We start from the raw sequence: 57527 nt of genomic DNA on the forward strand, positions 1-57527 counted from the left end.
GATCTGGTCGACGGGCAGGTCGCGCAGCCAGTCCGCGGTCACGGTGTGCCAGACCAGCGGGTGGCCCTTGACGGTGATGCCGTGCTCGGTGAACCACTGGGCGGTGCGCAGCAGGCGGGTGGTGTCGGGCTTGCCGCGTTCGGGTTCGAACCCGCCCCAGTAGAACGGCAGGGTGGTGGTGTTGTAGAGGTCGAGGTACAGCTCCGCGAGCCGGTCGCCGAGCTCGGGGCCGGCTCCGCCGAACGGGCTGTCGGGTGCGGCGTGGCTCTCGCCGTTGGCGTAGCCGATGAAGTCGAAGCCGATGTTGCCGAACGCGAACGCGTGCCGGGTCTGCTCGACCACGACCTCGGTGTCGGCCAGCGGGGCGCCGTCGGCGCCGCGGACGGTCACCGTCGCCTCCGCGACACGATGCGCGAAGGTCGGGTCGGGCGACGGCGAACGGTGGGGCGAGGTCACGTGGGTCTCCTGGTGATCGGTGATCGGTGATCGGTGTGCGGTGGACGGATCGGGGGCGGGTCAGCGCGCCGGGGGTGTCCCGAGGACGAGTCGACCGTCCACCCGCCGCGGCAGGTCGGTGGCCTCGTCCCGCAGCTCCGCCGGCAGCAGCTCCGACGGCACGTCCTGGAAGCTGACCGGACGCAGCCAGCGACGGATCGAGGCGGCGCCGACCGACGTGTGCAGCGGGGCCGTCGTCGCGGGGTACGGGCCGCCGTGGTGCATCGCCCAGCTCACGGCCACGCCGGTGGGGTACCCGTTCCACACCACGCGCCCGGCCCGGGCGGTGAGGTGGGTGAGCAGCGGGGCCGCGAGCTCGTCGTCGTCGCCGGTCTGCACGGTCGCGGTCAGGGCCGGCCCGACGGCGGCCAGCGCGGCGAGCAGCTCGTCGGACGACGCGTAGCGCGCGACGACCAGCACCGGTCCGAAGCACTCCTCGAGCATCGGCTCGGTGACCTGCCCGGCGTCGGCCTCGAGCAGGACCGGTGCCACCGCGGCCGCCGCGGGGTCCACCGGTGGGCCGACGAGCACCCGGACGCCGGCTGCACCGCGCAGGGCGTCGACGCCGGACGCGAACCCCTCGCGCGTGCGGGCGTTGAGCATCACGGCGGCGGCGGTCTCGCGCACCCGGCCGGCCAGCGCGGCGACGACGGCGTCGCCGTCCGGCCCGGCCGGGACGAACGCGAGTCCGGGCTTCGTGCAGAACTGACCCACACCGAGCGTGAACGACGCGGCCAGCCCCTCACCGATCGCGACCGCACGCTCCCGGGCGGCCGCGGGCGTGACCGTCAGCGCGTTGAGCGCGCCGAGCTCGCCGTAGAACGGGATCGGTCGGGGGCGCAGCGAGGCGCGGTCGTGCAGCGCCCGGCCACCGGCCACCGACCCGGTGAACCCGACTGCGTCGACGTGCGGGTCGTCCACGAGCGCCACGCCCGCGTCCCGGCCGAAGACCGCGTCGACCGTCGCCGCCGGGGCGCCGGCCGCCTCGGCGCCGCGCCGGAGCGCTGCCAGCTGACGGGCCGACGACGCCGGGTGGGACTCGTGCGCCTTGACGACGACCGGGCAGCCGGCCGCCAGCGCGGACGCCGTGTCCCCGCCGGACACCGAGAACGCGAACGGGAAGTTGCTCGCGCCGAACACGGCGACCGGCCCCAGCGGCCGGAGCATCCGGCGCAGGTCAGGGCGTGGACCCATCGGCGTCGCACCGGCGTGGTCGATCGTCACCTCGAGGTACCCGCCGTCGTCCAGCACGTCGGCGAAGAACCGCAGCTGGAACGTGGTGCGCGTGAGCTCCCCGCCGAGGCGGGGCGCACCCAGGGCGGTCTCCCGGTCGGTCAGGGCGACCAGCGTCTCCCGGTCCTCCTCGAGCGCGTCGGCCATCAGCCGGAGCATGCGCGCCCGGCCGGTGCGTCCCAGCGCCTCCAGCGCCGGTGCGGCGTCCGCCGCCGCGGCGCACACCCGAGCGACGTCGTCGCCGGTCGTCTCGGGTGCCACCACCTCGACCGTCTGGCCGGTGCGCGGGTCGATGCTCTCCACCACGGTCATCGCGGGGCCTCCTGGTCTGCGTGCACGATCAGTGCGAGTCACGGGGTACCGCGGAGCCGCGCGAGCCCCGCAGGAAGGACAGGTCGGCGCCCTGGTCGGCGCCCTCGACGAACTCCCGGTACAGCCAGACGTACCCGCTGTCCGACTCGCGCGCTGGCGGCTGCCACGCCGCCCGCCGCCGCTCGAGCTCGTCGTCGGGCACGTCGAGCGAGAGCGAGCGACCGGGCACGTCGAGGTCGATCCAGTCGCCGGTGCGCACCAGCGCGAGCGGCCCACCGAGCGCCGCCTCCGGGGTGACGTGCAGGATCACGGTGCCGAACGCCGTGCCGCTCATCCGGCCGTCGGAGATGCGGACCATGTCGGTGACGCCCGCCCGAAGCAGCTTGGTCGGCAGCGGGACGTTCGCGACCTCGGGCATGCCGGGGTACCCGCGTGGCCCGGCGCCCCGCACGACGATGACGTCGTCGGGGGACAGGTCGAGCGTGTCGGCCTGACGGTGGTACTCCTCGGGCGAGTCGAACACCACGGCCCGGCCGCGGTGCACCAGCAGGTGCGGCGAGGCGGCGGACTGCTTGATCACCGCTCCGCCGGGCGCCAGGTTGCCGCGGAGCACCGCGGTGCTGCCGGCCTGCTGCAGCGGGTCGGCGATGGTCCGGATCACCTCGCGGTTCCAGCACTGCGCACCGGCGACGTCCTTGCCGATGCCCTGGCCGCCGACGGTCAGGGCGTCGTCGTGCAGCAGCCCGGCGGCGGACAGCTCGCGCAGCACGACGGGCAGCCCACCCGCGTAGCAGAAGTCCTCCATGAGGAACCGGCCGCTGGGCATGAGGTCGACGATGGTCGGCACCACCTGCGCGAGCCGGTCGAAGTCCTCGAGCTCGAGCGGGACGCCGACCCGGCCCGCGATCGCGAGCAGGTGGATGATCGCGTTGGTGGAGCCACCGATCGCCGCGACGGTCCGGATCGCGTTCTCGAACGCCTCCCGGGTGAGGATCTGGCTCGGCCGCAGGTCCTCGTCGACCATCGCCACGATCCGCCGACCGGCCTCCTGCGCGAGCTCGAAGCGCCGGGCGTCCACCGCCGGCCAGCTCGCGGAGCCGGACAGCTGCATCCCGAGCGCCTCGGCGACGCTGGCCATGGTGGACGCGGTGCCCATGGTCATGCAGTGCCCCGCGGACCGTGCCATGCACCCCTCGGCGACGTGGCAGTCGGCCTGCGTCATGCGTCCCGCGGCGAGCTCGGACTCGAACTTCCACAGGTGCGTGCCCGACCCGATGTCGCCGCCGCGGAACTTGCCGGTGAGCTGCGGCCCGCCGGTCACCATGATCGCCGGCAGGTCCACGCTCGCCGCGCCCATGAGCAGGCCCGGGGTGGTCTTGTCGCACCCGCCCAGCAGCACCACGCCGTCCAGCGGGTTGGCCCGGATGAGCTCCTCGGCGGACATGGCGATGAGGTTGCGGTAGAGCATCGCGGTGGGCCGGATGAGGGTCTCGCCGGTGGACACCACCGGGAAGACGAGCGGGTACCCGCCGGCCTGCCACACCCCGCGCTTGACCGCCTCGGCCACCGCGTCGAGGTGGGCGTTGCACGGGGTCAGCTCGGACCACGTGGTGGCGATGCCGATGACCGGGCGCCCGTCGAACACCTCCGGACCCGTCCCCTGGGTGCGCAGCCACGAGCGGTACAGCATCCCGCTGCGCCCCTCGGCGCCGAACCACGCCTGGCTGCGCCGCGGCGGCCTGGTCGCCGCACGGTCGTGCGCCTCCTGCACCTCGTCACGCCCGGTCACGTCGCGCCCGGCCATCTCGTGCTCCGCCCTGTCAGATCCAGCCACCGTCCACCACCCATCGCTGAGCCGTGCACATCGCCGAGTCGTCCGCCGCCAGCCACAGCGCGAGGCGCGCGACGTCGGCGGGCTGGAGCCGCTGCGGCAGGCACTGGGAGCGCTCGATCTCGCGCTCGGCCTCCGGTGTGACCCAGTCCCGCAGCTGTCGGTCGGTCATCACCCATCCCGGCACGATGCAGTTGACGCGGATGCCGTCCGGTCCCAGGTCACGGGCCAGCGACCGGGTGAGCCCCTCGATCCCGGCCTTCGCGGTCGCGTAGCCGCTGCTCCGGGCGAACTTGGCGTGCCAGATGATCGACCCCAGGTTGATCACCGAGCCGCGTCCGGCGGCGGCCATGGCGGGGGCGACCGCCTGCGCGGCGAAGAACTGCGCCCGCAGGTTGACGGCCATCCGCTCGTCCCAGAACTGCACCGTGACGTCCTGGACGTCGTGCCGCTGGTCGTTCGCGGCGTTGTTGACCAGCACCTCGATCGGCCCCACCGCGTCGGCCGCGGTGCGCAGCGCGGTCTGCAGCGCGGCGACGTCACCGACGTCGCACCGCCCGAACCACGGTGCGCGGCCGGTCGCCCGCTCGACCTCGGTGGCCAGTGCGGTGCCCGCGGCGTCGTCGAGGTCGACGAACGCCACCCGGGCACCCTGGTGGGCGAACTGCGTGACGAGTTCGGCGCCGATCCCGGTCGCGCCGCCGGTGACCAGGACGGAGCGGTCGGCCAGACTGGGGTAGGTCGCGAACCCCGACGCGACGGTGCCGGCGCTCACGCGGCGACCCCCGGCTCGATGACGGCGCGACCGACGGCGCCCGCCGCGAGCGCGTCGTAGGCGTCGTTGATCGCGTCCAGCGGGTACGTCTCGCCCACCAGGGCGTCGAGGTCGAGGCGACCGGCGGCATAGAGCTCCAGCAACCGCGGCACCTGGGTGACCGTGTTGGACGACCCGTACAGGCTGCCGACCAGCCGCTTCTCGCGCTGGACGAGGTCGTTGATCGGGACCTCGACCGTGGCGCCGGCGCGGCCGAGACCGATGGCGACCGTCGTCCCGCCCGTGCGCAGCGACGCCATCGCCGCCGCCAGCGTCTCGGCCTTGCCGACGGCGTCGAACGCCCACTCCACGCCGTCCGGGACGATGTCCCGCACGGCGTCGTCGACGGCGACGTCGCCGCCGACCGTGACGGTGTGCGTGGCGCCGAGGCGACGCGCGAGGTCCAGCTTGTCCGGGGCGACGTCGGCCACGATGACGGGGTACGCGCCGACGAGGTCCGCGCCGATCACGGTGGACAGCCCGACCCCGCCGGCGCCCATGACCAGCACGCTGCGTCCCGCGCCGGCGCCCAGGACGTTCAGGACGGCGCCCACGCCCGTGACCACGGCGCAGCCCACGAGCGCCGCGACCCGCGGCGGCGTGCCCTGCGGGATCCGGATGACCGACTCCTCGGCCACGACGGCACGCTCGGCGAAGCACGACACCCCGAGGAAGTGGTGGACGGTCTCGCCGTCGGCCGACAGCCGGCTGGTGCCGTCGAGCAGCCCGCCGGTGCTCACCTGCTTCTTCGCCGACGTGCACAGCGCGGGACGCCCCGAGGAGCAGAACGCGCAGTGCCCGCAGCGCGGTCGCCACATGAGCACCACCGGGTCGCCCGGCGCGACGCGGGTGACGCCGGGGCCGACCCGCTCGACGACGCCGGCGCCCTCGTGGCCCAGCACGATGGGCAGCCGGGTGGGCAGGTCGCCGGTCATGTAGTGAAGGTCGCTGTGGCACACGCCGGCGGCCTGCACGCGGACCTCGACCTCGCCCGCGCGGGGCTCGGCGAGGTCGACGTCCTCGATGGTCATGGGCTGCCCGGGTTGCCGCAGGACGGCTGCCTTCACGGTCTGCTCCTCGGTGGGACGGTCCCGGCGTCGTCGCCGGGGGAGTTCGGGGATGGGGGACGGGTGGGACGGGTGGGACGGGTGACGGTGGAGCGGGTGACCGCGGCGGTCAGAGCCGGAAGACGCGCCGGGCGGTGCCCGCCAGGACCGCCGCCTGCTCGCCCTCGGTGAGGTCGTCGATCGCGGAGCGGAAGGCGCCGAGCACGTCGCCGTAGCCGCTGTACAGCCGCTCGACCGGCCAGTTCGAGCCGTACAGGCACCGGTCCGGGCCGAAGGTCTGGACCAGAGCCCGGATCCACGGTCGCCGGCCCTGCGGCGTCCAGTCGTGGTCGTGCACGCCGAGGCTGGAGATCTTGACCACGACGTTCGGCTCGGCGGCGAGCACCGCGAGCGCGGCGATCCACGTGCGCAGGTACTCAGGGGTGCGGGACTCGGGCATCCCGCTCTGGTCGACGCACAGGACGACGTCGGGCACCGCGCGGGCCAGGTCGACGGCGGCCGCGACGTGGTCGACACCGACCGTGTGGCAGAAGACGAGGTCGGTCCCCGCCAGGCGCGCGTAGCCGCGCCGGAAGGCGTCGTCGGACAGGATCGAGCCGTCGCGCATGTCACGCACGCCGCGCAGCCGGTCGTGCTCGCGGTGGCCGTCGAGCGCGGCCGCGGCGTCCGGCGCCGCGAGGTCGCAGCCCGCCACGATCGCCGTCGGCCAGCCGGTCGCCTCGCCCAGCCCCTGGAGCCACCGCGTCTCGGCGAGCGGGTCCGACGTCGCCGCGCTCATGTGCACGACCTGCGTGACGCCGTGCATCCGGGTCTCGGCGCGCAGCTCCGGCACCGAGTACCGCACCCCGCGCAGCCCGTCGAGGTCGCCCAGGGTCGCCTCCGCGCCGTCGCCGTCGAGCCACGCGTACTCGAGGTCGGTGCGTCGCCGGTCCCAGAGGTGGACGTGGGTGTCGACGACCGCGGGCGCGCCGCTCACACGTGCGGCTTGATGTTGAGGTTGACGCCGAGGCGGTCCTCGCTGTCCACGACCGTCCAGCTGCCCCCGGGGTAGAACCCCACCGTCCGCATCGCGTAGCCCATGGACTCGAGCTCGCCGACGACGGCGTCACGGGCGTCCCCGACCGCGAAGCCGATGTGGTGCACGCCCGGGCCGTGCGCCGTGAGGAACTCCCGGAAGGTCGAGGGGTTGTGGTCCGGCTCCTGCACCTCGAGCACGAACCCGCGCTCGGGGCACTCGATGACGGCGAGCTTGAGCTGGTACGCCGCGATCTCGCCGCGGTAGGTCTGGTCCGGGTCGGGCTCGGGGCCCATCACCCGTACCTCGGGGCGGTCGACGCCGAGCAGCTCGCACCAGTGGTCGAGCGCACGCTCGATGTCCTCGACGACGACGGCGATCTGGATCATCCCCGCGAGGGGGACTCGGTTCTGCACGGGTGGCTCTCTTCTGCTAGGGAGGAGGCGGGGGATGGCCTCGGGATCTCAGGTGCTCGGGTGCTGGTGCCGCGGGTGCCGGGGCGCCGGGGGCACCGGGGGCACCGGTGCTCGGGCGGGGTCAGACCTGGCTCATGCCGCCGTCGACGACGAGCTCGGTGCCGGCGACGAAGCTGCTCTCGGTCGAGGCCAGGAACAGCGCCGCGGCGGCGACCTCCGCGGGCGCGCCGATCCGGCCGAGCGGGACGGCCGCGGCGATGCGCCGCACCCCCTCCTCGCCGCCGACGAAGTCCGAGAAGCCGGCGGACATCGTCGGTCCCGGGCTGAGCGCGTTGACCCGGATCGCCCGCCCGCGCAGGTCGTTCGTCATCGTCCGGGCGAACGAGCGGACGGCCGCCTTGCTGGCGTTGTAGGTGGCGTGGTCGGGGTCGCCGTTGCTGCCCGAGATGGACGACACCAGCACGACGCGGGCGGCCTCGGCCAGCAGCGGCAGGGCCTTCTGCACGGTGAAGAAGGTGCCGCGGATGTTGAGGTCGGTCACGGCGTCGAACAGCTCGGGAGTCATCTGGGCCAGCGGCGCCTCGCCGCCCCCGCCGGCGTTCGCGACCAGCACGTCGACCGGCCGGCCGAGCCCTGCGACGGTGGCCATCAGCGTGTCGAGGTCGTCCAGGGACGCCGCGTCCCCCGGGACGCCGGTGACCCGCGGCCCCAGCGCGGCGACCGCTCCGTCGAGCACGTCCTTGCGTCGACCCGTGATCACCACGTCGGCGCCCTCGGCGACGAACCGCTCGGCGATCGCGTAGCCGATGCCCTGCGACCCGCCCGTCACGACGGCGAGTGCGCCCTCCAGCTGTCCCATGTCGTCCCTCTCGTCTCTGCGTGGTGTGTGGTGCGCGGTGCGTGGGATTCAGGCCTCGGTGGCCCAGGGCTCCTTGGCGACGCGGACCTCCTGGCGCGTCCGTGCGGACTCCTCGATCGCCAGTCCCAGCGCGTGGTCCTGGCACGCGGACGCGAGCGAGTAGGGGCCCTCGGCCTCGCCGCGCGCCCACGCGCCGGCGTCGACGAGGTGGTCGGCGACCGCGAGGTCGTCCTCGGACAGCCGGGTGCCGACCCAGGCGTTGCGCCACACGACGCGGCCGTCGAACGACGCGTGGACGACGTCGTTGCCCTCGAGGTTCATGTCGACGCCGGTGCGGCGGTACACGACGGGGGAGGTGACCGGGCCGTCCGGGGTGAGGCGGGTGACCTCGTCGTCGACGATCTCGCCGAGCGACCCGCGCACCACGATGCGACGGGCGCGCAGCGGGTTCCACCACTGGTTGTCCACGAAGTCGTACAGGCCCATGCGTCCGTCACCGAAGTCGAGGGTCGCGATGGTGGTCGTCCTCGGCTCGGGGCGGGCGTCCGGCCGCCAGCCGTCGAAGCTCATCGGGTCGGCCAGCGGCGCGGTGAAGGTCCGGGCGTCGACCACGGTCTCCTCGGTGTCGACGCCCAGGTAGCCGCGCATGAGCGAGACCGCGTGGTACAGGTGGGTCGAGGCGACCTCGACGCTCGTGGCGTCGCCGATGACGCCGTCGGCCACCACCGCGAGCCGCGCCGCGTGCCCGGGCATCCGGGTGTACTGCTCGGCGACCTGGACCATCCCGGAGGCGCCGACGTCGTGCCACAGCGACCGCAGGCCCTCGAGGTCGGGGGCGGGCGGGGTCTCGGCCAGCACCTTGGCGCCGGCGGCGACGAGCTCGCGGGTGACCACGGGCATCGCGGGCCACGACACCGCGGGGACGACGTACTCCGGACGCAGCGCGAGCGCCTCCTCGATGGTCCCCACCGCGCGGACGCCCCACGCGGTGCTCAGCCGCTCGGCCTCGCTCTGGCGGCGGGCGACGACGGCCAGCACCTGGAGCCGGTCCGGGGCGGCCTGGGCCAGCCGGAGGAAGAACTCGGAGCGCCAACCGCTGCCGATCACGACGAACTGCACAGGTCCCTGCACGGGGATGGTCCTCTCTGGGGGCACGCCGACGCCGCGGGGGCGGGACGGGTGTTCGGTGGTCCGACCGGGGTCGGGGGTGGTCACGTCAGGTGGTGGCCACGTCGGGCCGTGGTCACGTCGGGGCGCTCGTCACCTCGGTGCGGCGGTCACTTCAGGGCGCCGGCCGCCAGGCCCCGCTCGAAGTACTTCTGCAGCGACAGGTACGCGATGACCTCGGGCACGGCGGTGATGACGGCGGCCGCGAGGACGCCCGTCTGGTCGTTGGTGTACTGGCTCGTGAAGAACGACGGCAGCAGCGTGACGACCTGCCGGTCGGGGTCGTTGAGCATGAGCAGCGGCAGCAGGTAGGCGTTCCAGGCGTTGATGAGGGTGAGTACCACGATCGCCGCGGCGATCGGCCGGGTCAGCGGCAGGACGATGCGCCAGAACACCTGGAAGACCCCGGCGCCGTCGACCCGGCCGGCCTCCATCAGCTCGGACGGGATGCCGGCGAAGAAGCTGCGGGCGAGCAGCACGGTGAACGGCACCTGCAGCGCCGCGAGCGGCAGGATCACCGCGATGTGCTCGTTGTAGAGGTCGAACGTCGACGCGGTCACGAACAGCGGGGTGAGCAGGACCGCCTCGGGCATGGTCAGGGCCGCCAGCAGCAGCCAGAACCAGACCTCCCGGCCGGCGATCCGGAGCTTGGCGAACCCGAACGCCGCGAGCATCGTCACCACGTACACCAGCGCGATCGTCGAGACCGCGATGATCAGGCTGTTGCGGAAGTAGGTGCCCACGACGCCGGTCGCGAAGACCTTCTCGTAGTTGCCCCACCCGCGTCCGGCGAAGGAGCCGGACACCATGACCACCAGCGGGGCGAGGAAGGGCAGCGCGAGGACGATCGCCAGCAGGTGCAGCCCGAGGCGTTGACGGGTGGTGCGTGCTTCGAACATGGCTCAGACCCTCTCGGCGCGGCGGTTGCGGACACTCATGAGCACACCGCCGACGATCGCCAGCACCAGGAGCGCGACGGAGATCGCCGCCGCGTACCCGAAGTGCTTCTCCGCGACCATCACCTGGTAGATGTACGTGCCCAGGAACTCGGTGCCGTGGTTGGGCCCGCCCTTGGTGACCAGGTACGGGACGTCGAACGTCTTGAGCGCACCGATGAGGCCGAGCAGCGCGAGCGCGGCGGTGGTCCCGCGGACCATCGGCCACACGATCGAGCGCAGCGCCCGCAGGTTGCCGGCGCCGTCGATCCGTGCGGCCTCGAGGACCTCGGGGTCGATCTGGCTCATCGCGGCGTAGAAGAGGATGAACGTCAGGCCGGTCCACTGCCAGACCGTGACCACCATGACCACGCCCATCGCGGTCGTGGAGTCCGCGAGCCAGGGCTGGGAGACGGCATCCAGCCCGACGGCGTCGAGCAGCCGGTTGAGCTGCCCGTTCGCGTCGAAGATCTGCCGGAAGACGGGCGCCATGATGGCCGGGGCCAGGACGGTCGGGACGAAGACGACGACCTTGAACAGCGTCCCGAACCGGATCCGTGAGTGCATGAGCGCCGCGAACACGAAGCCGAGCACCGTCTGCACGGCGAAGGTGATGACGAAGAAGTACGCCGTGTGCCACAGCGCCTTCCAGAAGACCGGGTCGGCGACCATCTCGCGGTAGTTCTCGCCGCCGATCGGCTCCGACGGCGACAGGATGAAGCCGTTCCAGTCGAGCGTCGAGACGTACCCGGTGTACCCGATGGAGAAGTAGATCAGGCCGACGACCAGGACGACGGCCGGCAGGATCCACGGCAGGCCGGATGCCTGCCGGGGACCGCGGCGGCGCGCGACCGCTCTGTCGTCGGGCCGGCCGGACGACGGGGCCGAGCGACCCGGGGTCGGCCGTGCTGCTGCAGTGGTGCTCATCGTTGAGTCCCTCGCTGAGGTGGGGCCCGCCACGGCGCCGGAGGACCGGCGCCGCGGCGGGCGGGAGGTCACTCCTCGTCCTGCACGGCCTGCAGGGCGGCGAGCGCCTCGTCGATGGTCATGTCGTCGGAGGCGACGCCGATCAGGGCGTCCTCGAAGGCCGAGTTGAGGTCGGCGCTGACCGTGGCGAAGCGCGGCTGCGTGGCCTCGCCGGCCCGCTCGGTGTACTCCTGCAGGGGCTCGAGCTGGCGGGACGGGTCCACCAGGTCGATCTGGTCCCACTGCGGGGTGATCCCCTGCAGCGCCGGGATGTTGTTCAGCGTGTTGGCGACCGCCTGCTGACCGGCCTCGCTGGCGCCCAGCCACAGGGCGAACGTGGTCGCCGCCTCCGGCTGGTCGGTCTGCGCGCTGACCGCGAGGCCGTAGTCCGCGTCGCCGAACAGCGAGCCGGTGTTCCCGGTGCCGGCCAGGTCGGGGAACACGGCCGGGGTGATGGTGATCGGCTCGGGGCTCGCCACCCCGGCGGCCTCCATCGCGGCGATCATGCTGTCGCGGACCGCGTACTGGGTGTACCAGGTGCCCATCATGATCATGGCGTAGTCGCCGGACATGAAGGCGTTGTTGGCGTCGGGGTACTGCTGCAGGCCGATCGCGCCCTCCTGCATGATCCCCTCGTCGAACAGCGACTTCCAGATCTCCATCGCCTGGACGAATCGCTCGTCGGTCCAGGGGACCTCGCCCTCGGTCGCGTCCACGTACAGGCCCGGCTCGACGTTCTCCGCGATCGCCTCGAAGGTGTCCATGTCGAACGCGTGCTGCCCGGCGCCCTGGACGAAGCAGCCCTCACCGTTCTGCTCGAGGGTGGCGCAGACCTGCGTCCACTCCTCCATCGTGGTGGGCGCCTGGAGCCCGTACTGGTCGAAGATGTCCTGGTTGATCCACAGGCCGCCGGAGTAGACGGCCCCGGCGGACATGCCGACGAGCTTGCCGTCCACGGTGAGCGGGTCGACGCCGGCCGGGGCGAGCTGGTCCTTCCAGTCCTCCCCGAGCGCGTCCTCGACCGCGGGCGTCAGGTCGAGCGCGGCGGCACCGAACGTGTCGACGCCCCCGTTGGCGGACCCGGGCGCGACGTTGAACACGTCCGGGCCGTCGCTCGACGTGATCGCCGGGCCGAGCACCGAGTCGTAGCTGTCGATCGGCTTGGACACGAAGGTGACCTCGATGTCCGGGTACTCCTCGTTGAAGGCGGCGATCAGCTTCTCCGCGTTGACCGCGTCGGGGGTCCAGCCCCACCAGGTGAGGCTGCCCGAGTCCGCCCCGCCGGTCGGGGCGGCGGCCTCCTCCCCGCCGCTGCTGCAGGCCGTGAGGCCGAGCAGGGCGAGGGTCGAGACCGCGACCGCGGCCGTCCGCCGGGAGCGTCGTGTCGTCGTCGACGTCCGCATGAGGTGCTCCATTTCCGCCCGCACGCGGGCTGTGGCTGTCCTGTGGTTCACCCGTCGTCGGGCCTCGCACGTGAACCCGGCTCGGGCGCCGGTCCACGTCGTCTCGGTCGGGGCGGCACCGGGAACCACTGCGTCCCCGGCCCGGCCCCGTCTCGTCGCCCGCGTCTCCCGTCGTCACACCGACACCGGAAGAAACTACCGAAGCAACTTTCGTAGCAACTTTCAGCGGTTAACATAGGCGGGCCGTGGCGGGACGTCAACGGTCCGATGAGGTGAAGGAGTCCGATGGCCGGGCGCGGCGTGACGATCGCGGAGATCGCGACGGCGGCGGGCGTGTCGGTCCCGACCGTCTCCAAGGTCCTCAACGGCCGGCCGGGGGTCTCCGCGACCACGCGCGAGCAGGTCGAGCACCTGCTCGAGACGCACGGCTACGAGCGCCGCACACGACTGCGGCCGAGCAGCGGCCTGATCGACTTCGTCATCCGGGACCTGGACACGCAGTGGGCGACCGCGCTGCTGCGCGGGGCGCAGGCGGAGGCGGCGCGCCTGGGCCACGACCTGGTCGTGACGACGACGCACGGCAAGCCGGTCGGGACGCCGGACTGGGTGGAGCACCTGGCCGAGCGCGGGTCCGACGGCGTCGTCCTGGTCGTCTCCGAGCTGCTCGACGCCGGCCGGCAGGAGCTCGAGCGGCTGCGCACGCCCGTCGTGCTCGTCGACCCCGTGCGCAGCGGCTCGGAGTCCATCGCGACCGTCGTGGCGACGGACTGGGCCGGCGGCCGGGACGCCACCGACCACCTGCTGCAGCTGGGGCACCGCCGGATCGGGTTCATCACCGGTCCGCCCGAGCAGGAGTGCCACCGCGACCGGGTCGACGGGTACCGCGCGGCGCTGTCCCGGGCCGGGGTCGCCCTGGACCCCGCGCTCGTGCGGCACGGTGACTCCCTGGTCAGCGGCGGGGTCCGGCACGGGACGGACCTGCTCGCCCTGGCGGACCGCCCGACGGCGATCATCAGCGGCTCGGACGAGCAGGCGTACGGCGTGTACCAGGCGGCGCGCGCGGCCGGTCTGCGGGTCCCGGACGACCTGTCGGTGATCGGGTTCGACGACGTCGAGCTGTGCCAGTGGGTGTCCCCACAGCTCACCACGGTCCGCCAGCCCCTGGCGGACATGGCGCGGGAGGCCACCCGGATGGTCATCGAGCTGTCGCGCGACGGCGTGCGGCCGGCGTCGCGCCTCGAGCTCGCCACGAGCGTCGTGGTGCGGCAGTCGACCGCGCGGCCCCCGGCGGCGCGCGAGCCGGAGCGGGTCCCGCGGTCGCCCGCCACCGCCACCGCCACCGCCACCGCCGCCGTCGCCGAGGACGCCGGGCACGAAGGCTGACCGGCCGGCTGCCGGGGCCACGGCTCGCCACGCCCGCCCGCGGCGTCACGCGGTCGAATCCGCCGCACGTGCCTGGGACACTGGGGGCATGACCACCACCGACCAGCCCCTGCCCGACGACGCCACCGAGCCGTCGGACGCGCCCCTGGCGGGCGCCGCGGAGGTCGCCGGCGACGACGTCGCGCGCGAGCAGGCCCTGCGCGCCGGCCTGACCGAGTACGAGCTCGAGGACGACGACCTCGCCCTGCTCGACGGCGGGGACGACCTCGGCGACGACGACGCCCCGTCCGCGCCGCTGCCCGTGCTGGCCGTCGTCGGGCGGCCGAACGTCGGCAAGTCCACCCTGGTCAACCGCATCCTCGGGCGCCGCGAGGCCGTGGTCGAGGACAAGCCGGGCGTCACCCGCGACCGCGTGAGCTACCCCGCGGAGTGGGCCGGGCGCCGGTTCACCCTGGTCGACACCGGCGGCTGGGAGGTCGACGTCGCCGGCATCGAGGCGCGCGTCGCCGAGCAGGCCGAGGTCGCCATCTCGCTCGCCGACGCCGTGCTGTTCGTGGTCGACGCCACCGTCGGCCCGACGGCGACGGACGAGCGGGTCGTGCGGCTGCTGCGCAGGTCTGGCAAGCCGGTGGTGCTGTGCGCCAACAAGGTGGACGGACCGCGGGTCGAGGCCGACGCCACCGAGCTGTGGAGTCTCGGCCTCGGCGAGCCGCACCCCGTCTCGGCGCTGCACGGCCGCGGGACCGGCGACCTGCTCGACGCCGCCATGCAGGCCCTGCCGACGACGTCGGCGCACGGCGTGCCGATGCCCGAGGGCGGGCCACGCCGGGTGGCGCTGATCGGCCGGCCCAACGTCGGCAAGTCGTCCCTGCTGAACAAGCTGGCCGGCGCCGAGCGCGTCGTCGTCGACGCCACCGCCGGCACGACCCGCGACCCGGTCGACGAGCTCATCCAGCTCCGCGGCCGGCCGTGGTGGTTCGTCGACACCGCCGGCATCCGCCGTCGCGTGCACCAGACCAGCGGCGCAGACTTCTACGCCTCGCTGCGCACCCAGGCCGCGATCGAGAAGGCCGAGGTCGCCGTCGTGCTGGTGGACGCGAGCGTGAAGATGACCGAGCAGGACACCCGGGTCATCTCCCAGGTCGTCGACTCGGGGCGCGCCCTGGTGATCGCGTACAACAAGTGGGACCTCATGGACGAGGACCGCCGTCCGTTCCTGGAGCGCGAGATCGAGCAGGACCTGGTGCAGGTCCAGTGGGCGCCGCGGGTGAACATCTCCGCACGGACCGGCTGGCACGCCGACCGGCTGGTGCCGGCCCTCGAGCGGTCGCTGGCGTCCTGGGACACCCGGGTGCCGACCGGGCGGCTGAACGCGTTCCTCGGTGAGCTCGTCGCGGCGCACCCGCACCCGCTGCGCGGCGGCAAGCAGCCCCGGATCCTGTTCGCGACACAGGCCTCGACGCGGCCGCCGCGGTTCGTCATCTTCGCGTCGGGCTTCCTCGAGGCCGGGTACCGCCGGTTCATCGAGCGCCGGCTGCGCGAGACCTTCGGCTTCGAGGGCACCCCGATCGAGATCTCGGTGCGGGTGCGGGAGAAGCGGCGACGTTGAGCGGGGCGACCGCCGCGTCCCGGCGGGCTGGCGCGGAGCGTGGTCGCCTGCTGCGCTGGGGACTGCCGCGCGACCCCGACGCGTCCTCGCACCTGGCCGGCTTCCTGGTCTCGACCGTGGTCACCGTCCTGGCGGTCCGGGCCTTCCTCGCCGCGGCGGGCTACCCGCAGGTCGGCGGGGACGGCCTGCACATCGCGCACGTGCTGTGGGGCGGCCTGCTGATGGCGGTCGCGTTCGTGCTGCTGCTGTCCTTCGCCGGGCCGGTCGTGCGACCGCTGGGCTCGGTGGTCGGCGGGGTCGGCTTCGGCCTGTTCGTGGACGAGGTCGGCAAGTTCGTCACCGACGACAACGACTACTTCTACGAGCCGACCGCGGCGCTGATCTACGTGGTCGTCGTCGGCCTGGTGCTGCTCGGTGAGATGCTGCACGGCCGCCGCCCGCACCACCCCAGCGAGTACCTGGCCGGCGCCGCGGACCACGCGGTGTCCGGGCTGGTCGGCGGGTTCACCCGCCGGGCCCGGGCCGAGGCCCGTGACCTGCTGGAGCGGGGGAGCGCCGCCCGCGGCAGTGTGCAGGTGCGCGCGCTGCTGGACGTCGTCGAGGACGACCCGGACGAGATCGTCGACCCGATCGACGCCGTCGGCGGCGCGGTGGTCCGGGTGACGCACCGCCTGGTCCGGGCGAGGTGGGTGCCGTGGCTGACGGTCGCGGTGCTGACCCTCGCCGGCCTGGCGAGCGTGGGCCGTGGGGTGTGGTCGTGGTGGCAGGGCGCGGACGTGCCCTCCTGGATCGTCGCCGGGCTGGTCGCCAGCGGCGCCGCGTCGTTCCTCCTCGCCGTGCGGGGGCTGATGGTGGTCGGCGCCGACCGCCGGGCCGGCTACACGTCCTTCCGCCGGGCGGTGCTGCTCAGCCTGCTGGTCACCCAGGTGTTCCTGTTCCGCATCGAGCAGTGGGCGGCCACGGCCGGGCTGGCCGTCGACCTCGTGGTGCTGGGGCTCATCGCGGCGGAGCTGACCAGCATCGACGCCGAGCGGGGCGGGCGGGCGCCGGTCGACGGCGGGTCCCCGGACGGCGTGGCACGCGCGGGGCGGGCGGGCGACGGTGCGCCGGTGACCGGACCCGGGCGCGAGGTGCGGTAGAGTTCTGGCGGCTCGTGAACGAGCCGGCGGGCTGTAGCGCAGCTTGGTAGCGCACTTGACTGGGGGTCAAGGGGTCGCAGGTTCAAATCCTGTCAGCCCGACCGCAGGGCCTCGATCTGCTCACGCAGGTCGGGGCCCTTTTTCGTCGGCCACGCGCAGCCTCGGGGACGCCTCGCCGCGCGAGGAAAAGCCCCCGTGAAGTCCCCACCAGGCCGAAAAGGCTCCACCGGCGTCCCGAACGGCGTCGTGATCGGGGTGCAGGTACCGGACGGTCACGGCGGGGTCCTGGTGACCCGCGACTCGTTGCGGCGCGTACAGCGGGACGCCGCTGTCTGCCATCCACGTCAGCGCGGTGTGCCGCAGACCGTGCCGGACGAGGCCGGGGTAGCCAAGCCGGCTCACGAGCTCGTTCCACTTGGTCGCGTCACGCAGTGTCGCGGTGGTGATGACGCCGCCGCGCGGCCCCAGCGACAGCCGGTCACCGGGGGAGCGGTCGTGCACCAGGTGCACCAGCGTCGGCCGAAGGGGATCGATGATCGGCACGACGCGCGAGCGACGCCCCTTGGTCGACTTCGTCACCAGCCCGCCGCGGCGCGGGTACGTCTGCCGGCGGACGGCGATCTGGCCTGTGTCGAGATCGACGTCACCGACGGTGAGCCCTGAGGCCTCGCTGCCCGCAGTGCGGTGCAGGCCAGAAGCATGACCATGTCGCCCCGCGTTGGCACCGGTCAGGGCACGGTGGGCCCCGTCATCCCCTACCGCCGCGCGGCCGCGTCGATCCCGTTGAGCAGCAGGTCCAGGCCGACCTCGAAGGATGCCCCGAAGGCGTACCCAGGCTTCAGCACGTGCTGGGTCGTGAAGTCGACGAGGTTCGGGTACTGGCCGGCGGGGAAGGCCTGCGCCATCTGGTCGGCCATGTCGACCATCTCGGCCCCGCCGGCGGACGGGAGGGCTGCCTCCTGGAGCGCGAAGCCGTAGACGAACGCGTCCAGGAGTGCGTACGCGTGCGCGGTCAGCTCCCACGAGAGGCCGCCCCGTCGGAGGCACCCGAGGACGGCATCGTGATGGTGCAGCGTCGCCGGCCCTGGGGACCTGCGGGACTCCAGCAAGGGGGTTGCCCACGGGTGGCGCCGCAGCACCTCGCGCGCCGAGGCGCACCGGTGCCGCATCCCGTCCTTCCACGGCTGGTCCGGCGGCGGGTCGTCGAACTCGCTGAACACGAGGTCGACGACGCCGTCCAGGATCGCCTCCTTGCCGGCCACGTGGTGGTAGAGGGCCATCGGCTTGACGTCGAGCTCGGTCGCGAGGCGGCGGATCGTCAGCGCCTCGATCCCAATCCGGTCGGCGAGCGCGACCGCCGCCTCGAGGACCCGGGCGCGGGTCAGTGGCGCCCGTGCCGCGTCCCTGGCGTTGGTCGTGGTCATCGCTCTCCGCTCCGTGGCCGGGCATTGACCACTGTACTTAGTACGTCTAGGGTCGACGCTATCACCTGTACTAAGTACGAATCGCACACCCGGAGGCTTGAGATGGTCACAGCACACCCGTCGGGTCCGGCAGAACCCGTCCCCACCCCCACGCCGGTGCCCACCCGCATGCGAGCGGTGACCCAGGACCGGTACGGCGACGCGGACGCGCTGAGCATCAGCGACGAGCCGACTCCGACGGCCGGCCCGGGCGAGGTGCTGCTCGAGGTCAACACAGCCGGCGTCGACCGGGGCGTCTGGCACCTGATGACCGGTCTGCCCTACCTCACCCGCCTGCTGGGCTACGGCCTGCGCCGGCCCGCGCAGCGGGTGCCGGGCATGGACGTGGCCGGGCGCGTGGTCGCGATCGGCCAGGGAGTCACCGACCTGGCGGTGGGCGACGAGGTCTTCGGGATCGGCATCGGCACGTTCGCCGAGTACGCCCGCGCTCGGGTGGACAAGCTGGTCCGCAAGCCCGCCGGTCTGTCGTTCGACCAGGCGGCCGTGGTAGCCATTTCCGGGCTCACCGCCCACCAGGGGCTGCACAAGGCGGGCCAGGTCCGGGCGGGGCAGTCGGTACTCGTGCTTGGCGCCTCCGGCGGTGTCGGCAGCCACGTCGTGCAGCTCGCCCGGGCGGCGGGTGCTGAAGTCACCGGCGTCGCCAGCGGGGCAAAAGGCGACCTCGTGCGCGCGCTCGGAGCCCACCGGGTCCTGGACTACACCACAACCGACCCCACCGACGGCTCCGCCCGGTACGACCTCATCATCGACACCGGTGGCCGGACCCCCGTGCGACGACTCCGCCGGGCACTGACCAGTACCGGAACGCTCGTCATCGTCGGCGGAGAAGGCGGAGGCAGATTCACCGGCGGCTTCGGGCGCCAGCTGCGTGCCCTGGCGCTCTCGCCGTTCGTCAGCCAGCGCCTCACCTCGGTGATGTCGAAGGAGCACCGCGACGGCCTCGAGCCGCTAGTCGCCGCCATCGAGGCGGGCGAGCTGACCCCGGCCGTCGGGCGCTGCTACGCGCTCGACCAGGTCCCGCAGGCCATCCGCGACCTCGCCGACGGCCGCGCTCGCGGCAAGTCCGTCATCCGCGTCCGAGCGGCGGGCTGAGCAGCCTGCCCCGCGCCGGACTCCCGAACAGCTCCCACGCCCGACCGACCCTCGAAGGACCCGCCATGCCGCTCACCGACCTCTCACCCCGTGAGGCCGCCCGCCTCGCCGGCCTCGGATACGCCGCGATCTTCATCTTGGCGATCTTTGCGAACTTCGCCGTGCGTACCCGCCTGGTCGACCTCGAGGACCCCGCCGCCACGCTCGACAACATCGCGGCCTCCGAGGGCCTGTTCCGCGTCGCGCTCGCAGCGTTCGTCGTGGTCTTCGCCCTCGACGTGCTGATCGCCTGGGCGCTGTACGTGCTGTTCCGGCCCGCCGGGCCGCGGCGGTCGCTGCTCGCCGCGTGGCTGCGGCTCACGTACACGGTGTTCCTCGGCGTCGCTGCCGTCTTCGTGTTCCTCGCGCTGCAGTTGGCCACGGGCGCGCCGTACGTGGACGGTGTCGACCCCGGCCTGCTCGCGTCCCTCGCCGCGCTGTCTCTGGACGCGTTCAACTACACCTGGCTCGTCGGTCTGGTCGCCTTCGGGCTGCACCTGATCGTGATCGGCCGGATGATTCTCAGCTCACGGGTCGCGCCTCGCGCGCTCGGCGGCGTGCTCGCGCTGGCCGGCACCGCCTACATCGTGGACACACTCGCGCAGACCCTGCTGCCCGACTACGCGTCCTGGGCCGACCTCTTCCTCGCCGTCGTCGCCGTCCCGTCGGTGCTCGGCGAGCTCGGCTTCACGATCTGGCTGCTCGCGAGCGGGCGGACCCGGTCGAGCGAGGCGGCCCACGAGGGTGCGGGAGCGCGGCCCATCGCGCGCGCCGCGCTCGCCGGCGCTCCGGCGTCTGAAGGCTGATCCATCGTGCGACAGCTTCTGGCAATCCTTGCTCTGGGTCTGGCCTTCGTCGCGCCGGGAAGCGGCTCCGACGGATCGATCGAGGACGTGATCGACCACGAGTTGCCTGCGTCGGGCGTGCCCGGCCTGGCGTACGCCGTGGTGGCCGACGGCGAGATCACCTCGGAGGGCGCGCGCGGCGTCGTCAGCATCGGAGGTGACACCGAGGTCACCCCAAGCACGCAGTTCGTGATCGGCTCGATTTCCAAGAGCTTCACCGCGCTGGCAGTCATGCAGCTGGTCGAGGCGGGCGAGGTGGACCTCGATGGCGAGATCGCGCGGTACCTCGACGTCCTCTCGGGCAAGCCCGCCGGGCCCGTGACGATCCGGCAGCTGCTCAGCCACACCAGTGGCTACTCCACCCTGCAGGGCAACAGCGGTGCCGCTGCCGGTGACACGGGCGCGACGGGCGCGCTCGAGCGCGCGGTCGATGCCCGTGCCGACGTGACCCCTGCGTACGCACCCGGCGCGCGGTGGGAGTACTCGAACCTCAACTACCAGACCCTCGGCCGGTTGATCGAGGTCGTGAGCGGGCAGTCGTTCCAGGCCTACCTCACGGCGACCGTTCTCGAACCGGTAGGGATGGCGAACACCGTCGTCGCGGACGGGCAGGTCCACGGCTCGATGGCGACCGGCCACGCACCGTGGTTCACCACCAGTCGAGCGCTCGCCGAGACCCCACCCGACGTCGCCACGGCACCGCAGGGAGGGATCATCTCGACCGCCGGCGACCTGGCTCGATACCTGGCGATGATGATGAACGGCGAGGACGACGTGCTCAGCGCCGCCGGCAAGGCGCAGATGATGCGCCCGGCCAGCGCGGTGTCGCCCGGGTACGGCTTTGGCTGGTACCTGGACCGAGCCAGCGGGGGTGTGTGGCACACCGGGCTGACTCCCGGGTTCGAGTCGCTGGCGTGGATGCTGCCCGCCCAGCAGAGGGGTGCGGTCGTACTTGTCAACGGCGTGGGAGGCATCGGCTTCGGGGAGACGACCCAGCTGCGCACCGCCGTCGCCGCGAGCGGGCTCGGTGTCGACTACGCCGGCGAGGGCTCTCGGCTACCCCAGAAGGCCTTGGTCGTCGGCCTCGTGCTGCTGCCGATCGTCTACCTGCTCGCCATGATCTGGGCGTGGCGGCACCGCGCCGCGATCCGCGCAAAGTCGGGCGTCGCGGGCCGCTTCAGCCTGTGGTTCCCACTGCTCACCACGTCGGCCGCCGCGGCGATTCTCCTCGTTCTGGTGCCACGTCTGTTCGGCTCACCACTGCCCCACCTCAGCCTTTTCGTGCCCGACTTCGTCCTGGCGCTGGTCGCGACCGCAGTCATGGGCGTGCTGTGGGCCGTGTTCCGGCTCATGGTGGCCTACACCGGTCGGAGCATGGTGGAGCGCCAGACCTGACTTGCACAGGCTCAGTGCCCCGGTGCGTTGGTCAGGGCCCGGTCGAGGACGGCGCGGGCGTCGGGGGCGATCAGGGGCTACGCGGTGAGGGTGTGAACGCCGAGCGCCATTGTCACGGTGCGCAGCTGCCGCAGGATCCGGACGAGCTTCTCGACCGCCGGGACGTCAAGCAGCGGTTGGTGCGACACGGAAGCGAGTCGGCTCGGGTCCATTCCATCGTCCCCTTCGAAGAATCACCGCGAGGAACCTTCGACGTTCGGCCCCGACTGGCTGATGTGCCAACAAAGGACACGTTCGACCCGTGGCTCGAGACGGTGGGGCATCTCATCGCTGAGGCCCGCGCTGCGGCGACAGACAGAGGTCAGCCGGCTCCGATATGGCGCCTCTACCCTGACGGGACGGTCCTACTTGAATGCGCCCGTCAAGAGCACGTGCGTGCGATGCTCGGTGAGCTTCCCGCTGCGCTGACGCGCGCTCACGAACATCTGATACACCTCAGAGCCGAGGCGGCGCAATCGGCCCATGCTGACGCCATGGCCGTCCGTGCGTATCAGGATTTGCTCGACCCAATACGGAACGAGTTGCCATCCTGGCTGGTTTCCGTTCGACTCGACCCCAAAGGAGACTTCCGCGGACCTCGCCTACTCGCACGCCTCTCACGCGAAGTGGGAGCCTTACGTTTTCCGCATCCGCAGGCTCCCGACAGTCAAACGGCGAGTGTTCATGAGTTGATTCGTAGACAGCCGACTGTGCAGCAGTGCTACTGGGATCGCGAAGGTGCGACCGGGATTGAGCCTCCGCTCGAGCCGCCTGACCTACTGGCAATGCTCACTTCCGTCGACACGGCAGTGCAGGAGGCGATGGCTGCCGCCCGGGCTGAGCAGGATCGGCGCACGACCATCACCCGAGGCCCGAAGCAAGAGATCGCCCGACTGCTCGATCTCCGACTGCCGGGCACGGAGTCCGGAAGAGAATCCATTTTCATGCACGCTGTGGCGTGCGCACGACCGCAGAGAGGGTCTCCAATGGCTGGACGCCTGGTTCTTCGCCCGTCCCTTGCGGAGTGCGGAATGTCGCCGAGCGCGTTTTTACAGCCTCGCGCTTCCATGGCTCGCCGATCACGTCACCTACGCCGCCGGCCCTTCGCCGAGCATCCGCACGACTACGGTCCGCCTCAAGGGCGCCTACGGCGTCGCTGCGCGATGACCTGCGGTCACCCTCGACCCGGACCTCCGTCGCGCTCTTGTGCTCCGCTTCGGGTCGGTGGCTCAGCCTGGCCACAGCTGTCACCGAGTTGAGTCCCCGAAAAGTCCCCACCGGGGCGCACGCCATGGACGCGAGTCGCACCGGCGGGCGGGCCTGACACAGGACCGCGAACGGGCGGGGGAGACGTCGCCGATCTGGGGGTCAAGGGCTCGCAGGTTCAGATCCTGTCAGCCCGACCGATGAAGGAGCAGGTCAGAGGCCGTTCCGCCCACTCGGCGGGGCGGCCTCTGAGGTGTCCCGGGGCCGGCGAGCGGGGCCGCGCCGACACTGAACGGAACACTGGGCCGCGGTCGTGCTCGACGGCTTTCGTGCGCGGCTGCTCGACGAGTCGACGTCGGCCCTGGTGGCCGGGCTGGTCGGCGCGTAGCGTCCGAGCATGGAGCGCCTCGACCCGACGGTGACGAATCCGGATGCGTACTCGGTCGTCTTCGAGAACGACCGGGTCCGGGTGCTCGAGTACCACGATGCGCCGGGGCACCGGACGACGCCCCATGCACACCCCGACAGCGTCATGGTGACCCTGAGCTCGTTTCGCCGGCGCCTCGGGTCGGGGACGCACGAGGTGGAGGTCGAGCTCCCGAGTGGTGTGGCTCGCTGGATCGGGGCGCAGCAGCACTACGGGGAGAACATCGGCGACACGGAGACTCACTGCCTGTTCGTCGAGCTGAAGGACGTCGGAGGGACGCGCGACGGACAGCTCGGCCCTGCGGAGCACTAGCCCGCGCTCCGTGCACCGGGTGGTGGCGTCTGGCGGACGCCGTGCACCCGTTCCGTCATCGCCGGGGACGCCGGTGGCTGCGAGGGCATCTGTTCGACCGACGGCCGCCGACGCCGCGCGATCTCGACCGCGTCGTCGACATGTGGGACTCCACGCCGCGCTCGATCACCGCCTCGTTCTCCCCGTCGCTCCTGGAGATGATTGCGTCGCAGCGCTCCAGCGGGTGTCCGAGGTGCCGTGCCTCGTGCTCACCGGGAGCCACGACGACACGATCCGCGAGCGGCCACAGCGCACGCATCGCCGCGGCCCGGGGTGACAGTGCCCGTCTGGCCCGCGTGCCGGGCGCGCACATGGTGCACCTGACCCATCCCGAGGTCGTCAGCGCGCAGATCGCCACCTGGTCAGGCGCGCGCGGGTCCAGCCGGTCGGCATCGAGGCGTGAGCCGGGTCGGCCGCGCACCGCACTGCCGGCCGGGAGGCGGTGGACGTCCGGCGTCGACTGTCACCGTCGACGCGCACGACCGCGGCGCGGCAACGCGCTCACGCCAGGGGGTAGGCCACGTACGCCAGCCGTCGGCCGTCCGGAGCCCAGCTCGCCACGTTGAGGGTCCCCTGGCCGCCGAAGAGCCGCACGAGCTCGCGGACCGTGCCGTCCGCCTCGAGCAGACGGATCGACACGTCGAGGTCGGCGGGGTGGCCGAGGGTCCCGGGCGGGAAGCTGATGTAGGCGACGCGCTCGCCGTCGGGGGAGACGTGCGGGAACCAGTTGACCCGCTCGTCGTGCGTGAGCTGCTCGATCGTGGCGCCGTCGGTGGTGATCCGGAACAGCTGGGCGTGGCCGGGCTCGGTCGAGGCGCGCTCGGAGTTGAAGTAGATCCACCGGCCGTCGGGGCTGTACTCCGAGCCGTCGTCGGCGAACTCGTCATCGGTGAGCTGCACGTCGGCGCCTCCCGTGCTGGGCACCGTCCACACGTTGGTGGTCGCGCCGCCGTCCGGGTTCTCGACCAGGCCGATGTAGGCGAGCGTCCCGCCGTCGGGGGAGACGCCGTGCAGGTAGTGGTGGAAGCCGGGACCCCGGTCGTTGGACACGCGGACCGGTTCGCCCCCGCTCATCGGCACCGCGTAGAGGTGGCCGTCGTCCGCGGAGACGTACACCGTCCCGCCGTCGGGGCTCAGCACGTGGTCGTTGTTGATGGCGGGGACGTCACCGAGTGGGACGGGCTCGAGGTCGCCGCCGCCGGCGGGCAGCCGGAACAGCAGCCCGTCGCCGTTGACGACCAGCGACCGCCCGTCCGGCGTCCAGTTGGGCGCCTCGAACAGCAGGGTGGACGACTCGTGGACGATCCGGTCGTCGCCGGTGACGACGTCGACGACGTGGAGCTCGGCTCGCTGACCGGTGCGCAGCGTGCGTGGTGGCATGGGACTACTCCTGCTCGGTGGTGGGTGCGAGGGGGGTGGCGGGGGATGCGGCGTCGGCCAGGCTGCCCCCGAGGAACGACGCGAACCACCGTCCACTGCGCTTGACGGTGCGCTGCTGGGTGTCGTAGTCGACGTGGACGAGGCCGAACCGCCGGGAGTAGCCCCAGGCCCACTCGAAGTTGTCCATCAGGCTCCAGGCGAAGTAGCCACGCAGCGGCAGCCCCTGCTGCAGCGCCGCGGAGCAGGCCAGGACGTGCTGCTCGAGGTAGCGGCGCCGGTCCTCGTCCTCCACCGCGCCGTCGACGACGACGTCGGGGTACGCCGAGCCGTTCTCGGTGATGTACAGCGGCAGGTCCGGCCGGAGGGCGTGCGCCATCTGGAGCACGTCGACCATGCCCTCGGGGTGGATGGGCCAGCCCATGAACGTGCGCGGCGCACCGGTGTCCACCATCTGCACCGTCTCGCTGCCGGGGTAGGCCGGACCCGCCGGGCCGCCCAGGACGGTCGCGCCCAGCGGCGGGTCGGCGACCACATGACGGCTGTAGTAGTTGATGCCGAGGAAGTCCAGGGGAGCGGCGATCACGGCGGTGTCCGCGGAGACCTCCTCGAACCACCGGGTCTGGCCGAGGTCCGCCAGGACGTCCTGCGGGTACGCGCCGGTCAGCACGGGCTCGAGGAAGAAGCGGTTGCTCAGCCCGTCGATGCGCCGGGCCGCATCCAGGTCGGCCGGGCTCTGGCTCGCCGGCTGCACCGAGTACAGGTTGAGGGTCAGGCCGACCGTCGCCCGCGGGCGTGCCGCCCGCAGTGCCTGCACGCCCAGGCCGTGGCCGAGCAGGAGGTGGTGGGCCGCCTGGGCCGACCGGGCCCCGACCTGGCGGCCGGGGGCATGGACACCGGAGCCGTACCCGAGGAACGACGAGCACCAGGGCTCGTTCAGCGTGATCCAGTGGTCGACGACGTCGCCCAGACCGTCCGCGACGAGGCCGGCGTACTCGCCGAACCGCTGCGCGGTGTCCCGCTCCAGCCAGCCGTCACGGTCCTCCAGCGACTGCGGGAGGTCCCAGTGGTAGAGCGTGGCCCACGGCGTGATCCCGTGCGCCAGCAGGGTCTCGCTCAGCTCCCGGTAGAACGCCATCCCCGCGGCGTTCGTCGGTCCGGTGCCGTCGGGTTGGATGCGCGGCCAGGCCACGGAGAACCGGTACGCGGTCACCCCGAGGTCGGCCATCAGGGCCACGTCGTCGCGGAACCGCCGGTAGTGGTCGTCCGCCGGCTCTCCGGTGGCGCCGTCGGCGATCGCCCCGGGCACCCGCGCGAACGCGTCCCAGATGCTCGGCCCGCGTCCGTCGGCGTCGGTGGCGCCCTCGATCTGGAACGAGGCGGTGGCGGTGCCCCAGACGAACTCGGGCGGGAAGTGGCTGCGGTGGGCGGTCACAGGCGGACGCCTCCTCGGGGTGGTGGTGGGTGAGCGGGGTGACCGGCTCGGTCAGGGGTGCGGCTTGATGTTGAGGTTCACGCCGAGCCGGTCCTCGGAGTCGACGACCGTCCAGCTGCCGTCGTCGTACCTCCCGACCGTGCGCATCGCGTAGCCCAGCTCCTCGAGCTCGCCGATCACGGCGTCGCGCGCGTCGCCGACCTGGAACCCGATGTGGTGCACACCGTTGCCGTGCCGGTCCAGGAACTCCCGGAACGTCGACGGGTTCTCGTCGGGCTCGTGCAGCTCGACGACGAAGCCGCGCTCGGGGCACTCGATGACGGCGAACTTCAGGCCGTAGGCGGCGGTCTCGCCCCGGTACGTCTCCTGCGGGTTCGGCGTCGGTCCGGTGACCCGGACGTCGGGACGCGGGGCGCCGAGGAGCTCGCACCAGGCGTCGATCGCCTGCTCGAGGTCGTCGACGACGACCGCGACCTGGATGAATCCGGTGAGCGGGACGGGGGTGCGCATGGGGCTGCCTCTCGGACGGTCGGGGTGCCCGCGCTGAGGCGGGCAGGACTGTGCGGCTCGGCGCGGCGCGCCCAGCCCGGTGGGGCGTCGGGTCAGGAAGCAGGCTCGGCGTCGAGCCAGTTGTCGGGGGAGGGCACCAGGTCCTCGAGCCTGTCCCAGAACTCGGAGGGCAGCTCGACGGTCGCGGCCGCGACCGTCGACGCCAGCCGGTGGGCCTTGCTGATGCCGATGACCGTCGAGCTGAAGCGTGGATCGCGGGTGGAGAACCGGATGGCGGCCGTGGCGAGGTCGGTGCCCCACTCGCGACACACGACCCGCATCGCGTCGATCGCGGCGAGGGTCGCCGGTGACGCCGGGCGGTAGCCGTAGGTGCGGCTGGTCCCGCTCGGATCGGCGAGGATCCCGCCGCCGAGCACGGCGGCGTTGACGATGCCCAGGCCGAGCTCCGCCGCGCGGGCGATCAGGTCTCCGGCGCTGCGGTCGACGAGCGTCCACCGGTTGTGCACCAGGAGCACCTCGAACACGCCGAGCTCGAGGTAGCGAGCCATCTGGTGCACGTCGCCCCCCGCGAGACCGATGTGCCCGACGTCGCCCCGGGCACGGGCCTCGACCAGCGCGTCGACCGCTCCGCCGGGAGCCGTCATCCGGTCGAAGTCGTGGAACTCCGGGTCGTGCAGGTGCACGACCGGCAGCGGCGCGAGACCGAGCCGGTCGGCGCTCTCGGCCAGCGATCGCCGCACCCGCTCCCCGCTGTAGTCGCCGTCGCGGGGGTCCACCTTGGTGATCACGACGACGTCGTCGGGCAGCCCGCCGTACTGCGCGATCGCGCGCCCGATGCGCTCCTCGCTCCGACCCCCGGAGTAGCCGTTGGCCGTGTCGATCGTGCGGATGTCGCTGTCCAGCACCGCGCGGACCAGGTCGACCGCGTCGCGCTCGGCGACGGCGTAGCCGAAGTTCTCCGGCATGCTGCCCAGCGGGGCGCCGCCCAGGGTGACCGGACTGACGCGCACCCCGGTCGAGCCCAGCGTGTTCATCGCCCACCGGCCGGTCATCGGCCGGTCACCGCGTGCACGAGGCCGTCGGGGTCGCTGATGAGCTCGGTCTCGAAGGCCGACCCGACGGGCTGCGCCCCCTCGGGCGCGTGCCCGTCCAGCTCGACGGCGACGAAGCCGGGGGCGGACAGCTGCGGTGTGCGGGACACCTTCTCGGCCCGGTCGAACGTGAAGATCTCCAGCGAGCTGTCGCCGTCGCGCAGGAAGGTGATCTCGAAGCCGCGGTCATCGCCCGGTTGGTGGATGCCGGCCATGGTGCGGTACCCGAGTCGGGCGAAGTAGTCCTGCGTCACGGCCAGGTCGGCCACGGTCTCACCGACGTGGTCGAAGCGCGGGCGCTCCGGAGTCCCGAGCGCCCAGTCCCGCTCGACGAGGCCGCGGTCGTGAACCTCGTGGTACCGCAGCGGGCCCTCGACCAGCTCCACCATGGTGCCGTCAGGATCGAGGACGAAAGTCAGCCGGACCTCGCCCTCGGCGTCCAGCGGCTCCAGGTGGAACGGCACGCCGGCCGCACGCAGCCGCGCTGCGCGCACGTCGAGGTCCGCGACCTTGAAGCCGATGTGCCGGAATCCCCGCTGCAGGTCGTCGGGCACGAAGGTCGACGGCTCGGCGCCGGCTGCCGGGTCGAGGCGCGCGATCCGCAGCCGGGCCGTGACAGCGTCCAGGACGGCGCCGTCGTCGGTGACCTCCACCGGCTCGAGGCCGAGATGGGTGACGTAGAAGGCCGCGGAGCGCCGGACGTCGGCGGCGTGCAGGAGGACAGAGCGGATGGCCACGGACTGTGGTCCCTTCTGGGTCGTGGATCAGCGCGTCGTCGCGGCGGATCCGGCGTAACTATAGTATCTAATGTTAGAAAGTTGCTCGGGCGAGACGCCGCCCGCCGGTTCCTCCGTCTACGGCGACGCGAGAGCCATCGGCGTGCCCGATCCGAACGTCCGGCCGGCCCGCGCGTGCGGCATGAGCACGTACTGGAGCGCCAGCGCCGCCGCCCCCACCGCGGCGGCATCGACGCCAGGGTTGGCGAGCTCGACGGTGACCGCGTGGACGCCTCGGGTGCGGGCCAGCCGCGCCAGGTCGGCGCGGATGCACCGTACGTAGATCGCGCCGGCGTCGGCGAACCCGGGACCGGCCAGGTAGAGCAGGTCCAGATCCAGCAGGTTGACCACCGAGAGCAGGGCCGTGGCGACGATCCGCGCCGAGTCCTCGATGAGCGTCAGCGCCGGTTCCCGGCCACCCGCCGCCGCGCGTGCGATGGCGTCGAAGTCCTCACGCAGGTGTTCCTCGTCCCCACGAAGCCCTAGCTCGACGGCCAGGCCGGGGACGGACATCGCCCGCCCGACGACGGCCTGCGGAGCGGCCAGGATCTCCAGACAGCCGCGCGAGCCGCACCAGCACGGCGGCCCGCCCAGATCGAGGACCATGTGCCCCAGCTCGCCGACGTTCGACGACGCCCCACGGCTCACGCCCCCGGCGACCATCATGCCCATGCCGAATCCCTTGGACATGTACACCGTGGCGAAGTCCTGCGTCGCGGGGATCCGACCCGCCCAGTACTGCCCCAGGGCAGCGCACGCGGCGTCGTTGTCACGCACGACGGGCAGGCCGATCCGCTGCTGGAGCGCCTCCTGGACGGAGAAGGAGTCCCACTCGTCCGTGGTGGCTGACCAGCCCGCCGTCCCCGCACCGAGGTCGAGGCCGGCGCCGGCCACGCCGACACCGACGATGGCCTCGGTGGGCAGGTCGAGCTGGCGGAACAGCACCCGGAGCTCGTCGGCGATCCGCGGGATCGTCACGCTCGGTGCGGCCTGACCGATGCCGGGGGAGATGAGCTGCCCGACCACGGTGCCGCCCAGGTCCGCCACCACGTAGGTCAACCGGGCGACGTCCAGCGAGATGCCGACCGCGTAGCGGGCCCGGAGGTTGAGCTCCAGCAGGCTGCGCCGCTTGCCGCCGGTCGGGTCGCCGAAGCCCGTCTCGACCAGGAGGCCCTCGTCGAGGAGGGACTTCACGATGCGGGTGATGGACGCCGGGGTCAGCCCCGAAATCTCGGCGAGCTCGATGCGGCTGACCGTCCCGCCCGACCGGACCAGGTCCAGAATCGCGCTACGGGTGTTCTCCGAGGACGGCCCGAGCCGTCGCAGGGCGCTCATGCGGTCTCCCCGACAACGACGAAGGGCTCGGGCGCGCGGTCGATCGTCGCGGTGTCGCCCGTCAGGGCGCCGAGCATGCGGTCTCCCAGCAGGGCGCCGATCTCGGCACCACGGCGGTTGACCGCGGTGATCGACGGGTTCGTGCTCTGGCACAGGGTGGAGTTGGTCCAGGAGACGATGGCGACGTCGTCGGGCACCCGCACGCCGCGCGCCCGCAGGGCCGACAGCGCGGCAGCCGCGTGGACGTCGCTGTGGAACACCAGCGTCGCCGGCCCCGCCGCCAGGGCGGCGAGCGCCGCCGCGACGGCGGCGTCCACACCGGGCGGCGCGTGGACGACCTCGAACGAGTCACCCATCGCCGTGCTCTCGAGCACCGACCGTGCGGGGGCGGAGTCCTGGTCCTCGTGGGCGACGACGTAGACCGCGCGGCCGTGGCGTCGGCCGGCCAGGAAGGCCCGCAGCGCTGCGACCGAGGCCTCGAGGTCGACGACGACGGACGGCACGTCGTCCGTCTGGAGGGTGTCGACGACTGCTGCGACCGGGTACCCGAGCGTGCGCAGGCGCCGGACCCGCGCGTCGTCGGGCCGGGTGCCCAGGAGCGCGACGCCGGCCACGCCGCCCACCTGCGCCCAGTGCCGGTAGAGGTGGTCCTCGGCGGCGTCGTCGGCCACGACCCGGGTGACGAGCATCATGCGGGCCGCGATCAGGCGGTCGGCGAGGGCGCCGACGAGCGTCGTGACGAAGTGGTCCTCCATGCTGCTGGCGCGCACCGCGAGCCCGATCGCGCTCATGGTGGCGTCCTCTCGCTGATCCACGCCTCCACCCCCCGTCGCTTCTCGTCGTGCGTCTCGTCGTCGTCCGTCCGGATCCACGTGCGGCGCCGTCCCACGGCCGTCACCCGATGGTGCGGGCACGCTACTTGATGGCCCCGGCGGCCATGCCGCGCTCGAAGTGCTTCTGGAGCGAGACGTAGGCGATCACCGTGGGCAGGGCGGTGACGACCGCCGCGGCGAGGATCTTCGGGGTGTCGTCGTTGTACTGGCGGCGGAAGAACTCCGGCAGCATCGTGACCACCCCCATGTCCTGGTCGATCAGGAACACCTTCGGCAGCAGGTAGGCGTTCCACGCGTTGATCAGCACGAGGATGATCAGCGCGACCGCGATGGGCCGGGCCAGCGGCACCAGGATGTTCCAGAACATCCGCCAGGTGTTGGCGCCGTCCAGCCGAGCGGCCTCGAACAGGGTGTCCGGGATGCCGTCGACGTAGCCGCGGGCGATGAGGACCGTGAACGGGATCTGGAGCGCGGCGATCGGCAGGATGACCGACCAGAACGTGCCGAGGAGCCCCAGCCGGACCGCCGTGGCGTACAGGGGTGCGATCAGCACGACCTCCGGCAGCGTGAGCGCGGCCATCATCATCCAGAAGAGGACCTCCTTGCGCTTGACCCGCAGCTTGGAGAACCCGAAGGCGGCCATCAGCGTGGCGAGGTAGATGATCACCACCGACGCGCCGGCGACGATCGCCGAGTTCAGGAAGAACCGTGCGAACCCAGGGACGGCGAGGACCGCGGTGTAGTTGCCCCAGCCGGCACCGGTGAACGACCGGGACACCATCGCGTACAGCGGGATGACGAAGGGGACGACGGCGAGCGTCACCACGAGCTGCAGGAGCAGGCGGGACCTCAGGGTGCGGGTCTCAAACACGGGCCACCGTCGCCTCCACGGGTGTGCGTTCGCGGCTGCGTCGCTGGATGAGCACCGAGGTGACCACCGCGACGACGAGCAGGATCATGGACAGGGCGCTGGCGTAGCCGAGGTTGCGCGACGACGCCGCGACCTCGCTGTAGATCATCGTGCCGAGGAACTCCGAGGAGTGCGCCGGCCCGCCCTGGGTGATCAGCCAGACGGTGTCGAAGAGCTTCAGGGCGGTGATGAAGTTCAGGATCGCCAGCGAGAAGGTGGTCGGTCGCAGGCTGGGCAGCACGATGGAGTACAGGATCCGCAGGTTGCCACCGCCGTCGATCCGGGCGGCCTCGAGGATCTCGGGATCGATCTGAGCCATGCCGGCGTAGAAGAGGATGAAGCCGAAGCCGACCGAGCCCCAGCAGCCGACCACGGTGATCACCAGCAGCGAGGTGGTCGACTGGCCCAGCCAGCCCTGGACCAGGACGTCCAGCCCGACGGCGTCGAGGATCCGGTTGAGGGTGCCATCGGTCTGCCACACCTGGATGTGTGCCGGGGCCAGCGTCGCGGGGGCCACGACCACCGGGATGACGATGATGACCTTGTAGAGGTTCGCGAGGTAGATCTTCGAGTGCATGGCCGCGGCGAACAGCACACCGCCGACCACCTGGACCGCGAACACCGCGACGAAGAAGACGGCGGTGTTGCGGATGGCCGTCCAGAAGACGGGGTCGGAGAACGCCTCGACGTAGTTGTCGGCGCCGACCGGGGTCATCGCGCGACGGCCACCGCCCCAGTCGAAGAAGGACAGGTATCCGGAGTACCCGATGCTGTAGTAGATCAGCCCGACCGACAGGACGAAGCCGGGCAGGATCCAGCGCAGCCCGCCGGGCACGAGGTGGGCGCCGCGACCGCGGTGCCCACCCGGTGCTCCGCCTCGACGGGGTCGCGCTGGTCCCACGGTGACCGGGACGGTGGTCGTGACCATGCGAAGGTGTCCGTTCGGTGGTGGGGGTGCTGTCAGCCGTCCACGCCGACCGAGCTGGGCTCGGCCGCGGCCTGCATCTCGGCGGCGATCTCCTCGATCGGACGGTCGGAGCTGGGGTCGAGCACCTGCTGGATGGCGAGCACCATGGCGTCGAGCGTCGTCTCCGTCGTCTGCCACTGCCGCGACTGGGTCGTCTCGGTGCTCTCGGCGAGGAGCTCCTCGATGGCCGGGCGCTGCACGTCGTCGGCCACCAGCGAGATGCCCGACCAGTCCGGTGCGACACCCTGCAGCGCCGGGAGCAGGTCGAGCGCGTTCGCCACGTTCTGCTGGCCCGCCTCGGACATGGTCATCCAGGAGACGAACGTCTTCGCCGCGGCGATGTTGGGCGAGTCGGCGTTGATCGCCAGGCCGTAGTCGACCTCGCCGAAGTACTGCGACCCGTTGCCCTCGCCGGCGACGTCGGGCATCGGGGTGGGCACCTGCACGAAGCAGGTGGGGTCGCTGACACCGGCGGCCTCCATGGAGGCCTTGCACGACTCCGCGCCGGCGTACTGGGTGTACCAGAAGCCCATCTGGACCATGGCGGCGTCGCCGCGCATGAACTCCTCGTTGGCGAGCGGGTACTGCGGCGCGTCGAGCGCGTTGGCGGCGATGATGCCGTCGTCGCGCATGTCGCGGATGATCTGCAGCACCTCGACGCCCTGGGGGTCGTCCCACTTCGCCTGGCCGGTGGCCGCCTCGATGAAGAACTCGGGATCCACCGAGTTCGCGATCGCGTGGTAGAGCTCCGACGGGAAGGTGTCCGCGCCGCCCGCACCCATCGCCAGGCAGGTCTTGCCGATCGCCGCGATCTTCCCGCAGGCCTCGACCCACGAGTCGTAGTCCGTCGGGACCTCGGCGCCTGCCTGGTCGAACAGGTCCTGGTTGTACCAGAGGAATCCGGCCGACATGCCGCCGAGGGGGAGCGAGACGAGGCGGCCCTCGGAGTCCCGCAGCTGGTCGACGTAGCCGCCGGCGAACGAGGACTCCCAGTCGTCGCCCAGCTCCTCCTGCGCGAGCGGCTCGAGGTCCACGGCGTAGCCGCCCCACGTGTCCGGGGACCCGCCCGCGGCGGACAGGTCGAACACGTCCGGGCCCTCGCCGGAGTCCAGCGCGGGCGTCAGCGTGGTGCGGAAGTCGACGTTCTCGAAGTTGCGGTACGTGACCTCGATGTCCGGGTACTCCTTGTTGAACTCCGCGATGTAGCGCTCGGCGACGGGGGTGTCCGGCGTCCAGCCCCACCACGTCACCTCCCCGGAGTCGGCCGGCTCGACGGAGGCGTCGGCCGCGCCGTCGCTGCCCGAGCCGCATGCGGCGAGCCCGAGCGAGATCGCAGCCGCGAGCCCGACCGCACGCAGGTGCCTGGATCTGGTCATGGGGGTTCCTTCCATCACTTCGTCGTGTGGTGTCCGCTCGCCACCGGGCTGGCCGTCTGCGACCTCGGCGTCGGGGCGTCGCGGCGACACTACCCAGCCGCGGGCCTCTGCTCAAGTACTTACGTACATTTATTAATTTGAGTGCGCCACCCGGGCGTCGGGCGCGTACGGCGCCGGGCTCACGTCGGCCGGTCGGCTGGCGCGCAGCCGGCGCGACGGCCCGGCAGGTCCGGCCCATCTGCCCGCCGGCGCCGCACGGCTGAGAGCGCACGCATCACCGGCTCGATCACTCGCGGCGGCACGCTGCTGGAGTCGGCGGCTGCCACGGTCGCGTACGTGCCGCCCGGCAGCCGCCGGGAGGCGGTGCTCGTGTTCGCCACCGACCCGGACGGGACCGGCGCCGCCCTGACCGTCGGCGTGGCCGGGTACACACCCCCGTAGCGAGCCGCCGCGTCCGGCGGCCGCGAATCGCGGCGGGGCGAACCATGGGTCATCGTGGGGTGACGCGCAGGACGGCGGTGACCGCTCGTCGGGTGGGACGTCCTCGTGGCTCTCGGAGGAAGGGTGGTGCGCCGGTGCGATCAGCGGGTGCCGCTCGCACCGGTCCACGGACCCGCAAGACCCGGGTCGGTGCGCCGGCGGTGGGGGGCGCGTCCCGCAACGACCGGTCGGCGGGAACGGTCGCCGCGCCGCGTGCGCGCCGCGGTCGGCCCTCGGCCCCCGACTGGCTGCACGGGGTGGCGGCGTGGTCCTGGCGGCTGATTGTCGCGGTCGCGGCGCTCGCGCTCGTCGTCTGGGCGGTCGACAAGGTGCTCCTCGCCCTGGTGGCCGTGTTCCTGGCGCTCGTCTTCACCGCCGTCATGCTGCCGCTCGTCGGGGTCCTGGCCCGTCGGGTGCCGCGCGGCCTGGCGACAGCCCTCGCCCTGCTCAGCGGGGTCCTCGTCGTGGCGGTGGCGGTGACGTTCGTCGTCACGTCCGCCGTCGGTCAGTGGGACACCCTGGAGGGACAGCTCGACGACTCCCTGTCCGACCTGGCGCGCTGGGTGCGGCAGGAGTCGCTGCCCGTGCCGCTGCCCGAGGACGAGGTCGAGTCCTGGACGCAGCGGGCCATGGCGTGGGTGCGCGAGCACCAGGACGTCGTCGTGGCACGCGTGATGTCGGGTCTGGGCACGGCCGGCCTGGTGCTGACGACGCTCGCCCTGGCGCTCTTCCTCACGGTCTTCTTCCTGGCGCGCGGCGGTCAGATGTGGGGCTGGTTCCTGGACCAGCTCCCGTCCGACGTCGGCGAGACGTGGCGGGCCGGCGGCGAGGCGGCGTGGTCGGCGTTCTCCGGGTACACGGCCGGCACGGTCGTCATCGCGCTGGTCGACGCGGTGCTCGCGGTGATCCTCCTGCTCGTCCTCGGCGTGCCGCTGGCCGTCCCGCTGGCCGTGCTCGTCTTCATCGGGGCGCTGATCCCGTTGGTCGGTGCGCCCGCCGCGATGCTCATCGCGATGGTGGTGGCGCTCGTCGCCAACGGTCCGGTCAGCGCGCTGGTGGTCGGGATCGGCATCGCCCTGATCGGGCAGATCGAGGGCCACCTGCTCGAGCCCCTGGTGATGGCGCGGGCCGTGCGCATCCACCCCGTGGTCATCGCGCTGGCCGTGACGATCGGCGCCCTGGTCGCCGGGATCCTCGGTGCGGTCCTGGCGGTCCCCGTCGTCGCCACCGCCTGGGCCGTGTTCACGCGGCTGCGCGACCCCTCGGACGTGCCCGCCCACGGCGGCGACGGGGCAGCGCCGCCGTAGGCACGGCGACGTGCCGGTCCTCGCGAGCTGACGCGTGCCGCGCGACCTCAGCGGCTCGGGCGCGGCGCGGGGACGACGGTCACGGGGCAGGCGGCGTGGTGCAGGACGGCCTGGCTGACCGACCCCAGCAGCAGCCCCGCGAACCCCCCGCGGCCGCGGGACCCGACGACGAGCAGACCGGCATGCGCGCTGGCGTCGAGCAGGACCCGCCGTGGGTCGCCGTCGACCACGACCGGCTCGACCGGGACGTCGGGACGGCCCTGCCGCCGTTGGGCGATCCAGGCGGTGACGCGGTGCGCCACCGCACCTGCGTCGTCGACGGCGGGACCGGACGGGCCGCGGCGCGCGTAGACGGCGCGCAGCGGGACACCGCGCAGCGCGGCGGCGTCCAGCGCGTGGTCGAGTGCCGGGACGTTGGCCGGCGAGCCGTCGACGCCCACCACGACGGGTCCCTCGGCGTGCGCGTCGCCGCGGACCACGAGCACCGGGCACCGGCCGTAGGCGGCCAGGCCGACCGCCACCGACCCGACCACCAGCCCCGTGACGGGACCGAGCCCCCGGTCCGCGATCACGACCAGCGCGGCGCCGTGCGAGCGGTCCACCAGCACGTCCAGGGTGCGCCCCGTCACGACGTGGCCGTGGACGGGGACGTGCGGCTCGACCTGGCGGGCGCGCTCGACCCCCTGGTCCACGATGTCCTGCGCTCCGTTGCGCAGCCCCGCAGACGCGGGCGCCCCGGGCGGCGGGTCCAGTGAGACGCGGAACAGCGGCCAGATGAACGCGTGCACGACGTCCAGCGGACGTCCCCGACGGTGCGCCTCCGCCACGGCGACGTCCACGGCGAGCAGGCCCGCGTCGGTGCCGTCGACGCCGACGACCACCGGACGTCGGGACAGGACGTCATGCGGGGTGGACATCGGGCCTGCCCACCAGCCACGCACCGGCGCCGATCAGCCCGAGCCCGAGCAGCAGGCCGACCGCGGCGGCTGCCGGCAGCCAGGGGACGCGCGCCCCGACGTCGACCTGGGCCGTCAGGCCGGCGCCGGCGTCGGCCGGCATGACGACCGCGACCCAGGTGCCGTTGCGCGGCGACACCGTCACCTCCTGCGTGCCCGTCCCGACGGACCGGGCGACCCAGAGGTCGACCGCCTCGGGCGGCGCGGCCGGGGCCTGCCCGGCGTGCTCGACCGCGCGGCCGGTCTCGCCGACGAGCCGGGTGTAGGCGACCCCGTCGAGGTAGGCGGCGGCGTCCGCGGCGGGGGCGACCCCGAGGAACACCTCCGTGCCGTCCGGTGCCGTCGCGCGTACCCGGACGTCCCCGAGCACGTCCCCGAGCCAGCGCACCCCGAGGTCGGGGGCGTGGATCTCCACGTCGCCGAGCTCGACGGCGTAGCCGGAGGTCGCCACGTCCCGCGGGGGGCTGGTCAGGTAGCCGCCGTCCCGCAGCGCCAGCTCGCCGACGCCGGCGGTGCCTCCACCGACGAACGCCCCGGCGCCCAGCACCAGCAGGGCGAAGCCACCGACCATCCGCGCGGTCGTGCCCGACCCGGTGCCGGTACCGGGCCCGGACCCGGTCGGACGGGAGATCGGCTCGGACGTCGCGGGTCGCATGGCCGGCTCGGACGTCGTCGACGGCGTCGTGACCACGGCCGCGGCGGTCTCGTGCTCACCCGGGTCCAGCCGGAACGGTGGGTACACGTCCGTCATCAGGGCGGCGTAGGCGGTGACCCGCAGCACCCAGCGGTGCAGCCCCAGCAGCAGGTCGAACAGCGGGCGCGGATAGCTGCCGCGCACCGCCAGGACGACCGCCGCGATGATCGCCAGCAGGCCGATGAGGCCGCCCTCCCACCGCCAGCCGACGTCGGAGGACACCCGGGCGGTCTGCACGCCGGTGCCGACCAGGATGGCCACGACGAGGTAGTGCGGCAGGGCCAGCAGCCACCACTTGACCAGCACGAGGCCGCGGGACAGGTGCTCGGGGTAGTCGACGTGCAGGTGCGCGGGGTAGTCCGGGACCTCCGCCAGCGTGAACGGTGGGTACTGATCGGTCGCGAGAGCTCCGTAGGAGTACAGGGCCACCCGCCACGACCACCGCAGGATGCCGACGTTGACGTCGAAGATGCCTCGGGGGTAGCGGCCGGTGACGAGGATCGCCACGAACGCGACCGCGCTCAGCGCCACGAACCCGACCCACAGGAACGCGAGCACGACCAGGTGCGGGATGACGAGCAGCCACTTCACGAGCCACAGCCACCGGGAGAGCCGGGGCGGCGCCTGCGCGTCCACCTGGACCGGGTACCGCCACGCGCCGGGCGACAGGGACGGGACGGCCGTCGCCATGGGGATCACCTTCTCTGCCAGTCGTTGTCACCCTCAGGTCTGCCACCACCGCGGCGCCCGGACCAGGGACGAACGGCCCACGGGCCGCGCGGGCGGCGGCCGACGCCCGGTCCCCGGTCAGCGGGCGGGCTCGTCGTGGACGACGAGCACCGTGGTGGCGGCGGCCCGGACCACCTCGTTGCTCACCGAACCCAGCAGCATGCCGGTGAAGGCGCCCAGCCCTCGGGAGCCGACGACCAGGAGGGCGGCGTCCGCCGACGTGCGGAGCAGCGCGTGCACCGCGTCCTCGTCGCGCAGGTCCAGCCGCGTGTGCAGGTCCGGGTGCTCGGTCGTCAGGTCCGCAAGGACGTCGTGCGCGGCACGAGCCGTCGGGTCCTCCTCGCCGGGTGCGCCCAGCGACGACACGTAGACCAGGCCGCTCGGACCGTACGTGGTGGGCGCCGGACGAGCGTGGACGACGACGAGCGTGGTCCCACGCAGCCTCGCCTCCCGAGCCGCGACGCGGCCGGCCGCCACGGACGACGGCGAGCCGTCCACGCCGACCACGACGGGTCCGGAGGTGTGCCCGGTGTCGCGGACGACCGCGACCGAGCAGTGAGCGTGGGCGGCGAGGTGGGCGCTCACCCGGCCGATGCGGCTGCGGCCGGCGCGGCCGCGGGCCCCCACCACGAGCAGCCGCGCGTCCTCGCTCAGCGTCCGCAGCATCGGGACCTCGGCGCCGTGCAGCAGCTGGGACGTGACCTGCAGCCCCGGTCGGCGTTCGCGGACCTGCTCCAGGGTGCTGTCGAGGTAGTTCTTGGCCTCGGTGTCGAAGTGCAGGTCGTCCAGGATCGGGTACCAGCTCCACTGGGTGTACTCGCGCGGCTCCTGGTAGGCGCGCGCGAGCACCACGGGCGCCCCCCGCAGCTCCGCCTCCTGCAGTCCCCACTCGAGCGTCTGGTCGCTGTGCGGCGACCCGTCGACGGCGATGACCACAGGACCCTCGGCGTTCATGGCGACCTCCTCGTCCACGCGGACCGCCAGTCCGGCCCCGCCTCCAGGCTCGACCCGCACCGGGCGCCGTCGTCAGGGACTTCGGTCCCGATCCCGTGACCTTCGGCCCTGCGCGGTGCCGGCCCCCACGCCTACGGTCGCCGGCACGGGCTCCCGTGGCCGTCCACGGGCTCGTGCCGGTGCACGGTCCAGCCGCGCACCCGGGACACCGAGGACGCGGGACGGCGCGAGGAAGGTGCAGGGAGATGGACGAGATCAGGCTCATCGAGCGGCTCGAGCAGCCGACGGTCGGGGTACGCCAGGTGGTCCGCAGCGACGGGCTCCCCGACGTGTTCGCCCGCGCCGTCCCCGCCGTGGCGCAGATCCTGCCGCGCCTCGGCGCGGTGCCGGCCGGGGCGCCGTACGCGCGGTACCGGGGCCCGCTCAGCGAGGCCGTCGACGTCGAGGTCGGCTTCCCTGTGGTGGAACCGGTGCCCGACGACGCGGTCGGCTCCGTCACCGTGCCGGGAGGTGAGCTCCGCGCCGACCACCTCCCCGCCGTGCGGGCGGTCGAGGCGGTGCACGCCGGGTCGTACGAGGAGCTGGCCACCACCTACGCGCGCATGGAGGACTGGGTCGCCGAGCACCAGCTCGCCCTGCTCGACCAGTCGTGGGAGATCTACGAGGCCGGACCCGAGTCCGACCCGGACCCCGCGACCTGGCGCACCCGCATCGTGCTGCCGGTGACCGGCCCGGCGGTCGGGGCCGGCTGACCGCACCGCACGGCGTGCCGGCCGACGTGGTCCCCGCGGTCTCAGCCGGCACCGCGGGGTGCCCGCCGTGAGCGGTGCGGGTGCCGCAGGCGCTTGTCGGCACCGACCACGGCCCAGGCCACCAGCGCGACCCCCACGATCCGCAGCCAGACCGGCCCGCCCAGCGGCGCCGTGCCGAACAGCCTGTTCATGGCCGGGACGTACGTCAGGGCGAGCTGGAGCACCAGCTGGACCGTCACACCCACGATCAGCCAGCGGTTGCCGAACGGGTGCAGGCGCCAGACCGCCCGCGTCAGCGACCGGCAGCTGACCAGGTACAGGATGCCGACGACGACGAAGAGGTTCACCGCCGCGGTGCGCGCCTGCGCCAGGCTCGCGCCCCCCGCGAGCTCCCACCGGAACAGCCACCAGGTCCCCGCCACCAGGACGGCCGACACCAGGAGCGTGCGCAGCGTCAGGTCGCTGGTGAGCAGGGGACGCCGGGGGTCGCGCGGGGGACGGGACATGATGCCGGGCTCGGTGGGCTCGAAGGCGAGCATGAGCCCCAGCGCCACGGCCGTGGTCATGTTGATCCACAGGATCTGGGTCGGCAGGATCGGCAGCAGCCCGCCGGCGAGGACCGCGGCGAGGATGACCAACCCCTCGGCCATGTTGGTCGGCAGGGTCCACACGATGAACTTCGTGAGGTTGTCGAAGACCGTCCGGCCCTCCTCGACCGCCCCCTCGATGGTCGCGAAGTCGTCGTCGGTCAGCACCATGGCGGCGGCGTCCTGGGCGACGTCCGTCCCGCCGGCGCCCATCGCGATGCCGATGTCGGCCTGCTGGAGCGCGGGGGCGTCGTTGACGCCGTCGCCCGTCATGGCCACCACGTGCCCCTGGGACTGCAGGGCCCGCACGAGCCGGAGCTTCTGCTCGGGACTGACCCGGGCGAGCACCGACGCGCGCGTCACCGCGTCGACCAGGTCGTCGTCGTCCAGCGCGTCCAGCTCGGGGCCGGTCACGACGTCGCCGGGCCGGGGGGTCTCCGGGACCAGCCCGACCTGCTGCGCGACGGCGCGTGCGGTCGTGGCGTGGTCCCCGGTGATCATCTTGACCTCGATGCCGGCGGCCAGGCACGCCTCGACGGCGGGCCGGGCCCCCGGACGCGGGGGGTCCAGCATGGCCTGGAAGCCGGTCAGCACGAGCGCGCCGGGGCGGACGTCGGGGGTCACCTCGCCGGCCCCCAGACCGGCGACGGCGGTGGCCAGCACCCGCAGGCCCCGGGACGCGAGGTCCGCGGCCGCGGCGTGGGCGGCCTCGGCGTCCAGCGCGCGGTGCGACCCGTCGGCGGCCATCTGCCACCCGCACTGGTCCACGACGCTCTCGACGGCGCCCTTAACGAACGCCACCGCGCGCCCCGTGGTGGCGTCCCGGTGCACGGTCGTCATGGAGCGACGCCCGGCGTCGAACGGGACGGTGGCGACGCGGGGGAGCTGCGCGGTGACGTCGGCGCGCCGCAGGCCGGCGGCCGCGCCGACCGCGAGCATCGCCCCCTCGGTGGGGTCGCCCAGGAGGTGGACGCCCGCGTCGTCGGCGACCAGGGTCGCGTCGTTGCACGCCACACCGGCCACGAGGCACCAGTGCAGCGCGTGGTCGGTGCCGGCGGGCGCGGTGCCCGGGGGGCCGGCAGCACCACCCGTGCGTGCCACCACCGGTGCCCCGTCCGGCCCGACCAGGTGGCCGGTGCCGGCGTACCCGTCGCCCGTGGCGGTGTAGGTCCGTCCGGGGGTCCAGACGGTGCGGACCGTCATCCGGTTCTGGGTCAGCGTGCCGGTCTTGTCGGTGCAGATGACCGTCGTGCTGCCGAGCGTCTCCACGGCGGGCAGACGCCGGACGACGGCCCGTCGGCGCGCCATCCGGGCGACGCCGATCGCCAGCGTGATCGTCACCGCGGCGGGGAGCCCTTCCGGGATGGCGCCGACGGCCAGGGCGACGGCGGCCGTGAACGTCTCGGCGGCGTCGCGGCCGCGCGCGACGCCGATGGCGAAGGTCAGGGCCGCGAGGGCGAGGATCGCGATGGTCAGCACCCGCCCGAACTCGGCCAGTCGCCGGGTCAGCGGTGTGGCGACGCCGGTGGCGGACCGGACGAGTCGGTCGATGCTGCCGAGCTCGGTGGCGCCGCCGGTGGCGACCACGACGCCGGTGGCGGAGCCCGACGTGACGAGCGTCCCGGAGAACAGCGTGTTGCTGCGGTCGGCGACGGCGGTCGTTCCCGGGAGCACGACGTCGTGCTTGGGGACCGGGACCGACTCGCCCGTGAGGGCCGATTCGTCCGCCTCGAGCCTGGTGGCCCCGAGCACGCGCAGGTCCGCCGGCACCCGGTCACCGGCCTCGACCAGGACGAGGTCGCCGACCACGAGCCCGCGGGCGTCGAGGGCGTGCTCGGCGCCGTCGCGGACCACGCGCGCGCGGGCGGACACCATGGACCGCAGGGCCTCGAGCGACGCCTGCGCCTTGGACTCCTGGAGGGCGCCGACCACCGCGTTCACCACGACGACCCCGAAGATGACGGCGGAGTCGACGCGCTCGCCGAGGACGGCGGTGACGACGCCCGCGACCAGCAGGACGTAGATGAGCGGGTCGTGCAGCTGGCGGACCAGCCGGAGCACCGGTCCGGCGCGACGGGCGGCGGGCAGCTCGTTGGCGCCCTCGGTGCGCAGACGCCGGTCCGCCTCCTCCGTGCCGAGGCCGCGGTGGGCGTCGGTGCCGAGCTGCGTCACCACCTCGGCGGACGGCAGGGCGTGGGCCGCGACCCGGCCGCCGGTCCCCTCGCTGGTGGTCGTCATCGTCGTCCCGTCCTCCGCGCGCCCGCTCCACCTCATCGACGTCGATGCCTGAGGAGCTCCGCACCGTGGGGCCGGGGCGCCGGGGGTGGGAGCGCCTGGGCGTGCAGTGCTCCGGTGACCCGGACCCGCACGGGGACGCCGTCGACCGCGGGCGGCACCGCGGCGCGGACGTCGTCACCGGTCACGGCGACCTGCAGCTCGTAGCCGTCGCCGCAGCGAGCCAGACCGACGCCGCAGACCCCGTCGTCGTCCGCGAGCCGGGCGCGCAGCCGCTCCTTGGCGGCTCGTGCGGCGGCCAGGCCCGCCCCCGGGGTCACGGGGTCACCTCCCGCTGGTCGGCGGGCCGACCCGGGCGCGGTCCCGGGGTCGTCGCGGCGGCGTCCCAGCGGAATCTGCGCACGGCGACCAGGCCGGCGCCGAGCGCCCAGGCGAGCAGCACACCGACGTGGACCCACCCGATCGACGCGCCGGCCGGGTCCCACGCCGCGGCCAGCGCGTTCTGCAGGTGCTTGAGCGGGAACAGGTCACCGACCCGCGACATCCACGTGGGCACGTCGTTGATGAACACGTCGGAGAAGAACGCCAGCGGCAGCAGCACCACGAGCCCGACCGCCCCGACCGAGCCGGCGTCCGGGGCGAGTGCGGCGAGCGCGAAGCCGCACGCGGCCAGGCTGAGCATCCCGACGACCAGCACGCCGAGCCCGAGGAGCAGACCACCCAGGGTGGGCCGGACCCCGTAGGCCCCGCGGCCCACGACCAGCACCGACGCAGCAACGACCAGGATCAGCGCGAGACCGGCCGTCGTCCGACCGGCGAGGTAGTGCCACGGCCGCAACGGGGTGCCCCGCAGGCGCTTGAGCACTCCCCGGTCCCGGGCGGTGGCGACGGACTCGGGCACGTTCATGAACGCCGTGACCGCGGTGCCCCAGGTCACCATGCTCGCGGCGAAGACGTCGGCGAAGCGGACCCCGGGGCGGATCTCGAACGAGGCGCCCTGCATGGTGACCATCAGGGCGTACAGGCCGACCGGCAGGACCAGCGCGAAGAACACGGCACCGGGGTCGCGGCGCGTCGAGCGCACCGCGGCGGACACCTGCCCGGCGACCAGCGCGCCGGCGGCGACCCGGCCGGTGCCAGGCCGGCTGGTGGGCACCCGGTGGGTGCGGACCCGGTCCGGTCGGCCGGTGGCCCGCAGCGGCTGGTGCGGCTGGGGCGGTTGGACCGGCTGGAGCGGTTGGAGCGGCCGGTGCCCGGGGTGCACCGGCCCGGCCCGGCGAGCCGTCCTGCCGTCGTCCCTCACCCGGCCGGACCAGCGCGTCGCGACCGCGGCGGCGACGATCCCCCACGCGGCGATCACCGCCAGCGCCCCGGGCTCCCACCCGGCGCCGGCCCGGAAGGGGTTGAACTGGTGCTGCAGCGCCTCGACGAACGGCTTGAGGGGGAGTGCGCTCCCGGCCCGGTCGAGCCAGGTCGGCAGCGTGCCCCCGACCGTGAACATGCCCGAGACGAACGTCAGGACCACCGCGGTCGCGATCGAGCCGGCCTGCGCGACGGCGGTCGACGGCGACAGGACGGAGAACGCCACGCCCATCGCCGCGAAGCACACCGTGCCCACGAGCAGGGTGACCAGGGTCGCCGGGACGGTCCGCCAGACGATCTGCACGTCGTACGCCACGACGGCCAGGGCCAGGACGGCGGTCACGGCGGCCAGGGCGTAGGCCGCGGCCGCGCCGATGCGGGCGGCGAGGAACACCCGCACCGGCATGGGGGTGCCCCGCACCCGACGGACCGTGCCCAGCTCACGGGCCTGGGTCAGCGAGATCGCGACCGTGGGGAACGCCGCGTAGAGCACCCCCATGGCGGCGGCGACCGGCGTGACGAACTGCATGAGCCGCACACCGCCGGCACCCTCGACGGTCGCGTTGCCGGCGAGGACGCCGATCACGAGGAGCCAGACCAGGGGCAGCGCGAGGGTGAAGACGAGGACGACACGCGCCCTCCACAGGCCGACGCAGGCGTGGGCGAGCTGGTCGAGCAGCTGGCGGGGCGCGCGCGACCGGGGGGCGGCGACGGGAACGGGCGCGGCGGTGGCGTGCATCGGTCGGCCCTACCGTCCGGCACCGGTCGGCACCTGCGCACCGGCGGGTGCCGGTGTCGCCGCCGCGTCGCCGACGAGCTGGAGGTAGACGTCCTCGAGCGAGGGACGGTGCACCCCCAGGTCCGTCAGCGCCATGCCGCGGCTCAGCGCCCAGCCGGTCAGCCTGTGCAACGCACGCAGCGGGTCGGTCGTGGTCAGGCGCCGTTCGGGACCGTCGCCGACCAGGAGGCCGTCGAGGTCCGGCAGCGGCTCCGCCATCCGGTCGTGCGGCAGCCGGAACGTCACCACCGAGCTCCGCTGCCCACCGGTGAGCTCGCCAGGAGCACCGAGCGCGACCAGCCGACCGTGCACCACCACGGCCACGCGGTCCGCGAGGTGCTCGGCCTCGTCCATGTAGTGCGTGGTCAGCAGGACCGTGGTGCCCAGGTCGCGCAGCCCGTCGACCAGCTCCCAGGCGCGCCGGCGCGCCGACGGGTCGAAGCCGGTCGTGGGCTCGTCGAGGAAGAGCAGCTCGGGATCCCCGACCAGCCCCAGGGCGAGGTCCAGGCGACGGCGCTGCCCGCCCGAGAGGGTCTTGACCCGGGCGTCCCGCTTGTCGGCCAGGCCGACCTGCTCGACGACGGCGTCCACGGGCAGCCGGCGCGGGTACATGCCCGCGTAGAGCCGGACGAGCTCACCGACGGTGAACTCCTCCTCGAAGCCCGCCTCCTGCAGCACGATCCCGATCCGCGCGAGCAGCTGCGGGTCCCGTGCGGCCGGGTCGTGGCCGAGCACCCTCACCGAGCCGCCGCTGCGCGCGCGGTGCCCCTCGAGGATCTCGACCGTCGTGGTCTTGCCCGCGCCGTTCGGCCCGAGCAGCGCGAAGACCTCGCCCCGCTCGATGGTGAAGGAGAGCCCGTCCACGGCGACCAGGTCGCCGTAGACCTTCCGCAGCCCGTCCACCTCGACCGCTGCCATCGCGCACCGCCTCCCGTCAGGACCCACCGGAGGGCACCGCCGTCGGCCACCACGCCGGGTCACGACCACGGTAAGGACCGCGCACACCGCTCCGGCAGGGACTTCGGTCACCCGTGGCCGGGCGGTGCGGCGGCGTCACCGGCGGCGCAGCGACTCCATCTCGGCCTCGATCCGCGCCTCCGAGGGGCCGGGGGACAGCACGTCCCAGGCGTGGAACACCAGGCCGATGCCCCAGCCGAGGATGGGGAACACCGGCCAGAAGAACCCGGCGCCGACCATCCACCAGATGACGACCAGGGTGACGTTGACCAGGACGTACGCCACGACGTGAGCGGCCAGGTCGCGTCGGGCCTGCAGGCGCCTGACCGCCCGGGCGCGCAGCTCGTCGGCGTCGGGCAGCATGGGGTGACTCATCGAGGGCTCCTCTCTCCGCGGGCTCGCGTCCGGTGGGGCGCCGGACGCCCGCCGTCTCCACGGTCCGCCGAGCCCGTGCACCGGTCCAGGGACGTTCGGCCCGTCCGCTCGCCCGGTCCTCGCGCCCGGCCGGCGACTCCTCAGATCCCGGGGCCCGGCCGCCGGACGACGTCGTCCTGCTCGCCCTGCCGGGCGGCGCGCGTGTGCACCACGAGCACGGTGCCGGTGGCGGACCGGACCACCTCGCTGCTCACCGAGCCCAGGAGCATCCCCCCGAACGCGCCGAGGCCGCGGGAGCCGACCACCAGCAGCTGGCCGGACGCGCCCGCCCGGACCAGCACCCGTGGGGGATCGCCGTCGCACAGCTCCACGGCGACCTCCAGGCCCGGGTGCGCCTGGCGCAGCGCCTGCGCGACCTGCTGCGCGGACTCGTGGGTCGTGCCGGCGTCGTCCTCCGCACCCAGCAGCAGCGGCGGCGCCGCCCGCCCCGCCGCGTACGGGTCGCGCGGAACCGGGCGGGCGTGCACCACCACGAGCGGTACCTCGCGCAGCGCCGCCTCACGGGCAGCCACGCCGGCGGCTGCCAGCGAGCTCGCGGACCCGTCGACGCCCACGACCACCGGCGCCGGTGTCCCCGACCCGGCCGGCCGGCCGCGGACCACGGCCACCGGGCACCGGGCGTGCGCGGCCAGGTGCGCGGCGACCGACCCGACCTGCCGGTGGCCGCCCGCACCGGCGCCCACCACGAGCAGCTGCGCGTCGGCTGACAGGTCGCGCAGCGAGGGCACCGCCGGGCCGCGCAGCAGCCGTGCCTCGACGCCCAGTGCCGGCGCCCGGCGGCGGGTGAGGCGCTGGACGTCGCGCAGGTAGGTCTGGGCTGCCACGTCGACGTCGACGTCGAGTGCGAGCGGGTACCAGCCGAGCGCCACCACGCCCGCCGGGTCGGGTGTCGCGTGTGCGAGCACGACGTCGGCACCACGCAGCAGGGCCTCGGTGACGCCCCACTGGAGGGTCGCGGTGCTGTGCTCCGAGCCGTCCAGCGCGATGACCACGGCGTCCGGGGTCGACATGGTCCCTCCTCCCGCACACGGGCACCGCACGGTGCCGACGACCCCACCGTGGCCCGGCCCGGGCCGGCCGGTGCGGGTCGTACGTCCCGCCCCGGTCCGGCCGGCGATCCCTACCTGCCGGCCGCCGTCCTGCGCGGCGGCATCCACCGGTCGGTCGTGCCGGTCGGCTCGTGCCACAGGGCTCGCATCAGGGCGATCTCCGCCCGCTGGCCGTCGCGGATCTGGTCGGCGAGGTCGGCCACCTCCTCGTGCTCAGCCAGGTGCCGCCGGAGCAGCCCCTGCGACATCATCACGGCCGCCATGTGGTGGGGGATCATGTCCCGCAGGAACGCCTGGTCGAGCTCGGCCCCTCCCAGCGCCCCGAGATCCCGCATCATCGGCGGGTCCTGCGCCGGTGCCGTGCCGGGGTACCACCGGCGCAGCCACGCGCGCATCAGGACGAGCTGGTCCGTCTGGGTCGCCTCGATGGACTCGCCGAGCTCGCGCAGCTGCGGCCGCGCCGAGCGCTGCAGCTCGCGCGCTGCGGTGACGGCCTCCTCGTGGTGGGGGATCATCCGGGCGAGGTAGTCCGCCTCACCGGTCACCGTCACGGCACCGTGCCCGGGCATGGTCCCGGTGATCGGCATGATCGGGGCGCCGGGTGCCCGGGCCTCCCCCCACGTCCCGGCGACGACGCCCCGGTCATGCGGGCAGCCCGGTGTCGCCTCACCCGGCAGTCCCCCCGCCGGCGCGGCCCCGGCCCCGGCCAGAGCGAGGGGCAGGGCGAGTGCGCCGCCGATGGCGGCGCCGCGTGCTCGTCGCAGGTCCATGACGTCCCTCCGTCCTCCTGCCCAGCGTCGCGCGCTCGCCCGCGCGGGGGGAGGGCCGTTCGTCCCGAGCCCGGCGCGCCGCGGCGACGCGGCGGGGCACCGGTGCCTTGGCGGGTCGTCGGGACCTCCTGCTCTGGTCACCGGCCGCGGCCCCGGCGAACCGTGGAGGTCCGGGGCACGCCATCCGGGTGCTCCGCGCATCGAACCAGGAGGTTCCCATGAAGGCGCTGGTGTACCACGGCCCCGGCCGGACGGGCTGGGAGGAGGTGCCGGACCCCGTCGTGGTCGACCCCACGGACGCGGTCGTGCGCATCGACACGACGACGATCTGCGGCACCGACCTGCACATCCTCAAGGGGGACGTCCCCGCGGTGACCGACGGGCGCATCCTCGGCCACGAGGGGGTCGGCACGGTGCTCGAGGTGGGCGACTCGGTGCGCACCGTGTCACCCGGTGACCGCGTGATCATCTCCTGCATCAGCGCGTGCGGCCGATGCACCTTCTGCCGTGAGGGCAACCCGTCGCACTGCCTGGCGGCCGAGGGGGCGGCCGGGATCGGGTGGGTGCTGGGGCACCTCATCGACGGCACGCAGGCGGAGATGGTGCGGGTGCCGTTCGCGGACACGTCGCTGTACTCCCTGCCCGACGGCGTCCCCGACGCGTCCGCCGTGCTGCTGTCCGACATCTTCCCGACCGGGTTCGAGATCGGTGTCCAGTACGGCCGCGTGCAGCCGGGCGACACGGTCGCGGTCGTCGGAGCCGGCCCGGTCGGCCTGGCCGCCATCGCGACCGCCGGCCTGCAGGGCGCGGCCCAGGTCGTCGCGATCGACCTGGACGACAACCGGCTCCAGCTCGCCCGCACCGTCGGGGCCACGGCCGCCGTCAGCTCCGCCGACGACGGATGGGCCGACCGGGTCCGCGCCCTCACCGACGGCCAGGGGGTCGACGTCGCGGTCGAGGCGGTCGGCATCCCGGCGACCTTCGCGATGTGCACCCGCATGGTGCGGCCGGGCGGCTCGGTGGCGAACATCGGGGTGCACGGCGCGCCCGTCCAGCTGGACCTGCAGGACCTGTGGATCCAGAACATCACGATCACGATGGGCCTGGTGAACACCACGTCGCTGCCGATGCTGCTCAAGCTCGTCGCGCAGGGCCGGCTGCCGGCCGAGGCGTTCGTGACGCACCGCTTCTCGTTGGACGACATCGGGTCGGCGTACGAGACGTTCGGCGACGCCGCCCGGACGCACGCGGTCAAGGTGCTCATCAGCCGGTGATGCCGGCAGACGCAGCGCCGGGGGTCCCGCGGTCCGCGTCCGCACGGACACGGACCGCGGGACCTGCGCCGCGTGGGGGAGCCGAGTGGGGGACCGACGCGCGCCGGACGCCGGCCGGCCCCGGACCGGCCCCGGACCGGCCCCGGGCGCCCGGCGTCAGATGAACAGCAGCTGCGCGCCGTCGGTCTTCTCGATGAAGTCGGACGCGCTGATGATGGCCTCGACCCCGTCGTAGAGGTCGGCCTCGCTCAGGCCGTTCATGTCGGCCGACATCCGGCACGCCCACAGGTGGCCGCCGGACGCGACGATCTGGTCGAGGAACTCCGGCACGTCCGGGATGTCGAGAGCCGCGATCGACCGGCGCAGGCGGGATGTCGCCAGTGCGGTCATGCCGGGCAGCCCACCGAGCCCTTGCGGCAGGTGCGTGGCCGGGTTGCCGAGCATCGTGAACTTGAGGTCGCCCATGGTCCGCGTGGTGATCATGTCGAAGCCCCAGAAGGTGAAGAACAGGTGCGTCTCGACGCCCTCGCCGAGCGCGGCGTTGGCCAGGACGAGGGCCGGGTAGGCCATGTCCAGGCTGCCCTTGGAGCAGATGATCGCGAGCGTCCGTCCGGTGCTCGCGTCGTCGTCGAACCGCGGGACGATCTGGGCAGCGACGTCGGTGGTGTTCATGGCGGGCTCACCTCTCTCGGGTCGGGTCACACGCAGCCGTGGGGCTTGGGCAGGCCCGCCACGTAGGCCATCTTCTTGGCGGGCTTCTGCGGGAAGAGCCCGAACAACGCCTTGACCGGGATGCCGGTGCCGAGCGAGGCGCGGCGCAGGGTGGGTGTCTCGCCGCGCGCGGTGAAGTCCGCGCGCAGGAACCGCAGCACCGCGCGGTGCTCGTCGGTGAGCGTCAGCCCGATGCGCTCGGCGAGGACGTCCGCCAGGGACTCGTCCCACTCGGCCGGATCGGTGAGGAAGCCTTCGGCGTCGACGTGGACGGCGTGGCCGTCCAGGGTGGTGACAGGCATGGCGGTGCTCCTAGCGGGTGGCGGCGGTGGCGGGGGTGGCCGGGACGGACTTGCCGACCATCGACATGTGGGACGGCAGCGGCATCGGGCGGCCGGGGAGCAGGACGTTCCAGTACAGCCAGCGGAACGCGAGCTTGCCGAGGTGGTTCGCCCGGGTCTCCTTGAGCAGGCTGAGCGGTCCGACGGGCAGCGGGTACCGGCCGGGCAGGGGCTCGGTGTCGTAGTTGAAGTCGATCAGCAGGCCGCGGCCCGCGCCGGACTCGACGAAGCAGTTGGCGTGGCCGTCGAACGCGCGCGTCATGGGGCGTCCGGCGACGTGCTCCAGGAAGTTGTCGACGAAGACGTCGACCGAGAAGTGCGCCACCGACCCGGCCTTGGACGCCGGGATGTCGGACGCGTCCCCGAGCGCGAACACGTCCCGGTGCGCCGTCGACAGCTGCGTGTGCCGGTCCACCGGGACGAAGTTCAGCTCGTCGCCCAGCCCGGAGCGCCCGACGTAGTCGGCGCCCATGTGCAGCGGCACCGTCACCAGCAGGTCGAACGGCACCTCTCGCTCGTCGTACGACACCAGGGTCCGCGCGTCGGCGTCGACGCGCTCGACCAGGAAGTCGGTCTCGACGGTCACCGACCGCTCGGCCAGCATCGAGCCGAGGCGGTCCGAGGCGATCGGCTGGGTGAAGGCGCCCGAGAGCGGCGTCACGTAGACCAGCTCGGTCCGCTCCCGCAGCCCCCGCCGCCGCAGCCAGTCGTCGACGAGGAAGGTGAACTCCAGCGGCGCCACCGGGCACTTGATCGGCGTCTCGACGATGTGCACCACGAGCCGGCCGCCCGGGAAGGCGACCAGCGCGTCGGCCAGCGCCTGCGCCCCGTCCAGGGTGTAGAAGTCGAAGATCGAGCGGCGCCACTGCGGGCCCAGCATCCCCGGGGTCTGGTCGGGGCGTGGTGACGCCCCGGTCGCGATGACGAGGTAGTCGTACCCCAGACGCCGGCCGTCGGTGAGCGTCACGGTGCGCCCGTCCGGGTCGACCCGGTCCACCTCGCCCAGGACCAGCTCGACGCCGTCGGTGACGAACGCGTGGCGGGACCGCACCAGGTCGCGCGCGCGGAGCCGGCCGAACGGCAGGAACAGGAACCCGGGCTGGTAGGGGTGGGCGTCGTCCCGGTCGACCACCGTGATGTCCCACTCGAGCGGGTCCAGGCGCCGCCGCAGGCGGTTGACCACCATGGTCCCGGCGGTCCCGGCCCCCAGAACCACCAGGCGGTGGGTCATCGCGCACGCTCCTTCGTCACCGGGCCACGTCACGTCACCGCGCGCGGCCTCGTCGCCATGGGCGTCGTCGCCCTGCTGGCCACGCTAGGGACGCCGGCCGCGCGACGGTCAGAGCCGAAGGTCCCGTGGCGCGGGGCCGGCCGAGGCGATCGGCCACCGGCGGGTCCGCGTCGGTGACGCGGCGGCGGAGCGCCGGTGAGCCGCAGGGTGACGACGACGCTGGACCCCGCCCGGCGCATCGACAGGGCGTCCACCTCTCGGCCGACCAGGTCGCGCAGGCACTCGAGGATCACGCCGCACGCCGGGGTGGACGCGTCCAGCACGGTGTCGACGCACCGCACGTCGTGCGCCGCCGCCCCGAGGACCGCGTCTCGCGCGAGGTGACCGCCGAGCCGTGCGCCGGCGGCCCCTGGCTCGGCGTGCACCGTCATCCGGGCGTGGCCGACGTCGTCGTGGCACAGCACCACGCGTGCCCCCGCCACCTGGAGCACCGTGTCGTCGGGCGTCGTCGTGGTCATGGCCGCAGGCCTCCTCGCCGGAGGTGTCCACCCCATCAGCGCGGGCCGGCGCCGCCCAGGGGCGAAGGTCCCCGGCGCTGCGACGACGAGCCGGTCGCGCCGCCGGGTGGCGTGTGCCCGCCCGCGCGACCGGGCGGGCACACGCCGGGACGCCGGGACCGGTCCTCCGGTCCGCCTGGGACCGGACCGGGTTCGGCGGTCGGGCGCCCGCGCGCATCCCTGCGCGCGCCCCACGCGGCTGTCCGCCGTCGTCGCCGCTCGGAGTCGTCGCCGCCGGCCGGGGGCCGCGTGCTCACCCTGCCTCTGCGCGACCGGCCGCACCTGGGTCCTTGGTCCACACCTCGCTCGGCCCTGCCCGCCCGCCCCCACATGCAGGGCGGCGCACGGGCCGTGAGGCGGCGCGCCCGGGCCCGCTCGCACGCGAGGACCTTCGGCCCATGTCCGCGCCGGGGCACCCCGAGGACGCTGGGGGCAGGAGTCCGGTGGTCGGGCTCGGCGGGACGCGGATGCGACGTCCCGGTACACCCTGGGAGGTACGTGTCATGTCCAGCACCACGAAGTCCGTCGCCCCCACCGCGGGTACGGGCGCCGTCCGCTATCAGGAGCAGATCGTCACCAGTGCCGCGGCGCGCAAGGTGCTCGCCGTGTCGCGCATCGTCATCGGGTTCACGTTCCTGTGGGCCTTCGTCGACAAGACCTTCGGGCTCGGGTTCGCCACGCCGGCCGAGCGCGCCTGGATCAACGGCGGCACTCCGGCGCAGGGGTTCATCACCAACATCGAGGGTCCGTTCGCCGACTTCTTCCAGGTGTTCGCCAACCCGTTCGGCGACGTGCTGTTCATGGTCGGCCTGCTCGGGATCGGCGTCGCGCTCGTGGCCGGCGCGGGGTTGAGGATCGCCGCGGTCACCGGCACGCTGCTCCTGGCGTTCATGTACCTGGCCGAGCTGCCGGCGGCGCTCGGTGGCAACAACCCGGTCGTCGACTCGCACTGGCACGAGGCGCTGCTGCTCATCATCGCCGCGGTCACGCTCTCCGGTGACACCTGGGGCGTGGGCAAGATCTGGGCGCGCATCGTCGGCAACAGCTGGCTGCGCTGAGCCTCGAACCGCCGCACACCCAGGGCGGGTCCCCACGGGGGACCCGCCCTGGGTCACGCGTCACGGGCCGACGTCTGTCACGCGTCACGGGCCGACGTCACGGGACCCGACCGCGGGCCCCGGTGCCGTCCGGGGGGGCGGCTGGACGGCGCGAGCAGGATCGTCCCCGCGCCCCGGCGGACCACCTCGGCGCTGACCGACCCGAGCAGCGTTCCCCGGACTGCGCCGCGTCCGCGCGGCCCCAGGACGAGCAACGCCGCGGTGCGCGACCGGTCCACCAGGACGTCGGCCGGACCACCGAGGACCAGCTCGACCGTGACGTCCAGGCCGGGGTGACGTGCCCGCAGTGCGGCGACGACCTCGTCCACCCCGGTGACCGGACGAGCGGGGCCCGCGGACGCCGAGGCGCGCACCAGCACCAGACCCGTTCCGAGCAGGGCCGCCTCCGCGGCCGCCAGGTCCGCGCTCACCGCCGACCGTGACGACCCGTCCACACCCGCGACGACCGGGGCGCCACGCCGCCCGCCCCGCCGCCCGGTGACCACGGCGACGGGACAGCGTGCGTGCGCGACGACGTGGCCGGCACCCGGCCCCGCCGGGCCACCGACCGATCCGCCCACGTGCGGTCCGACGACGAGCAGCTGACTGCGGCAGCTCAGGTCGCGCACCGCCCGGGACTGCGGCTCGGGCACCAGACGGGTGGACAGCCGCAGGCCAGGTCGCCGGGCGCCCTCACGCTCGGCGAGCTCCCGCAGCGCGAACGCGGCCTCGGCGTGGACCGGGTGGTGCGGCGACGGGTACCACTCGCCCTGCACGGGGTCCGGGTCGTCCGGCACCGCGCGGGCGAGCAGGACGGGGGCACCGCGCAGCGCCGCCTCGGCCAGCCCCCACTCGAGGGTGGTGCCGTCGTGCACGGAGCCGTCCAGCTCGATGGTGACGCACGCGGTGGCCCCGGACCCGTCGGTCCGGGGCCACGGGGCACTGGCCACGTCGGGGCGCCGACCGGTCACACGGACATGCCGTGCGTCCGGTGCGCCCGGTGCGCGACGAGGTCCGCCAGGTGTGCGCCCCACTCGCGGGCACGCTCGGCCTCGCCGGACGCCAGCGGCCCCTGGGTGCCGTCCACCCAGAACGACTCCGCCGGGACGACCGGCTCGAACCCCAGGCGGCGCAGCCGGCGGTGGATGGCCTTGGCGGCCGACCCGGGGACACGCGGGCTCGCCACCCGGGTGTCGAAGGCGGCCGCGGCCAGCCCCGGCACGGCCGGCAGCACTCGCTCGAGCCACTCCCGGACGCCGTCGTCCACGCTCACCGTGGCGTGCGCCGCCTGCCGCGCGGCGTCCTGCCGGGTGGAGGACCGGCTCATGCCGAAGGCGTGCGTCGGTCCGCCGACCACGAGCAGGTCGGTGTCGACCAGGCACGTCGCGGTGCCGACCTCGACGAGGTCGACGTCCATGACGGGGAACAGCCCGTTGCCGATCGCTCGCGCGACGTCGCGCGTGGTGCCGAACATCGACTCGTAGACCACCAAGGCCTGCATGACGACCACTCCCGCCGGATCTCACTGCTGCCACCTGCTGTCCCCTCCAGGCTCGGCATCCCCGGGGGGCGCCACCAGGGACCAAGGACCCGGCCCGCCGCGGGGCGTCGCGGGGCCGAAGGTCCCTGTCGCCGGCGCCGGCCGGGCGGCACGGTGGGGAGAGGTCGTGACGGTGCGACGGCCGCCCGTCGACCACACACACCGTGTCGACCACACACACCGTGTCGACCACGCAGACCGTGTCGATCACCGAACGTGCGGGAGGGCGTCATGCCGAAGTACATCGTCGACTTCGCCGACGGGAACAAGGACCTCGCCGACCTGCTCGGCGGCAAGGGTGCCAACCTCGCGGAGATGACCCGCCTGGGTCTGCCCGTGCCGCCCGGGTTCACCATCACCACGCAGGCCTGCCGCGCCTACCTGGCCGACGGGCACCTGCCGCCGGAGCTGCGGGTCGAGCTCACGATGGCGGTGCGCCGCCTGGAGGACGCCGTCGGCCGCGGGCTCGGCGACGTGCACGACCCCCTGCTGGTCTCGGTGCGGTCCGGGGCGCGGTACTCGATGCCGGGGATGATGGAGACGGTGCTCAACGTCGGTCTCAACGACGCGACCGTCCAGGGCCTGGCCAAAGGCTGCGGCGACGACCGGTTCGCGTGGGACTCCTACCGCCGGCTCATCCAGATGTTCGGCCGCACGGTGCTGGGGATCGACGGTGACCGGTTCGCCGACGCGCTGGACGCCCTGAAGGCGGACCGTGGTGTCTCGGCGGACACGGACCTGACGGCCGACGAGCTCAGGCTCCTGGTCGAGCGGTTCAAGCACATCGTCCGGCAGGACGCCGGCCGCGACTTCCCCCAGCACGCCCGCGAGCAGCTGGACCTGGCCATCGCGGCGGTGTTCGGGTCGTGGAACACCGACCGGGCCCGGCTCTACCGCCGTCGCGAGCGGATCCCGCACGACCTGGGCACCGCGGTCAACGTGGTGACCATGGTGTTCGGCAACCTCGGGCCGTCCTCCGGGACGGGGGTCTGCTTCACCCGCGACCCCGCGACCGGCAAGCCCGGCAGCTACGGGGACTACCTGCCCAACGCGCAGGGTGAGGACGTCGTCGCGGGCATCCGCAACACCCTCAGCCTGGCCGACCTCGCCGAGCTCGACCCCACGAGCTACGCGCAGCTGCGCCAGGCGATGCGGCGGCTGGAGACCCACTACCGCGACCTGTGCGACATCGAGTTCACGATCGAGCGCGGCCGGCTGTGGATGCTGCAGACGCGGGTGGGCAAGCGCACGCCGGCGGCGGCGTTCCGGATCGCGAGCCAGCTCGTCGACGAGCACCTGGTGACACCGGACGAGGCGCTCGGCCGGGTCACCGGCCAGCAGCTCAGCCGGCTGATGTTCCCGCAGTTCGACGCGGATGCCGACCGTCGGCCGCTGACGCGCGGCATGGCGGCGTCCCCGGGCGCCGCGGTGGGCCGGGCGGTGCTCGACTCCGCCCGCGCCGAGGCGTGGGCCGCCGACGGACGCGACGTCGTCCTCGTCCGCCGGGAGACCAACCCGGACGACCTCGGCGGGATGATCGCCGCCGCGGGCGTCCTCACCACGCGCGGCGGCAAGACGTCGCACGCGGCGGTGGTCGCCCGCGGCATGGGCACGACGTGCGTCGTCGGCGCCGAGGAGGTGCAGGTCGACCTCGCGGCACGGTGCTTCTCGGTCGGCAGCACGGTCGTCCACGAGGGCGACGTCATCGCGATCGACGGCGGCACCGGCGAGGTCTTCCTCGGCGCGGTCCCCGTCGTGGCGTCCCCGGTGGTGCGCTACCTCGACGAGGGGCTGGAGTCCGCCCTGGCGCACGCCCGGGACGACGACACCCGCGAGCTCGTGCGGGCCGTCGACCGGCTGCTGCGCCACGCCGACGCGGTCCGGCGTCTGCACGTGCACGCGAACGCCGACACCGCCGCCGACGCGCGCCGCGCCCGGGGATGGGGCGCCCAGGGCGTCGGGCTGTGCCGGACGGAGCACATGTTCCTCGGCGAGCGCCGGGTCCTCGTCGAACGGCTGATCCTCGCCACCGACGACGCCGAGCGTCAGGCCGCGCTGGACGCGCTGCTGCCGCTGCAGCGGGCGGACTTCGTCGCGCTGCTGGCCGAGATGGACGGGCTGCCGACGACGATCCGGCTCATCGACCCGCCGCTGCACGAGTTCCTGCCGGACCTCACCGAGCTCTCGGTCCGGGTCGCGGTCGCGGACGACCGCGTCGCGCGCGGCGCACCGAGCGACGACCCGGACGCCCTGGCCCGCGACCACCGGCTGCTGACCGCGGTCCGGCGCATGCACGAGGCCAACCCGATGCTGGGGCTGCGGGGCGTGCGGCTGGGGCTCGTGGTCCCCGGCCTGTTCGCGCTGCAGGTCCGGGCGGTCGCCGAGGCGGTCGCCCGACGGGTCGACGACGGCGGGGAGCCCCGCGCCGAGATCATGGTCCCGCTGGCGGCGTCCGTCATGGAGCTGCAGCTCGTGCGGGACGAGGCCGAGCGCGTCATCGCGGCCGTGTCCGCCGAGACCGGCGTGCCGCTGCGGATCCCGATCGGCGCGATGATCGAGCTGCCCCGGGCCGCCCTCACCGCCGACCGGATGGCGGCCG

At 73.6% G+C, this 57527-nt stretch carries 52 protein-coding genes and 1 tRNA gene (1 of these 53 running past the window's edge); 13 read left to right on the top strand and 40 right to left on the bottom strand.

The genetic code is table 11. From position 1 onward, the window contains the following. The 12 genes from Q0840_RS14790 to Q0840_RS14845 form a co-directional block, all read right to left on the bottom strand. Window positions 1–456: endo-1,4-beta-xylanase (locus Q0840_RS14790; RefSeq protein WP_298460705.1), on the bottom strand; the 456-nt coding region annotated here is incomplete at its 3' end. Between the two features lie 60 nt (window positions 457–516). Next, entirely contained in the window at window positions 517–2040 is a 1524-nt protein-coding gene (locus tag Q0840_RS14795; protein WP_298460707.1) for an aldehyde dehydrogenase (NADP(+)), read from the bottom strand. Between the two features lie 28 nt (window positions 2041–2068). Beyond that, window positions 2069–3844, bottom strand: a complete 1776-nt coding sequence (locus tag Q0840_RS14800) for an IlvD/Edd family dehydratase (protein WP_298460709.1) — start codon at window positions 3842–3844, stop codon at window positions 2069–2071. 16 nt (window positions 3845–3860) lie between these two features. Further along, a complete protein-coding gene (locus Q0840_RS14805) occupies window positions 3861–4646 on the bottom strand; it encodes an SDR family NAD(P)-dependent oxidoreductase (protein WP_298460711.1) in 786 nt (261 codons plus the stop codon). Then, window positions 4643–5752, bottom strand: a complete 1110-nt coding sequence (locus Q0840_RS14810) for a Zn-dependent alcohol dehydrogenase (protein ID WP_298460713.1) — start codon at window positions 5750–5752, stop codon at window positions 4643–4645. Before Q0840_RS14810 ends, Q0840_RS14805 begins: the two co-directional genes overlap by 4 nt. 109 nt (window positions 5753–5861) lie before the next feature. Continuing rightward, the gene (locus Q0840_RS14815) at window positions 5862–6728 is read right to left on the bottom strand and encodes an amidohydrolase (protein ID WP_298460715.1); all 867 of its coding nucleotides are present in this window, start codon (window positions 6726–6728) and stop codon (window positions 5862–5864) included. After that, window positions 6725–7183, bottom strand: a complete 459-nt coding sequence (locus Q0840_RS14820) for a VOC family protein (protein WP_298460717.1) — start codon at window positions 7181–7183, stop codon at window positions 6725–6727. Before Q0840_RS14820 ends, Q0840_RS14815 begins: the two co-directional genes overlap by 4 nt. Before the next feature lie 121 nt (window positions 7184–7304). After that, on the bottom strand, window positions 7305–8042 hold the full coding sequence (locus Q0840_RS14825; protein ID WP_298460719.1) for an SDR family NAD(P)-dependent oxidoreductase: 738 nt from the start codon (window positions 8040–8042) through the stop codon (window positions 7305–7307). Between the two features lie 48 nt (window positions 8043–8090). Continuing rightward, window positions 8091–9173 carry a Gfo/Idh/MocA family protein gene (locus tag Q0840_RS14830; protein ID WP_298460721.1) on the bottom strand — a complete coding sequence of 361 codons (1083 nt, stop codon included), beginning with the start codon at window positions 9171–9173 and terminating at the stop codon, window positions 8091–8093. A gap of 146 nt (window positions 9174–9319) precedes the next feature. Continuing rightward, complete coding sequence (locus Q0840_RS14835) at window positions 9320–10108, bottom strand: carbohydrate ABC transporter permease (protein ID WP_298460723.1); 789 nt, start codon at window positions 10106–10108, stop codon at window positions 9320–9322. Window positions 10109–10111: 3 nt separating this feature from the next. Beyond that, a complete protein-coding gene (locus Q0840_RS14840; protein ID WP_298460724.1) occupies window positions 10112–11071 on the bottom strand; it encodes a carbohydrate ABC transporter permease in 960 nt (319 codons plus the stop codon). A gap of 68 nt (window positions 11072–11139) precedes the next feature. After that, the gene (locus tag Q0840_RS14845) at window positions 11140–12513 is read right to left on the bottom strand and encodes an ABC transporter substrate-binding protein (protein WP_298460725.1); all 1374 of its coding nucleotides are present in this window, start codon (window positions 12511–12513) and stop codon (window positions 11140–11142) included. A gap of 285 nt (window positions 12514–12798) precedes the next feature. Between Q0840_RS14845 and Q0840_RS14850 the strand changes: the two genes are divergently transcribed. From Q0840_RS14850 to Q0840_RS14865, 4 genes are all read left to right on the top strand, one after another. After that, window positions 12799–13896: a LacI family DNA-binding transcriptional regulator gene (locus Q0840_RS14850; RefSeq protein WP_298460726.1), complete on the top strand. Its 1098-nt coding sequence runs from the start codon at window positions 12799–12801 to the stop codon at window positions 13894–13896. Between the two features lie 88 nt (window positions 13897–13984). Beyond that, entirely contained in the window at window positions 13985–15505 is a 1521-nt protein-coding gene (gene der / locus Q0840_RS14855; RefSeq protein ID WP_298460727.1) for a ribosome biogenesis GTPase Der, read from the top strand. Next, window positions 15502–16644: a hypothetical protein gene (locus tag Q0840_RS14860; protein ID WP_298460728.1), complete on the top strand. Its 1143-nt coding sequence runs from the start codon at window positions 15502–15504 to the stop codon at window positions 16642–16644. The genes der and Q0840_RS14860 overlap by 4 nt, the downstream gene beginning before the upstream one ends. Window positions 16645–16671: 27 nt before the next feature. Continuing rightward, window positions 16672–16745, top strand: a tRNA-Pro gene (locus tag Q0840_RS14865). 19 nt (window positions 16746–16764) lie between these two features. Here the strand turns inward: Q0840_RS14865 and Q0840_RS14870 are convergent. Both Q0840_RS14870 and Q0840_RS14875 read right to left on the bottom strand, forming a co-directional pair. Then, window positions 16765–17460 carry a tyrosine-type recombinase/integrase gene (locus Q0840_RS14870; protein ID WP_298460911.1) on the bottom strand — a complete coding sequence of 232 codons (696 nt, stop codon included), beginning with the start codon at window positions 17458–17460 and terminating at the stop codon, window positions 16765–16767. Further along, window positions 17400–18068, bottom strand: a complete 669-nt coding sequence (locus tag Q0840_RS14875) for a TetR/AcrR family transcriptional regulator C-terminal domain-containing protein (RefSeq protein WP_298460729.1) — start codon at window positions 18066–18068, stop codon at window positions 17400–17402. Before Q0840_RS14875 ends, Q0840_RS14870 begins: the two co-directional genes overlap by 61 nt. Window positions 18069–18224: 156 nt before the next feature. Between Q0840_RS14875 and Q0840_RS14880 the strand changes: the two genes are divergently transcribed. The 4 genes from Q0840_RS14880 to Q0840_RS14895 all read left to right on the top strand — a co-directional run bounded on the left by Q0840_RS14880 (window position 18225) and on the right by Q0840_RS14895 (window position 23483). Beyond that, window positions 18225–19220, top strand: a complete 996-nt coding sequence (locus Q0840_RS14880; RefSeq protein ID WP_298460730.1) for an NAD(P)-dependent alcohol dehydrogenase — start codon at window positions 18225–18227, stop codon at window positions 19218–19220. 65 nt (window positions 19221–19285) lie between these two features. After that, a complete protein-coding gene (locus tag Q0840_RS14885; protein ID WP_298460731.1) occupies window positions 19286–20065 on the top strand; it encodes a DUF4386 domain-containing protein in 780 nt (259 codons plus the stop codon). A 6-nt stretch (window positions 20066–20071) separates the two neighbouring features. Then, complete coding sequence (locus tag Q0840_RS14890; RefSeq protein WP_298460732.1) at window positions 20072–21499, top strand: serine hydrolase; 1428 nt, start codon at window positions 20072–20074, stop codon at window positions 21497–21499. Window positions 21500–23141: 1642 nt separating this feature from the next. After that, window positions 23142–23483, top strand: coding sequence for a cytoplasmic protein (locus Q0840_RS14895; RefSeq protein WP_298460733.1), 342 nt, complete (start codon window positions 23142–23144; stop codon window positions 23481–23483). Between the two features lie 540 nt (window positions 23484–24023). On the opposite strand, the gene Q0840_RS14900 is transcribed toward Q0840_RS14895, so the two are convergent. The 10 genes from Q0840_RS14900 to Q0840_RS14945 form a co-directional block, all read right to left on the bottom strand. Further along, window positions 24024–24902, bottom strand: a complete 879-nt coding sequence (locus Q0840_RS14900) for a biopolymer transporter Tol (protein ID WP_298460735.1) — start codon at window positions 24900–24902, stop codon at window positions 24024–24026. A 4-nt stretch (window positions 24903–24906) separates the two neighbouring features. After that, complete coding sequence (locus tag Q0840_RS14905) at window positions 24907–26334, bottom strand: GH1 family beta-glucosidase (protein ID WP_298460737.1); 1428 nt, start codon at window positions 26332–26334, stop codon at window positions 24907–24909. 51 nt (window positions 26335–26385) lie between these two features. After that, the gene (locus Q0840_RS14910) at window positions 26386–26844 is read right to left on the bottom strand and encodes a VOC family protein (RefSeq protein ID WP_298460738.1); all 459 of its coding nucleotides are present in this window, start codon (window positions 26842–26844) and stop codon (window positions 26386–26388) included. Window positions 26845–26936: 92 nt separating this feature from the next. Continuing rightward, a complete protein-coding gene (locus Q0840_RS14915; protein ID WP_298460740.1) occupies window positions 26937–27896 on the bottom strand; it encodes an aldo/keto reductase in 960 nt (319 codons plus the stop codon). Next, on the bottom strand, window positions 27893–28672 hold the full coding sequence (locus Q0840_RS14920) for a VOC family protein (protein ID WP_298460742.1): 780 nt from the start codon (window positions 28670–28672) through the stop codon (window positions 27893–27895). The genes Q0840_RS14915 and Q0840_RS14920 overlap by 4 nt, the downstream gene beginning before the upstream one ends. A gap of 117 nt (window positions 28673–28789) precedes the next feature. Then, window positions 28790–30046 (bottom strand): ROK family transcriptional regulator, encoded by a 1257-nt coding sequence (locus Q0840_RS14925; RefSeq protein WP_298460743.1) that lies wholly within the window; start codon window positions 30044–30046, stop codon window positions 28790–28792. Then, window positions 30043–30837, bottom strand: coding sequence for a substrate-binding domain-containing protein (locus tag Q0840_RS14930; protein WP_298460744.1), 795 nt, complete (start codon window positions 30835–30837; stop codon window positions 30043–30045). Before Q0840_RS14930 ends, Q0840_RS14925 begins: the two co-directional genes overlap by 4 nt. A 124-nt stretch (window positions 30838–30961) precedes the next feature. Next, the gene (locus tag Q0840_RS14935; protein WP_298460746.1) at window positions 30962–31750 is read right to left on the bottom strand and encodes a carbohydrate ABC transporter permease; all 789 of its coding nucleotides are present in this window, start codon (window positions 31748–31750) and stop codon (window positions 30962–30964) included. Further along, window positions 31743–32717, bottom strand: coding sequence for a carbohydrate ABC transporter permease (locus tag Q0840_RS14940; protein ID WP_298460748.1), 975 nt, complete (start codon window positions 32715–32717; stop codon window positions 31743–31745). The genes Q0840_RS14935 and Q0840_RS14940 overlap by 8 nt, the downstream gene beginning before the upstream one ends. Before the next feature lie 32 nt (window positions 32718–32749). After that, window positions 32750–34132: an ABC transporter substrate-binding protein gene (locus Q0840_RS14945; RefSeq protein ID WP_298460750.1), complete on the bottom strand. Its 1383-nt coding sequence runs from the start codon at window positions 34130–34132 to the stop codon at window positions 32750–32752. A gap of 737 nt (window positions 34133–34869) precedes the next feature. On the opposite strand from Q0840_RS14945, the gene Q0840_RS14950 reads away from it, so the two are divergent. Continuing rightward, window positions 34870–35919 (top strand): AI-2E family transporter, encoded by a 1050-nt coding sequence (locus Q0840_RS14950; RefSeq protein WP_298460752.1) that lies wholly within the window; start codon window positions 34870–34872, stop codon window positions 35917–35919. 47 nt (window positions 35920–35966) lie between these two features. Here Q0840_RS14950 and Q0840_RS14955 read toward each other — a convergent pair whose 3' ends face one another. The 3 genes from Q0840_RS14955 to Q0840_RS14965 all read right to left on the bottom strand — a co-directional run bounded on the left by Q0840_RS14955 (window position 35967) and on the right by Q0840_RS14965 (window position 39252). After that, complete coding sequence (locus tag Q0840_RS14955) at window positions 35967–36836, bottom strand: universal stress protein (protein ID WP_298460754.1); 870 nt, start codon at window positions 36834–36836, stop codon at window positions 35967–35969. Further along, window positions 36820–38259 (bottom strand): DUF4389 domain-containing protein, encoded by a 1440-nt coding sequence (locus Q0840_RS14960; protein ID WP_298460756.1) that lies wholly within the window; start codon window positions 38257–38259, stop codon window positions 36820–36822. Before Q0840_RS14960 ends, Q0840_RS14955 begins: the two co-directional genes overlap by 17 nt. Before the next feature lie 117 nt (window positions 38260–38376). Then, complete coding sequence (locus tag Q0840_RS14965; protein ID WP_298460758.1) at window positions 38377–39252, bottom strand: universal stress protein; 876 nt, start codon at window positions 39250–39252, stop codon at window positions 38377–38379. Window positions 39253–39497: 245 nt separating this feature from the next. Between Q0840_RS14965 and Q0840_RS14970 the strand changes: the two genes are divergently transcribed. Next, window positions 39498–40004 (top strand): GyrI-like domain-containing protein, encoded by a 507-nt coding sequence (locus tag Q0840_RS14970; RefSeq protein WP_298460759.1) that lies wholly within the window; start codon window positions 39498–39500, stop codon window positions 40002–40004. A gap of 41 nt (window positions 40005–40045) precedes the next feature. On the opposite strand, the gene Q0840_RS14975 is transcribed toward Q0840_RS14970, so the two are convergent. From Q0840_RS14975 to Q0840_RS15005, 7 genes are all read right to left on the bottom strand, one after another. Then, on the bottom strand, window positions 40046–42829 hold the full coding sequence (locus Q0840_RS14975; RefSeq protein ID WP_298460760.1) for an HAD-IC family P-type ATPase: 2784 nt from the start codon (window positions 42827–42829) through the stop codon (window positions 40046–40048). 32 nt (window positions 42830–42861) lie between these two features. Further along, entirely contained in the window at window positions 42862–43146 is a 285-nt protein-coding gene (locus Q0840_RS14980; protein ID WP_298460762.1) for a hypothetical protein, read from the bottom strand. Next, complete coding sequence (locus Q0840_RS14985) at window positions 43143–44927, bottom strand: ABC transporter permease (RefSeq protein ID WP_298460764.1); 1785 nt, start codon at window positions 44925–44927, stop codon at window positions 43143–43145. Before Q0840_RS14985 ends, Q0840_RS14980 begins: the two co-directional genes overlap by 4 nt. A 9-nt stretch (window positions 44928–44936) precedes the next feature. Further along, a complete protein-coding gene (locus tag Q0840_RS14990; RefSeq protein WP_298460766.1) occupies window positions 44937–45884 on the bottom strand; it encodes an ABC transporter ATP-binding protein in 948 nt (315 codons plus the stop codon). A gap of 135 nt (window positions 45885–46019) precedes the next feature. Next, entirely contained in the window at window positions 46020–46298 is a 279-nt protein-coding gene (locus Q0840_RS14995; RefSeq protein WP_298460768.1) for a 2TM domain-containing protein, read from the bottom strand. Between the two features lie 140 nt (window positions 46299–46438). Next, window positions 46439–47368 (bottom strand): universal stress protein, encoded by a 930-nt coding sequence (locus Q0840_RS15000; RefSeq protein WP_298460770.1) that lies wholly within the window; start codon window positions 47366–47368, stop codon window positions 46439–46441. A gap of 110 nt (window positions 47369–47478) precedes the next feature. Continuing rightward, window positions 47479–48177, bottom strand: a complete 699-nt coding sequence (locus tag Q0840_RS15005) for a DUF305 domain-containing protein (protein ID WP_298460772.1) — start codon at window positions 48175–48177, stop codon at window positions 47479–47481. Between the two features lie 218 nt (window positions 48178–48395). Here Q0840_RS15005 and Q0840_RS15010 point away from each other — a divergent pair, with 218 nt between their 5' ends. Then, complete coding sequence (locus Q0840_RS15010) at window positions 48396–49451, top strand: zinc-dependent alcohol dehydrogenase family protein (RefSeq protein WP_298460774.1); 1056 nt, start codon at window positions 48396–48398, stop codon at window positions 49449–49451. A gap of 156 nt (window positions 49452–49607) precedes the next feature. Here Q0840_RS15010 and Q0840_RS15015 read toward each other — a convergent pair whose 3' ends face one another. From Q0840_RS15015 to Q0840_RS15030, 4 genes are read right to left on the bottom strand one after another with little or no spacing between them, the layout of a single operon-like run. Then, entirely contained in the window at window positions 49608–50123 is a 516-nt protein-coding gene (locus tag Q0840_RS15015; protein ID WP_298460776.1) for a DsrE/DsrF/DrsH-like family protein, read from the bottom strand. Window positions 50124–50149: 26 nt separating this feature from the next. Further along, window positions 50150–50464, bottom strand: coding sequence for a TusE/DsrC/DsvC family sulfur relay protein (locus Q0840_RS15020; protein ID WP_298460778.1), 315 nt, complete (start codon window positions 50462–50464; stop codon window positions 50150–50152). Window positions 50465–50474: 10 nt separating this feature from the next. Beyond that, window positions 50475–51734, bottom strand: a complete 1260-nt coding sequence (locus Q0840_RS15025; protein WP_298460780.1) for an NAD(P)/FAD-dependent oxidoreductase — start codon at window positions 51732–51734, stop codon at window positions 50475–50477. 29 nt (window positions 51735–51763) lie between these two features. Then, a complete protein-coding gene (locus Q0840_RS15030; RefSeq protein WP_298460782.1) occupies window positions 51764–52252 on the bottom strand; it encodes a hypothetical protein in 489 nt (162 codons plus the stop codon). Window positions 52253–52794: 542 nt separating this feature from the next. Here Q0840_RS15030 and Q0840_RS15035 point away from each other — a divergent pair. Next, window positions 52795–53349: a DoxX family protein gene (locus tag Q0840_RS15035; protein ID WP_298460784.1), complete on the top strand. Its 555-nt coding sequence runs from the start codon at window positions 52795–52797 to the stop codon at window positions 53347–53349. A gap of 77 nt (window positions 53350–53426) precedes the next feature. On the opposite strand, the gene Q0840_RS15040 is transcribed toward Q0840_RS15035, so the two are convergent. After that, window positions 53427–54338 carry a universal stress protein gene (locus Q0840_RS15040; protein ID WP_298460786.1) on the bottom strand — a complete coding sequence of 304 codons (912 nt, stop codon included), beginning with the start codon at window positions 54336–54338 and terminating at the stop codon, window positions 53427–53429. 17 nt (window positions 54339–54355) lie between these two features. Beyond that, entirely contained in the window at window positions 54356–54889 is a 534-nt protein-coding gene (locus tag Q0840_RS15045) for a flavodoxin family protein (RefSeq protein WP_298460788.1), read from the bottom strand. Window positions 54890–55159: 270 nt separating this feature from the next. Between Q0840_RS15045 and ppdK the strand changes: the two genes are divergently transcribed. Continuing rightward, on the top strand, window positions 55160–57527 hold the 5' portion of the coding sequence (ppdK, locus tag Q0840_RS15050; protein WP_298460790.1) for a pyruvate, phosphate dikinase. 383 nt of this gene lie beyond the right edge of the window; only the first 2368 of its 2751 coding nucleotides appear in the window; it begins with the start codon at window positions 55160–55162; the stop codon falls past the right edge of the window.

This window comes from uncultured Cellulomonas sp. (assembly GCF_947494015.1).
Classification (GTDB): domain Bacteria; phylum Actinomycetota; class Actinomycetes; order Actinomycetales; family Cellulomonadaceae; genus Pengzhenrongella.

Coding starts and splice junctions, on each gene's coding strand:
- Q0840_RS14835 (WP_298460723.1), bottom strand. CDS start 10,108: ATGTTCGAAGCACGCACCACCCGTCAACGCCTCGGGCTGCACCTGCTG.
- Q0840_RS14875 (WP_298460729.1), bottom strand. CDS start 18,068: ATGACCACGACCAACGCCAGGGACGCGGCACGGGCGCCACTGACCCGC.
- Q0840_RS14975 (WP_298460760.1), bottom strand. CDS start 42,829: ATGACGACCACCAGCGAGGGGACCGGCGGCCGGGTCGCGGCCCACGCC.
- Q0840_RS15000 (WP_298460770.1), bottom strand. CDS start 47,368: ATGTCGACCCCGGACGCCGTGGTCATCGCGCTGGACGGCTCGGAGCAC.
- Q0840_RS14930 (WP_298460744.1), bottom strand. CDS start 30,837: ATGAGCGCGATCGGGCTCGCGGTGCGCGCCAGCAGCATGGAGGACCAC.
- Q0840_RS14960 (WP_298460756.1), bottom strand. CDS start 38,259: ATGGCGACGGCCGTCCCGTCCCTGTCGCCCGGCGCGTGGCGGTACCCG.
- Q0840_RS14995 (WP_298460768.1), bottom strand. CDS start 46,298: ATGAGTCACCCCATGCTGCCCGACGCCGACGAGCTGCGCGCCCGGGCG.
- Q0840_RS15005 (WP_298460772.1), bottom strand. CDS start 48,177: ATGGACCTGCGACGAGCACGCGGCGCCGCCATCGGCGGCGCACTCGCC.
- der (WP_298460727.1), top strand. CDS start 13,985: ATGACCACCACCGACCAGCCCCTGCCCGACGACGCCACCGAGCCGTCG.
- Q0840_RS14845 (WP_298460725.1), bottom strand. CDS start 12,513: ATGCGGACGTCGACGACGACACGACGCTCCCGGCGGACGGCCGCGGTC.
- Q0840_RS14800 (WP_298460709.1), bottom strand. CDS start 3,844: ATGGCCGGGCGCGACGTGACCGGGCGTGACGAGGTGCAGGAGGCGCAC.
- Q0840_RS14990 (WP_298460766.1), bottom strand. CDS start 45,884: ATGGCAGCGGTCGAGGTGGACGGGCTGCGGAAGGTCTACGGCGACCTG.
- Q0840_RS15030 (WP_298460782.1), bottom strand. CDS start 52,252: ATGACCACGACGACGCCCGACGACACGGTGCTCCAGGTGGCGGGGGCA.
- Q0840_RS15010 (WP_298460774.1), top strand. CDS start 48,396: ATGAAGGCGCTGGTGTACCACGGCCCCGGCCGGACGGGCTGGGAGGAG.
- Q0840_RS15045 (WP_298460788.1), bottom strand. CDS start 54,889: ATGCAGGCCTTGGTGGTCTACGAGTCGATGTTCGGCACCACGCGCGAC.
- Q0840_RS14925 (WP_298460743.1), bottom strand. CDS start 30,046: ATGAGCGCCCTGCGACGGCTCGGGCCGTCCTCGGAGAACACCCGTAGC.
- Q0840_RS14885 (WP_298460731.1), top strand. CDS start 19,286: ATGCCGCTCACCGACCTCTCACCCCGTGAGGCCGCCCGCCTCGCCGGC.
- Q0840_RS14940 (WP_298460748.1), bottom strand. CDS start 32,717: ATGGTCACGACCACCGTCCCGGTCACCGTGGGACCAGCGCGACCCCGT.
- Q0840_RS14965 (WP_298460758.1), bottom strand. CDS start 39,252: ATGAACGCCGAGGGTCCTGTGGTCATCGCCGTCGACGGGTCGCCGCAC.
- Q0840_RS14985 (WP_298460764.1), bottom strand. CDS start 44,927: ATGCACGCCACCGCCGCGCCCGTTCCCGTCGCCGCCCCCCGGTCGCGC.
- Q0840_RS14900 (WP_298460735.1), bottom strand. CDS start 24,902: ATGCCACCACGCACGCTGCGCACCGGTCAGCGAGCCGAGCTCCACGTC.
- Q0840_RS14955 (WP_298460754.1), bottom strand. CDS start 36,836: ATGTCCACCCCGCATGACGTCCTGTCCCGACGTCCGGTGGTCGTCGGC.
- Q0840_RS14825 (WP_298460719.1), bottom strand. CDS start 8,042: ATGGGACAGCTGGAGGGCGCACTCGCCGTCGTGACGGGCGGGTCGCAG.
- Q0840_RS14840 (WP_298460724.1), bottom strand. CDS start 11,071: ATGAGCACCACTGCAGCAGCACGGCCGACCCCGGGTCGCTCGGCCCCG.
- Q0840_RS15020 (WP_298460778.1), bottom strand. CDS start 50,464: ATGCCTGTCACCACCCTGGACGGCCACGCCGTCCACGTCGACGCCGAA.
- Q0840_RS14795 (WP_298460707.1), bottom strand. CDS start 2,040: ATGACCGTGGTGGAGAGCATCGACCCGCGCACCGGCCAGACGGTCGAG.
- Q0840_RS14910 (WP_298460738.1), bottom strand. CDS start 26,844: ATGCGCACCCCCGTCCCGCTCACCGGATTCATCCAGGTCGCGGTCGTC.
- Q0840_RS14895 (WP_298460733.1), top strand. CDS start 23,142: ATGGAGCGCCTCGACCCGACGGTGACGAATCCGGATGCGTACTCGGTC.
- Q0840_RS15025 (WP_298460780.1), bottom strand. CDS start 51,734: ATGACCCACCGCCTGGTGGTTCTGGGGGCCGGGACCGCCGGGACCATG.
- Q0840_RS14945 (WP_298460750.1), bottom strand. CDS start 34,132: ATGACCAGATCCAGGCACCTGCGTGCGGTCGGGCTCGCGGCTGCGATC.
- Q0840_RS14850 (WP_298460726.1), top strand. CDS start 12,799: ATGGCCGGGCGCGGCGTGACGATCGCGGAGATCGCGACGGCGGCGGGC.
- Q0840_RS14915 (WP_298460740.1), bottom strand. CDS start 27,896: ATGACCGGCCGGTGGGCGATGAACACGCTGGGCTCGACCGGGGTGCGC.
- Q0840_RS15035 (WP_298460784.1), top strand. CDS start 52,795: ATGTCCAGCACCACGAAGTCCGTCGCCCCCACCGCGGGTACGGGCGCC.
- Q0840_RS15015 (WP_298460776.1), bottom strand. CDS start 50,123: ATGAACACCACCGACGTCGCTGCCCAGATCGTCCCGCGGTTCGACGAC.
- Q0840_RS14970 (WP_298460759.1), top strand. CDS start 39,498: ATGGACGAGATCAGGCTCATCGAGCGGCTCGAGCAGCCGACGGTCGGG.